Source organism: Segatella copri, assembly GCF_024330485.1.
In the GTDB taxonomy this organism is placed as follows: Bacteria; Bacteroidota; Bacteroidia; order Bacteroidales; family Bacteroidaceae; genus Prevotella; species Prevotella copri_L.
Map to the genome: position 1 here is coordinate 1 of NZ_JANDWX010000026.1, position 43,470 is coordinate 43,470.

The window sequence follows — 43,470 nt, forward strand, 5'->3', positions numbered from 1 at the left end:
ATCCGCCATTTTCACATTTCCTCACGAACGTCACTTAAAGCCAACAACTGCCACAACCACTTGAAACTCAAAATAAAAGCCCAAATCTGCTATTTTTTGCTTTTTTAGTCATTCTTTTTCTGGAAAATTCTGAAATGAAGTACAATTCTCACAAGAATTAACAACAATACTATTTAGCTGCAGAATAAATTCGTTTAGAAATAAACTATTCTTTTCATTTGCAGTATTTGCTGCTATCTTAAGGATCAGCGTATAGAAATTTTCTATCTCGTTCTCCATATTTGCATTTTGCATTTCTGCAGAACAAAAATAATGGTTATTCTTAATAAACCCTAGAAAATCATCTAAATATTCAGAAATCGTTGCAAAACATCTATCTTTCAATTGCTTTCTATACAATTTTACAATAACCTCTATAGGAGTACTCATAAAATTAGCATTACCACAAAACATGATTCCAACAGGGTGATACTTAGATAGAGCAAAAACTTTGTTTGCACTATTTATAACCTTATGCCCATAGGGAGTTGTTACAGTTATTGCACTATCTGCCGCTATTACAACAGCGTGCTTATTCATTACTGATACTAATGCTGTCATACGTATATTATTTTAAAGTTTCTTTTTCTAAGAATCGGCTACTAAATTCTTTCACAAAAAAGTAGCTTCATTAAAAAGAAGATAAGGAGCCATTCGCCCGATATATCGTTATTTTTTGTTCTTCATCCTCCAAAAAAAGTGCCAAGTTCTAAAAAAAGGTTCACTTAGTGCTTCTGCAGGATAATATCGCACGAAGTGCATATTTCTCCATATCTTCAGGAAGTATTTCTTTGCCATTCCTTGTTGTGTAAAATGCCCATATTTGGTGAAGTGCTTTCCGAAGTTACCACCATTCAGTATCTCTGCCAGCAACAACTTCCCTCTCTTCTCATCCATCGGAGCTATCATCTTCTCCTCTGATAATCCCAATGCCTCATGCAGCACATACATCACCGCCCCAGCAAACTTCCACAATCCCAAATGCTTCAAATCCTTCTGCAACCAAGTTAACATTTCACAGTTAACATTTAACATTGATACCACATAGTAGTAATCAATGATTTGCCTCATTCCAATCCCTTCATCAAAGAAATGGTGATACAGATGCGTCAGCTGATAAATCACATTGAATGCCGTCGTTGGTATAGCAATTTCTCCAATACCGTCTGGTAGGCTAACAACATTTGAACATTGCAAATCTGCATTCCGTTTGAACCATTTCTGCAAACGTGCATTATAGATAGGATTATTCATTGTGCAAGGGAAGAAATGCAATTCTACCGGTACTCCATCTACAGAAGTTTCTATATGTTGATACCTTATATCATCCCCAAGTTCGAAATGCTTCTTGGCATATTCCGTTATCTGTTCACGGCTTGCATTCACCCATACATCAATATCCCCAGGATTACGAGAATACGCATTTGGATACATCAAGGCATTCCCTTGTCCTTTCAGAATGCAGCACCTAAGTCCATCCTCTCTGAGCATAGAATAGAGTTTAGCAGCAACTCCATTCACCTTCATGTTCTGTCGGCGAATTTGTTGCGACACTCCCATCCAAGTCATCAGCAAGTCCCTTTCTATCGGATTTTTCTTTAACTCCTCAGGATATTCCTCACTCAATCGCCTTATGCCATCAAAGCAGATTCCAATAATTGTTTGTTTTGTCGCAAAGCTATATAGTTGTCGCCAATCCATATTGGAGACAACCATACTTAGGTCAACCTTATCTTCAAGGCAGTATCTTAAAAACAGAAAAATGGCTGATGATTGTGCCATACCATCATTCACAAGTTATCACTTCTTATACATCTCCTCATAATACTTCTGATACTCCCCAGAAGTAACATGATCCATCCATTCCTGGTTCTCGAGATACCATTTCACGGTCTCCTCGATACCCTCCTCAAACTGGAGAGATGGCTCCCAGCCGAGTTCCTTCTGCAGCTTTCTTGAGTCAATAGCATAACGCATATCGTGACCCTTTCTGTCTGTTACATAAGTAATCAAATCCAAGTCTGCACCCTCAGGACGACCGAGCAATCTATCAACGGTCTTGATAACCACCTTGATGATGTCGATATTCTTCCACTCGTTGAAACCGCCGATGTTGTAAGTCTCGGCAATCTTACCCTTGTGGAAAATCATATCGATGGCACGGGCATGATCTACTACATACAACCAGTCGCGCACATTCTCACCCTTACCATATACTGGCAATGGCTTGCGATGACGGATGTTGTTGATAAACAGCGGAATCAACTTCTCAGGGAACTGGTATGGACCATAGTTGTTAGAGCAGTTGGTCACGATGGTAGGCATACCGTATGTATCGTGGAAAGCACGGACGAAGTGGTCTGAGCTAGCCTTAGATGCAGAGTATGGAGAGTGAGGATTGTACTTGGTAGTCTCTACGAAGAACTCCTCGCCATAAGCCTCATGGTTCTTATCGCTGGATGCCTTGGTGGTGAAAGGAGCTGGAATACCCTCAGGATGAGTCATCTGCAAGGCACCGTAAACCTCATCAGTAGAGATGTGGTAGAAGCGCTTCCCCTCGTATCCTTCAGGAAGACTCTCCCAGTAAATCTTTGCCGCCTGGAGCAGAGACAGGGTACCCATCACGTTGGTCTGAGCGAAAGTGAATGGATCCTTGATACTTCTATCTACATGGCTCTCGGCAGCGAGATGGATGATGCCATCCACCTTGTAGTCCTGCATCAGTTTCAACATCAGGTCGAAATCGCAGATATCACCCTTAACGAAAGTATAGTTAGGCTTGTCCTCGATGTCCTTGAGGTTAGCCAGATTACCTGCGTATGTCAACTTGTCGAGGTTGATGATGTGATACTCAGGATATTTGTTCGCGAAAAGTCTTACTACGTGAGAGCCGATGAAACCAGCACCGCCCGTTATTACAATATTCTTCATCCTAATCAATGTATATATTCGAACACAAATTACACGAATCATTCAGGAGAAACTATAACCTCTATATTCGTGTTATTCGTAAGATTCGTGTTCAAAAAAATTAATATTCTAAATTCTTCTTTAAAGTTTGCTCTTTCTCTTCAAGTATTGAAAGGAGATACTTGCCATAGTCATTCTTCAACATTGGCTGAGCATTCTCACGCAACGTATCACTATCTATCCAACCTTGGCGATAAGCAATACCTTCCAAGCAAGCAACCTTCAAGCCTTGGCGCTTCTCCAATACTTCGATAAAGGTGGATGCCTCAGAAAGGGAATCATGGGTTCCGGTATCAAGCCAGACGAATCCTCTTGCCATGGTCTGTACCTTCAGCTGCTTATCCTTCAGGAACTCCTGGTTTACTGTTGTGATTTCCAACTCACCACGAGCAGATGGTTTGATATGCTTAGCTACTTCCACCACCTTATTAGGATAGAAGTATAAGCCCACTACAGCATAGTTGCTCTTTGGATGCTGAGGCTTCTCTTCGATACTCAGGCAATTGCCTTACTCATCAAACTCTGCCACACCATATCGCTCAGGATCACTTACACGATAGCCAAATACAGTAGCTTTGTTATTGATAATATATCATCGGTTTATCAAAGATAGGAATCAGCTGCTTGCTGATACCCTTTGTGATAGGATACAAACGTGTACCGCTACCACCTGCTAATACGATTCCTTTCATGTTTATTGATTATTATTTTAAACCCTTTCTGTCATTATCCTCGAACCAGTCAGCAAGAGCTTCCTCGAAGCTCCACTTAAACTGATAACCGCAGTTCTTCAACTTCTCACCACAGATATTAGTAGAAATCTGGAGTTTCTTCACTCTCGCAGGACAGATACCCATTGGCGAGCCAAGAAGCATGGCAGCTCTTGCCATAGGCATGATAACCCAGTTAGGAATATCAGGCACAAACAGAGTCAAGCCTGTAACCTTCTTCATAGCCTCCACAATATGCTGGATAGTATAAGCAGGTTCGAAACAACAGTTATACAACTCAACACCATGTTCATGATGTTCCAAGCGATACAGCATGAAGCGGACCAACTCCTTTACATAGATACAAGCCTTGATGGTATCCTTTCTGCCAGGGAAAGCAAACTTATGACCACGGATAGCCCAATACAATCTGGTGAAGTTACCATTCTCACCCTTTCCGAATACCACACCAGGGCGAACGATGGTAAGCTGGCGATGAGCAGCATCACCATTCTGCCACTTCTCATGAATCTTCTCAGCCACCAACTTAGAAATACCGTATGCAGTATTAGGAGTAGGCAAAGTAGTCTCCTTCTTCAACTCCTCAGCAGCACCGTATGGTGCGATACTAGAAGTAAACACAATCTTCTTGATATTCCACTTCTCTGCAAAAGCCACCACATTCTCAGCACCACGGATATTCGTCTCGAAATACTCATGATCTTCATGACCAGGAGTACGATGAACTGCAGCAAAGTTGAAGATGACATCATCCTCTGTAGGAGTAAATGGCAAGTTCTCGATAGGCTTGCGGATATCATACTCGATGAAAGTAGACTGCAACTTCTGACCATCACGCAAAGCTGGCTTGTAATCCTTCACTACCGGATTAGGAGTACCAGGCTTAACGATGTCGAGGTTATATACTTGGGCGTTAGGATAACGCTCCTTAATCAAATTTGTAAGATGGGTACCGATGAAGCCGGTACCGCCAGTGATAATATAGTTCATAAAACTATGTTTTATAGATTATTGGCTGCACTCGGCAAAATCAAGCAAGCTTGTTTGCTCTCGTTTGCACAATAATTCATTAATATTTATCGGTTATAAACTTCTGTATAAATTTCTTCTAATGCCTTGATGCGATTGTCAATAAAGAAATCTGACTCAAAGTAAGAACGGGAGTTCTTCTCCATTTCTTTACGTTTCTCATCATTCTCTATCAAGTCATTCATTTTTTCAACAAAGACCTCTTCCTTCAATGGCAATAGATAACCATTATAACCATCTTTCACACAATCCTTGTTACCTAATACATCACTCGCAACAATCGCCTTACCCAAAGACATAGCTTCTATCACAGAGATAGGAAGACCCTCATAGAGCGAAGTCATGAAGTAGAGCAAACTACCCTTCACATACTTCAAAGTTTCCTCGTGGCTAAGCCAAGGCAAGAGATAGAAGGTATCATCCATATCATACTGATGAATGAGTCTCTTCATATCTTCCAACATTGGAGAATAGAAGCCAACACCTAGCAGATAGAATTTTATATCAGGATGCTTTAGATGGATTCCATGAGCGACTTCTACCATGAATAAAGGGTTCTTCTGATAAGAAGGACGTCCGATAGAAGTGATATATCGCTCACCTTCCTTTGGCACAGGCAAGTCAGAAGCCTCATTCTTTTGAGAAGAAATCCGTGAGATTTGTGAGATCCGTGTGAGACCTTTATCCGCATCAGGCACTGCATTATTCCAGGCAAAAGCCTTCTCCTCGTTAAAACCAACAACCTTAATACCCAATTCTCTTTCAGAGTCAGAACAAGCCAGAAGATAAGAATTCAGCTTTGCTATCTTTTCCAGCAAAAGAAATATCTGTTTCTTCTTGGCAGATTCAGCTGAAAGAAAAGAGAAAGCATGAGCTGTATAAACTACCTTTGTTCCTGTAAGAAAAGCAGCGAATCTTCCGATTACGCCACCCTTTGCACTATGACAATGCACCAAGTCAGCTTTTTCCTTCTTGATGATCTTGATAGCCTGCATCACCGCCTTTATATCCTTTACAGGATTCAAGGCACGATACATATCTATACTATACGTCTTAACCTGCTTGCCATGTCGCATATAAGGCTTGCTGTTATCATCCGCACCATTTACGATAACGAACTCAAACTTATCACTAGCCAAAGCAACTGTATTGCGAACATAAGTATCTATGCCGCTTTTGAGGTTACCGATATGAAGTATCTTCATGCTGCCACCCTCCTTTCTTCACGATGGAGTGTTTTATAACCGATAGATACCTGAATTACAGTATCAAAGTTAGTCTTTAGGAGGACAAGACTTGCCCTCTCATATTGCAAATTATAAACCATATTATATTGATTTTGCAAGTATTTAATTCTATTTCCTATAAAGAATTCGTCAAGGAATAAAACTCTAGATTTCTCCTCCATAGAAGTTCTTAATTCTTTGTCATTTACGAGTTGGATAATCCTATTAGCATAGGCTTCTGTATCCAAAATCAAGAGATATGCTATATCAAACCACATATTAATAATCAAATATCAGCAAAGAACTCTTTCGTCTGAATTTGTTGAATTTCACTTTTCCTTTGTTGATACCAATAACGAAATGCATCACTCATTTTATGCTCCTCATTATCAGTACAAAAAATATTCAACTTATTATTCTGAAACAACATAGAAGTTCGACCGTAGTTCATCTTATGAAGAGTACGCATAATTTCCATTCTAGAAGTCTCATCATAAGTAAAAATCGTAATCATCCGTTGTTCACTTTTATCTAAGTTCTCTTCACATTGATGTTTAAAGAACGATTGAAAATAATGATAATCGTTATCACCAAGTGAATGCCCGAAAAATACGACCTCATCAGCATCTCTTAAATCAAATCCTACAGGATGACTTGAATAATGCGGATTAAAACTTTTCCGCATAAAGTCGTATACTCCATCTATGGTATCTACTTGATCATTTATTCCTAATATTGCAGAGTTATCACACAAACAACCATGCACATACTCAATATTAGACATTTCTGGTATTTGAAACTGTCTTGCAACTCTATTTAAATCAGTAAAATTAAAAGAATAAATCTTGCTAAATGCAGAGTTTGCACAAGCCAAAGTAAAAACTTTTGCTACTAATGTATCTGTCTTTACGTTTGTACTTTGAACTTTCTGTAGGTATGAAATCATTGAGGCAACTATAATTTTAAAATCTTGAGCATCTTCCTGCGCTATTGCAGGTATCAATGCTCTATAAGATGAAACTGTATTGCCCATCTTTTGAACATAATTAGCAAGTTCTCCCTCTAAATCAAACCATTTCTCTATTTGAGATTTTTGGCTTAGATATCTATACAACTGGCTTTTCAAGTTTTTTGGCCAGAAATCGCTTTTAGCAAAATCTGAATACCTCGTATTTCTACCTAAATCTAGATCAAAGCCATTACCGATAATTAGCAAACGCTTCGGTATTTTATTCTTTTCCATATCCTTCATAATTAATAGTTTTACCTTTTCACTTCCCCCACCATTTTCTTCACCAGCATACGGAATTGCTTATAGATGCCCAACTGTAACATTAAGATTCTAATATGCTTTTCCATATAATAAGATTTCTTAATAATGATATTCTTCTTGTAACTCCTTTTACCCCAACAACAAATTTCGAATATCATGATTCATTTTTTGCAGTTCTTTCCTTATCTCTGCCAAACCAAGAATTTTATCACTTTGCCAAGATAACACCCTACCCCTTCGCACAAGATTTTTTCCCTTGATATAGCAAAAATTATACATGTCATTTTCATACTCTATATAAAATTCACTTTCACCCTTCAGTGCATAATTATACGGAGCATAAAGTTCTGCTAATTGTAAATCAGAGAAGCCATACAACATCATTTCTTGTATTGAATCTAACGATCTATCAGGAAACAAGAAACGGTAACATGCAAGTATTTTTGTCCATACAGTTTGTGTAGGAATGTCATATTTCCCCTTCATCCAAGATTTTCTTATAAGGTTACTAATATCCATATCAAGAAACTCTTTACATCTTCTAACTGACATCTGCAGAATTGCCGATGGGACAGAAAACCTATCTTCCTTGTTGCTAGACAACGGCTGAACTCCCCCCAAGACCTCTTCTGTTTTACATATATCTAAGAGTTTTGCTTCTACTTGCCTATGCGCCTCTTCTTTTATAGAATAGCGAAAAGGAAGTGTATTCAGAAACTTATTCATATAGCCTTCATAGTTCGCCTCTTTACCATAAAAATGGTGGAAGAGATGCTTGGCTATCTCGTAATCCATCACAAGGATTATCTTATCAAAGCCGAACTTGTTACCATGAGGAACCTCCGAATAATAGGGATTATCTACCTGAGAGGACAAGACATTCATGATGCGGAAAAGATGAGCAGGATCTATTCTATCCAAATCTTCAATAATCAAAACAGACTTAGCCATCATCTGCTCCAAAGACTTCTGGATAAGACAAGTAAAGGCATCACATTCACTGATACTACCCGACTTTCCATAAAATCCATTGAGGTAGTCATCTACTACATGAAAAACATCTTGACTTTTATATTTCTCATGAATAGTAGAAGCAAAATCTTTCAAAGCCTCATACCCATCTTTCAATCCTTCAATGGGAATGATTGAAGCAACAAAGTCGCCTAACTTTAACAAAGACTCTTTGTTGCATACCGCATCAAATATCTTATCATACCCCTCTTTAAAGTCATAGATATGATTATCCTTTATGAGTTGAAACAGAATATCGCGCTTGATATACTCAATGACATCCCGATTCTCCTCAACCACGTAGTTTACAGGATGGAGAGTGATGAAGTAATAATCATTAGCCTCTTTCGGATAGCTTTCCATAAACTTTTTCAGAAAGTAAGATTTACCATCTCCAAACTTAGCAGAGAATATGATTCTACTCTCATTTTCAAACACCTGTTTGAAGTCTTGAATGTTTTGTGAAATATCAATTGTATCCATAATATCTATTCTAGTGAAAAAAACACTTTTTCATGATTAGGAATTCGAAAAAGTATCTTCTAAAAAGAATAATAAAAGTACAGTGAAGAATATATTAAGAAAATCCACATAAGGTATCGTGCATGATTTTTGCAAAACGCTTGAAAGTATATTTGTTTAATACTTTTTCAGGAGATGCAACATCATGAGAAAGTAACTCATCCAAATCTACATCAGTATTATAAGGATCAATCCAATAAGCAGACTCTCCGAAAATTTCAGGCAAACAGCTAGCCTTTGCAATGATGCATTTTGCACCAACGCTCATTGCTTCTAAAGGTGGAATACCAAATCCTTCAAAAAAGGAAGGAAATATAAAAGCTTTACAATGAGCCATAAGATACTTTACTTCTCCATCGCTTATATAGCCCAAGAATCTAACGTTCTTATAGTCCTCTTCTTTATAATCAGTACCATACGCTTTGAGATTAGCCTTTCCACCTATAAAGAAATTATACTGAGGATGTCTCTTTGCAACCTCTAATATCCATTGTATATTCTTGTTTGGAGCCAAACTACCCAAAGAAAAGAAGTAAGGATTTGCGAACCAATCAGGATGTCTTTCTTTCAAAGTTTCATCAGCTGTAACCTCTTTGAAATGTTCCCACCCATTACCTAAAACTACAATTTTATTTGAAGGTAGCTTTAAACATTCTATCATTTGTTTCTTAGAATACTCAGACACGGTAAATAATAAAGGTGAGAATCTTCGAGCTAACTCCTCTTGAAATATATGCCAACATCTAGAAACCTTCATGTAGAATGTCTTGCAATACTCGGGATGAGTTCTATAACTCATGTCGTGAATACAAATAATTCCAGGTTTTAAAACAGGCATTATCGTAAGAAGGTTTAGAGAAATGCTTCTAGGATGAGTTAGCATATACAAAGCTAAAAAAGTTTGTTCCCATAAAGATCCTTTCGCCTTCCCAAATTTGATAACTGGTATATTATTCAAATGTGGAATATTGGAAGCATTTTTTGGAACAACCAAAGAATATTGGCCTTTCTTGCATATTTTGTCTAATTCTGATATTATCTCAAATGCAAAACGTTCTTGCCCAGTAACTCTACGAGCAGCAAACTGGCCATTAATAACAATATTTAACATGTAACTTTCAATTAATTTTCAATTGCACATTGTAATGCATTCGCAAGCATATGTCCATTTCTCAAAGCAAAAGACTCCTTTTCTATACATCTATTCATAAAATCTATATCTTGAGAAGTAAGTAATGCTATTTTTTCTTCTATTTCAGAAAGTTTGCTTATGGCTATACCCAGATGATTATCCAAAATATAGGAAGCCATTGCACTATTTTCCCAGACTATAACTTTCAACTGGCATGCAATATAAAGCGATAATTTGTGTGGTGCAATAATCCTTAAATATTCACCTATATTACCAGAGCAACTATCTATACTATCACCATCCCACAGCAACCCCCATTCTCCTTCTATTGCTGATATATCGTTAGGTAAAAAAGCTCCTTTATATGATAGAAATTTTGGAAACTTCAATGAAGGAACATCCTTTCCATAAAGGTTAAATGTTACTCTATTGAAGTTAAGTTTACCAAAATCATTTAAAAAAATACTTTTTGACAATTGTCCTGCAAATACAATTTCATCAGGTTTCCTCACTGCATTTTGTTCCTTAGTTAACAAGTAGTCAAAACATCCCAAAACACAATATTTTTTATTGAGTCCATATTCCTGTAGCTTATTTTTCATTGCTTCAGTATGAACTATTAAACAAGAAAAATTATTCAAGACAGCTATCTCATCACTAATTTTATTTGAAGCAGGAAAGCGTAAAGAAGGCAAATCATGTATAACCGCTATTGTGTTAAAGTTTTTGAATCTTGAAGATATAATTCTAAATGCCTTTAAATTAACGAAAGGGTACTGAATAAGAACATAACTTCCTTTTGGTATTTTTAATAAAGCTAAATAAATTCTTATTATTATTTCCAAAGGTCCCAATACTTTATTGGTTGAATGGCGAATAATAGGTACATAAATTGTTTCTAAACATCTTTTTACAATGGAAGTAACATCATTTCTCGCTTTAGATGTTGCCACAAATTTTCCTTTTCCATTAAAGACTTTTGGATCACAAAAATCTAAAAAATATACCTTTTTCATAATTTACCTAATATTTTTTTTACTTGTTGTTTAACATTATTTGCAAATGAAAGATTGCCTATGTATTTAAACAAGAATTTTGCTAATATGATTTTTAACTTATCATTTTTCTTACAAGCACGCACAAAATGAATACCACTATAAGAAATGACATTTTCAACTTCTTGCATTAATAATGCATTTGTTCTTACTTTCATATCTATACTATTCACAAATGTAACATAAGGTTCCTTACCTGATAGAAAAGCTATATATATAGGCTGTAATATATGATTTACCAAAAGATATTTTTGGTACTGGTATATATTACTTTTTGGATCAGCTGTTTCCAAAAAATCTTCCAATATTTTGGTTCCTACCAATTGAAAGGAACGATAGTTTTTCAGTAATGTATCTGGGCCGACCGATTGCCCTTCCCTACCTATCCAATATACATAAACAGGAATGTCTACAAATCGAATTGTTTTTGCTATTTTTGATGGAAAATAATCATATTCGTTGTCACTATAAAACACCTTTTCTGTCCATTGTAAACCTGACTTGCGAATTAAATCGGTTTTATAGCATATTGAATTTACAAATATATTATTTTTTATTGAATTGTAGGTCCAATCAACAGATTCTATATCTAAATCTTTACGTTTGGTTACTCCTGATTCAAAAGAACATTTCACCATTTTATCCACTGCTGAATAATATATATAACGCTCACACATAAGCATATCTGCATCTGTAAGTGACAGATCATGAACGAACTCTATATACTCCGTTTTGGAGAACCAATCATCAGAATCCAATGTTCTGAAATACTTACCTTTCGCAATACGCAAGGCTGCATTCATACATGATCCATAATTACCATTCTCCTTATTAACTACGACAAAATATTCAGGATACTTATCGCGAAATAACTCAGCAATTTTTAAAGTTTCATCAGTAGACCCATCATTGACGATGATGATTTCCACATCATTCATAACATCTTCTACTAATAAAGATTCCAAACATTTCCCCAAATATGAACTTGAATTATAAGCAGGGATTACCACAGTAAGAAGTTTATTTTCCATATTGTCTATAATTTATGCACATAGAAATACCATATGCTACAAATAATAATGTTAAATATCTAAAATGTGAGACTGTAATTGAGAATAAATAAAAATATAATAAAAGAACTATGCTCTCCTTGAAGAACTTTTTCCTTGTCATATTGTACAAAGGAATAAACAACAATCCCGATAAATACAAGGCTAACACATAAAGACCACCATCAGCAAATAATGCAAACAAGGAATTGCTAAAGCCATAATTATGGTTTGGATTTTGTTCGCTAAGTAAAGATTTACCAAAAAATAAATTGTCTAAACCTATTTGAATGCATTTTTGTATATCATAAGATCTCGCTGATACAGAACCTTCTCCAGAGGATGATGAAACCTTATCCTGCAAAATCCAATTAATAACAAAAGGTATAACCAACAACATTAACGTCAACAACAAAAATTTTAAAAACTTATATTTCTTATTTTTTGTGTTCCACATTGCGCAAAATATCAAAAAACACAAAAAAATCTGCCCCGTTGTAGAGAATGTCGTGATTATAGTAACACCTAAAATGCATAGTACAATTTTTCGTTTTTTTTCTCGTAAAAATAACTCTATGGCCAAAGCTATACATAATGCCATATTATACATTGGAGCCTCGTTAAATATGCCACAATTTCTAATATATTCATTTCCTAAAAAAAAAGAATTCTGCGCCTCAAAATATAAATAAAAATAAGTTGGATAAATACGCTGTTCTCCCCAAAAAACAGGAACATATGCTGTTGGAGAAATTAAATTTAGTGTACTACCCATAATATAAAAAAACAAAGATACACAACATATAATCAATATGACATTGGTATATTTATACAAAATTACATTTCTCTCTTCTTCGTAATTTGAAAAATACAAAATAGATAAAGGGAGAAAAAGCATAAACAATCTTATATAAGTCGATTCCGCTCCATATTGAACATTTAGAAAAGGTATTATACTACCAAAAAAAAGTAATAAATGCCAAAATTTCATTTGGATTTTTTTACCCTTAAGTAATAACAATAAAAAGATTGATATTATAGGAATATAATAAATAATCTTTGCAAATATTCCATATTGAGAAAATGGGGTATTAAATTCCAAAATCAGCAATATTATTACTATATATTCCAATATCGATTGTATTTTTCCCATTTTTATCATATTCTTATTAACACACACAATTCATTGAGACTGGCATATGTAAATTTCATCAGTTTTTCAATTTAACAAAACATCAAACACCTTTCTCCTTATCTATCACTCTGAAAGTATCAGGATACTTATCTTGATACTCATGGGCTATGGCAGAAGAACTATCCTTGCTACCATCATTCACTACTAGCACCTCTAAGTGCTGCATTTGTTCCTCTGGTACAATCAATGAATTAAGACATCTATGAAGATAGTCTTGCATATTGTACGTAGGAATTACTATTGTTAATATCTTTTTCATATCAGTTTTTTTTCTTTTTTTCAATTATCTAAAGGACATAGCAGGCTTCATGCCGCCAGCAGAAAAGTAGCTCAAAAAAATAAGCTGAAGGCAAGCCGCCTAATACCAATATACCTAAGCCTAGGCCGCCAAAGTCCAAAATTATATCTCTTATATATCTAAACTGTTTTGCCTTTGATTTCCATAGCAAAAGTTAATCAAAATTTTTGCCTAGACAATGTTCTTTCTTTTTCTGTACCATCTTTCAAAAAATCCTTCTGGAATAATTGGTATTCACCTGTAAACTCGTATACAATCATTAGACTTCTATGGTATTTTCCAATAAAAGGAATCTTATAACCAACTATCATTTTATGGATTTCATAAATTGGAGCATATGTTATTATGCGATGATCTACTTTTTCTGAGTCTTTTTCCGTAAGATGATACTTTGAAATATTTTTCAGTTTTTTATTTTTCTTGACTGTAGTAATTTTCCTGATACTGTTAGCTATGCTACGTTCCATTTTTGCTACAGCATCTTGTATAGGGATTTCTATGCCAAACTTGGCATCAAAGCTTGCACTTTGCTCAACAATAATCTCTTCCGCATACACTATTTCAGATTCAGTTTCTTGTTCTTGCCCAGAAAATATTGTCAACAATGTCTGCGCCTGTTTCAAATCAACATATCCAGAGCGAATTATTATGTCATAGAAAAGGACAGCCTTATACAGCTTAAACTTACACAATGTAAAAGTGCGCTTCAATGATTTCGAACGATTTACTTTCTCTCTAAACTCATCCTCAAACAGAGCATATAGCTCTGTCACTCTGCCACAAAGACTTGTTGTAGCCAAAGCCTTATCTAAGTGCGCATCAAATTTCAAATTAATGGCCTCACCTAAATCGTCTTTTGAAGCTTCACCAGTTAGCATCAAAGCTTTTGCACTAGTATATTGCCTTAATTCTTTTAATAATTCTGTACCAGTCTTCTCAGGCATTACCTGGTCCAAGACCAAAACTTTAATATCATTACACTGAACAATATTAATAGCTTCCTTGGCAGAAGAAGTGTAAGTTGTTTTTAATCCCGTCTTAGCATGAATTAGTCTTGCGAAATCCTCAGCAGCTGACAAGACATCATCAACAACCAAAACTTCAAAGAGATCTATTTGCATCATACTCTAGTTTTTAATTTTATAGTTACTATAACCTGATCACTCTCTACTTGATAATTAAGAGTGCTACCCTTTACTAAACTTATTAAATTACGAACTGACTGAATTCCGACACCAGTATGATTACTTTTCGAAGAAAAGCCAGTAGTATTAAGTTGATCAATCGTAGGAACTTCATCCTTGCATTGATTTGAAATGTCTATACAAATAAGTCCCTCTATAGTTCCTTTATAAGAAATCCAAACTTCTGTATTAGCAGGCGAGGCAACCAATGCATTTTGCAACAAAGGAATAATCAGAGCAAAAATATAATTACTAGAATATCCCTCGATGATATCAGGTAAGGCCTCAATTCTCAACTTGACGTTGTCTAGCTTATTTTGAATGCATATTACATTTGCATATTCTAATATAGCGGCGTTCAATCCTAAAAATGAAGGCAAAGAAGAAACTGTTGTTGCCTCAACATAAGCATTTATTACAGATAAACAGATTTTAGAATAATTATCAATACGAATAATTTTATCCAATTCTTCGCCTTCCAACTTGGGCTTTAACACCTCGCAATTTATCTGTATCTGAGATAATGGAGTTGTCAATGTATGCTTTATATTACTAGTCAAATCAGAAAAGCTAAAAGGCATAGTCTGTTGAGGAGACGAAGATATTTTTTGATTAATTTTTCTTAGCTCTGCCATGATCTGGTTTTGATGCTTGATATTTCCCTTTCCGGATCCTTTAGATATTACTATATCTTTATGTAATTCCTCCATCAACTCTTCAGACATTACGGACATCAAATTTCTCAAGTCATCACGTATATAACGTGAATATGGCTCTTCAAAATTACTGTTTAAAGCCATCTCCCTTTTTATATCGTCAATTTGATAATCTAATGTCCTTTGAGTATAACGCATCATATTACGAGTATGAAAAACAATATATAAGACCAATACTATCATCATAAAGCACATGACATAAGGAATATATTGCTCTAGTTTTGTATCTACAACTAAATTAACCTTAGGCAACAGAGCAAAAATATTATTAGAAGAATACACCACTCCAAAAGGCAGGACTCCGCAAGACACAAAAAGCAATATACTTAGAATCTTCATAAATATACCTATTTGTTTTTTATAAAGTGCAACTATCAGCACTATCAAGGTAATCAATATGAGAATTCCCCACAATATATATGCTTTCTCTGGTTCCCAATAAATTCTACAACTCTGATATATATTAAATGACAGCAGCAATGCAAAACCATTCAACAAAACCGTCCATCGCATATCCCCATCATCTGCCAACATCAGTAATACCGACAAGCCATACAACAAGAATAGCGATACCATTGACAGTATTTCAATATAATAAATATATGTCTCCATATCTTCATATTATTTATCTTTCACAAAAAGACCAATTAGGCTTCATGCCGCCAGCAGAAAAGTAGCTCATAAATGTAATAGCTGATGGCTATCAGTCTGTAGAAGTCAAAAATCTTTTTTACAAATTCATTTATAAAATAATTTTTCCGCACAAAAATCTTCCTATTAAAACATAAGCTAAAAGAACCAACACTATCTTGCCTATCCCAAAAAGCCATGATATGCTTGATAGATAAGTTGGCATCTCTTTATCCTTCATTTTATCAGTCAAGTAAACCGCATTCATTATAATTTCCACAATATAATGTAAAAGTTCTAATAATATTGCCAAAACAAAGAATCCTAATGCTATTAGCAATTGAAAGTCCAATTGGAAATGACCATCCTTCCCAACAACTTTAAAGAGCCACACTATACCCACACCAGCTAAAATAAACTGACGTAAGATATTGGATACATTAGCAGAAACACAGGCTATATTCTTTTTACGGAAACTTACCCAATCAGTATATACCTCATCTTTCTTTTTTAAAACATCCATATTCTTACTAATTAGCTTTTTTCTTGTTCACTTGTTGCTTGCTTTTTACCAGGAAATACAGGATCCATCGATGTTCTTCCATGCCTATGAATGGACAAACGTTTTGAAACAGCAATAAAGCTATAACTGTTTCGTCCCGATCTTACATTTTTGTTTCCAGATTTTTGATATTGTCTTTTTACTCTCTTTCTCATATTATCAAATTAATATTTTGTTCTTCAGGAACTCTATGGTAGTGTGGCAAGCCATATACTTTTGAAATAACATATTTTACCTTTGTACTCCCATCCATTTCAAGTGTTTCAAATACTTGTATATCACAAGTAAGAACATCACCTTTACTAAAAGAATACTTACGGAACACCTGGCGGGGGCAAATCAGCCAGGATTTGAATGATGCAAGGTATAAATGCGGAGCTGCTTACCATGCCCATAGGGGTGCTGATTAGTTACTTAGAACCTCTCCATCACCTTCTCAATTACAGGAGCCATATCGTAATACTTATATTCAGCTAAGCGACCACCAAAGATAACATTCTCTTCCTTGTCTGCCAGACCTTTGTACTTGGCATATAGCTCAGAGTTCAGCTTATCATTCACAGGATAGTATGGTTCCATGCCGTCCTTCCATTCTGTGGAATACTCTTTCGAAATGACAGTCTTTGGGCATTCATACACTTCCTGACCAAACATCTCGAAGTGCTTGTGCTCAATAACACGAGTGTAAGGAACTTCACGCTCGGTATAGTTCACAACAGCATTACCCTGATAATTTGGTTTATCAATGATCTCTGTCTCAAAGCGTACTGTACGATAGTTAAGTTTACCAAACTGATAATTATAGAACTCATCTATCTTGCCTGAGAAGACTATCTTGTCAGCGATACCCTCCCAATAAGAGCGGTTTTCAAAGAAATCAACATTCGTTTTCGTCTCTACTCCTTCAAGCAAGCCATCAATGAGTTTGTTATAACCACCTACAGGGATACCCTGGTACTTATCATTGAAGTAGTTATTATCGAAGATGAGACGAACTGGCAAGCGCTTGATAATGAAAGCAGGAAGTTCTGTACATTTTCTTCCCCACTGCTTCTCTGTATAACCCTTGATAAGTTTTTCGTAAATGTCTTTTCCTATCAACACCTGGGCTTGTTCCTCCAAGTTACGAGGTTCTGTTACGCCATCAGCTTTCATACGAGCAACAGCTTCCGCCTTCTGCTCATCAATCTTAGCCTGAGCTTCTTCAGGTGTAGTTACGCCCCACATCTGATAGAAGGTGTTCATATTGAAAGGCAGATTATAGAGCTTGCCCTTATAGTTAGCCACAGGTGAATTGGTATAGCGGTTAAACTCCACGATAGAGTTTACAAAGTCCCACACCTTCTTGTTAGAAGTATGAAAGATATGGGCGCCATACTTATGCACGTTGATTCCTTCAATATTCTCACAATAGATGTTACCACCTAAGTGAGAACGCTTATCAATTACCAAACACTTCTTGCCCTGTTTGTGAGCAAAATGTGCAAATGTGGCTCCGAACAAACCGGAACCTACGATTAGATAGTCATAATGTTTAGTCATCATATTTTTCCCATTTATTGGTCATTAAATTATATTGTTTCAAAATTCTTGCAGGATTGCCTCCCACTACACAGTAATCTGGTACATCTTTTACGACAACAGCTCCAGCTGCTATCACGCAATGCCTTCCTATTTTCACTCCCGACATCACTTGACATCCAAAGCCAAGCCAAGACTCAGCACCAATGACAACAGGTCCTTTACTAGTTACTTTCTGTCGGGATATCGGTATATGAATGTCCTCAAATCCATGGTTGCGGTCAGAAATGTGGACGTGAGGCGCAAAGAGTACATCATCCTCTATAACAATTTTGTTATCGCAACCGATACGGTTCATTTTACCGAAATGCACCCTATTGCCAATAACCAACTGTGGAGTGACATCTTCCATGGTTTTGTTTACACACAATTCCACATCATCATCAAGGAAGATTTGTCCCCCCCCATATCTATATATCGGAAGTTAACAATTCTAACTCGTTTCCCAAAAATTACACGTTTGGAAGGTGATATTCCATATCGAAGAGACAGAAAAGAACTTCTCAAAATTTGAAAAACCCCAAAAACTTTATTCACTATTTTCCTTACAATATTCTTCATCGGATTTTATTTAATAATTCACGAGCTATGGAAACTACAGGCATAGCTATTCGTTGCTTAACACAATATTTTCTAAGTCTTAATATACCCTTTAGTATATTATACCATTTGTCATTAGACCATGCCGCAAGATTTACATACAGAGCTATTCTTTTCTTTTGTAAGTCATATAAATCCTTATTATTAATCTCAGCCAGAAATTTTTCAAGATGTTGCACTAACAACAAATATTCTTTTTCACTCTTATATTTATGCGTTAGCCCCTGTTGTTTCCATATATAATGATATAATGGACAAGCGAAATATTTCATTGAAGAAATCTTCAGACAGTACTCCATTGTGAAAATTTCATCTTCACTAATAGAGAGATTTTCAATGAATCTAATATTGTATTTGTCTATAATCGACTTTCGAAAGATTTTATTTACAGTAAAGCCAAAAAGATTCACATCTGTAAGATTATGAATCAATCTGAATATTGATTGTTCTACATTCTCTCTATTTGTAACAAAGAAATTACCTGCAGAATTTGTTCTAAAACTATTATCTTCATAATGCCAAATTATATCGAAAAATAATATATCGAAATTTTCCAGCTGGTTTAAAACCAATTCAAAAGTATTTGGTTCAATCCAGTCATCGCTATCAACAAATATAACGAATTCTCCCAAAGCATTATTCAATGCTAGGTTTCTCGCTTTGCTTACTCCTTCATTTTTTTTATGAAATACTCGAATTCGATTATCATTTTCTTTATACATGTCGCATATTTTACCGGAAGCATCACTACTACCATCATCAATAAGCAACAATTCAAAGTCTGTATAAGTTTGGCATAAAATACTGTCTATACATTTGGATAGATAGGACTCAACGTTATAGACTGGTATTATTACTGAAATCTTAGGTGTTTGCATTATCATACGCTATTTTGAGCCTAAAGCTTCTATTAAAAAATTAAGAGATTCTGTTCGCAATGTACTAAGTTTTTCATCAATTGCATCAAAGTCAATTAAAGGCAATGACAATATTTGCTGACTAGATGTCACTAATCGATTTTCTAAGCCGAACAAAGAAAGCAAAGAGTTAAATCTAGCCATTCCTCGTCCTTCATTTCCTATAACAGCAAACTGTTTATGGAATATGATAGAGAATACACATGCATGGAAAGAATCGGTAATAACATAATCTGAATCTCTAAAACCACACAACCAATTTTCTACAGCAGGCTGAATTCTATCTTTTATAGGAGAATATGAATCATATACGTTTGCATTTACATAATATGGAGTCAATTTCATATTCTTCGCAATATCTTTTATTATATTATCTTTAATAGTATTTCTATCTAAAACATAACAAAATAATCTATCAGCAGACTCAGCTAAACTTTCTGTATTGATTAGCGATTCATAATCAGCCTTTTTAAGCAACATCGTGGGATCCAGCACAAAAGTTGCATTCACATCTAAAAAATCATGGCATAGTTTTATTCCCGATTTTTCTCTTACGGAAATAGCCCTAAATTTTTGTGATAGCATTTTACATTCTTCAGTTTTGTCTTGGGGATACTCCCACAAATCTGTTCCAAAAGAGGCAGCATACGCAATTTTTATACTCTGTGGAGATGCAAATTTCAAATAAACATTTGCAATATCGTTTCCGAACCAAGGGTAATATTTATAACGCCAAACTTGGTCACTTCCAACTATAAAAGCATCAAAATTATGGTCCAAATCATCGTAGTTTTCAATAAGTCTCTGGTTCAAATATTTATCCACAAACTGTTGGGTGTTTTGGGTTATGATGGGCCATATATGATTTTCATAATTTTCCACAAGAATCTTTTGCATTTTACAACCAAGAACATACTTTTTAAGTATTCGCTTCGAAATACACAATGGCATTTTCCAAAATGGGAGTTGTCTTTTTTTTCTCTTAAGCTCAATTTCGAAAGCTTCATGCCCTAATCTTTCAAGCGTGGTTTGCAAAGCATATGCTTGAAGTAATCCCCCATAATTAGTATATAGTGGATGTGTTATTATTCCTATCTTCATCTATATCTATTATTTTTATGAAATGAGCCCCGGCCACCTTCCTACCACAAGCAGAAAAGTAGCTTAATAAATAGCCCGTGGCATTGGGTAGCCAAGGGGCTCAAAAAGTTATTGTTATGCAAGAATTAACAGCGTGTCGTTTTCAAGTATATCACCTATACAGCGTACCTACAATATTATTAATAGTTACACCTATCAGTTTTTTGAAAAAAGTTATATTGTATCATGCTTACTGAGATTCGAGAAATTCGTGTTCAGTTAACCCCTTTAAAATCCATAGAATCCAATGAAGAATCAAAGAAAAATCGATTTGATCGTGGTACATTGCAGTGCCACACGTATTAACCAGGACTTCCCAGTAGAAGCCTTAGAAGCCTGCCACAAGGCCCGTGGTTTCCACTCCATCGGTTACCACTATTACAATACGAAGGATGGCGTGGTCTATCCCTGCCGTCCAGAAAGCGAGGAGGGTGCTCACGCCCGCCACTACAACGCCCATAGCATCGGAATCTGCTACGAGGGTGGTCTCGACGAGAAAGGCAAGCCTGCCGATACTCGCACTCCAGCCCAGAAAGCATCTCTGGAAGACCTCCTCTACAGTCTCGTCCTCGACTATCCCGATGCCGAGATCCTAGGTCATCGCGACCTTCCCTGGGTTCGCAAGAGCTGTCCTTGCTTCGATGTCAGGGAATGGCTGAAGGAAATCGACTTCCATCTCTAGAAAGCCCGAACAGTTCCCGGAAATTCGTGCTATTCGAGTAATTCGTGTTCAAAATCATCCCAGCTTATAAGTCCTAAAAAGCTTATGGGTTGGGATTTTTCTTTGTTTATTCACATCATTTCTCTCCCCCATCAGCACTCTCATTGTAAGAATTCTAAATCTCCAAACTGAACATCATTCAAAAACTTTACCTTTCGTATTTTGAGTCCCATATCAGTTTATTTATAGTTGCTCCTTTAACCCTATCTCTAATCGATAATCAAGTTTTTTACATATGTTTTCATTGTATCAACCCAATATCAGTCAGTACTATTTCGGTAAACTTCATAGCTCCTTTTTTATTCAAGAATAATGAATTAAAAAAGTAATTATCTGAATCAAAACGATGGTCAAACATATAATTTCTAAAGTATGCAGACTGTATATTTCCCTTTTTTAAGAAATCGTTTATATAATGCTCAACAAAACTATCAGTAAAATATTCACGAAGTTCAGGATGTATTGGCGGAATTACTAATACAGGACGCAAATCTCTCTCCAAACAAAAAGCGATCATTTCAGAAAGATTACTAGCACGTAACTCCTGCTCTTGCAAATGCTTTTTTGAAAGACATGCATCCAAATTAGAGATATCGAACTGTTTTTTCCAACCTTCAATAAAACCAGATGCACTTTTTTTAAAATCACATGAATGAATCTTACTTGAGGCACATCGTTTGTAATATCCCAACAAGCCTTTCAGTGTATGTAGAGGAGCATCTCTAAGAACATTCTGCTTTTTTAAAGTTAAAGCCTTAACGTGTTCTGACTCATCAAACCCCGGAATGGTTGCAGGATGCAGAAATGTATAATACTTAAAATTGTGCTGTTTATTGTAAGAAGAAACCAAACAGGAAAAAGGACAGAGCGTAATTATTACAGTTGCATCTTTTTTCAAATAACTAAAATAATTTTTCAAAATATTGAAATCATGAACCAAAGACTGTGGTCCTAAAGCCCAATTCATACCTAACAAATCCAAGTCAGAATATTCAAAAGCATAAACGCCACTATTTGATCCAAGATTTACAACATCAAGATTGAAATTTCGAATATGCCAAAACTTGTTTGCTCCACCCCATATAGATTTATAAAAGTCTGAGGGCTGAACTAAATGGTTATTGACAACACTAAAAGCCTTATTTATAATCTTATTAATAATCATACTTTTCAAATATTAAAGACCTGGACATCTCATAGATTCTGCCATATATTGAAAGTCCATATTAAATGAAAGCAAAGTATTCATTTCCTGATTTGATATCTCAAAATCAAAAATATTATAATTTGCATTCAAACGACTTGTATGAGTTGATTTTGGAATTGGCACGGTTTCTCTTTGAATATGAAACTTAAGAACGATTTGTTCCTTAGTTTTATTATACTTCTTAGCCAAGAGATCTACATATTTATCATACTTTTCATTAATATGAAACGACAAACTCTTTAATGGAGAATAGACCATGTTCCGTACATTATTTACGTTACAATACTCTAAAAGATCTTCTTTTGTATTAAGTGGAGAAGTTTCAACCTGATTCACATGAGGAAAAACAGAGCAACATTTCTTAAGCTTTTCGAAATGTCTTTCTCTACTATTGCATAATCCAATTGCCCTAACCTTTCCCTGCTTATATACTTGTTCCATTTCATACCATATCTCTTCAAAATAATCAGGATATGGCCAATGCATTAACCACAAGTCAAGATAATCAGTATGAAGTGAAGTCAAACTTTCCTCAATCTTATGGGTAATTACTTTTTTCACAGCCTGTTCTTTCTGCATATAGGAAGAAGACTTCCAAAAATATTTACCCATATTATTTCCAGCATCAATTGTACCTTGTGGATATAAATCATCACTAATTTTTGAAACTAGAAACATATCCTTGCGTGTAGCTGAAGAATGGCTATATAAATAGTCTAGACTTTCACCTAAATCTTTTTCATTATGGTAATTATCTGCAGTATCAATAAGTCGATAACCTATCTTATAGGCTTCATACAACGTATTAGTCAAGACTTCTCCATACAAAGGAAATGTCCCAAGACCTAAACTAGGCATTTCTACACCATTACTTAAAATTACGCTGTTCATCTTAAATCTTATTTTTTATTAAATTCAAAATTTTCATCCTCATTTCTTTATCCATACCAATTGCCAACACAGTAACTACAATAAACATTGTAGTCATCACACCTGTTAATAACAAGCGGACAAAAGAAGGTTCCATGAACTTATCAAAACATAAAAATGGAACAATAGCAGAAACACATGATACCAACAAACATCTTCCATGTACATGGAGCAGATATGAAGGTATTGAATATTTAACATATTTCTTTAATATGAAAATACTCGCAAATTCTGATACTAACATTGTTATGTTAGCCGCCCAAAATACAGCTTCTGGCGACATTCCTATTTTCAAGAACAAATATGCTAAAGGGAATGCTGAACATAAAATACTTCCAACAACCATATTGGTAAGTTTTATGTGACCTGTTGCATGAAATATGGTAGTTCTTGGAGTTTTTAATGTCTGAATTAAACATAACACCAACACTAAATTAAGAAAATTTACAGTATGTTCCGGGTATTCTCCTAACCATAACTTTAAGATATAATCAGCCTCAAGCATGATCGGAAATGAAATAATCCACATCAAGTAATAAGAAAAACAGCTGCTATCCACAACTAACTTCATCATCCCTTTGAGATCTCCTTGAGCATACGACTTGATGATTTGTGGTCTAACTGCAGTCATGAAGTTAGTGGAGAACTGGGTAACCGCCCCTTGTACTTGATAAGCAACTCCACGGGCTGCATTCACTACTGGTCCAAAGAACACATTCAACAACAAATTCAGACCCTGTCCCTGAGCAAGAACAGAAATATTTCCAATCAAATCTGAACCGGCATATCCAAACATTTCTTTATACAGTCCCTTATCCTTATAAAGTTTTAAAGAACTTTCCTTATATTGTCTTGAACAATATATACGATAAAAGCATATAATAGATACTTGAATCAAACAGAGCAGGGCTGCATAAAACACCAATTTATCAAAAGGCGAGATTACCAACAAATAAACCACCAATAATTTACATATCACTTCTACAATACCAACCCAAGCATAAATCTTCATATTTTCATGAGCTATGATGGTTGCATTATATGGAACTTGCGTTAGTGTAAAAAAACAGGTAAGAATAGATATCTGATATACCCAAAAGGCCGCAAACATACGATTTTCTGGGATTGTCATCTTTTCATAAAAGAACCAAAGACCTATCGTTTCTGCCAATACAATAACAAGCACACCAATTAAAAGATGTATCAAGAATGCGACATTAAAAACTTGGTTTAATCGTTCATAATTCTTTTTTCCTAATTCAAATGTTATATATCGGGATGTAGCAGAACCCAAAGCACCATTCAAGAATGTAAACATCGTAACGATTCCACCAACCACATTATAAATACCAAAGTCTTCTATTCCTAAAGTTTTCAGAACGACACGTGAAGTATAAAGTGTAACACCCATTATCAGCATCATTCTGAAATACAGGAACATGGTATTCTTTGCTATTCGCTTATTATTTGCCATATATTCTTTTTTATTATGGTCTCCAATAAATGTTTTCAGCAATCACCTTAGCAGGATTACCTGAAGCGATGCAATGAGCAGGGATGTTAGTTGTAACAACACTATTAGCAGAGATGATTGCACCCTCGCCTATTGTAACACCCTTCGTGATACTAACGTTTGAACAGATCCATACATGGTCACCAATGATGACCGGTGCCTTGTCTTTGTATCCCTTGATGATGACATGATGACCGCCATTGTTATCTCGTATCCAAACATCTCGACCAATGTGGACATCATCACCCATTACTATTTTCTCTGAACAAACAATATTCAAACCAATATTGGTAGCACAACTACCTATTAACAACTGTGCGCCCTTGAATACCTGCACATCACTATCATACTTAAAATAAGAATGACCTTTACCAAAACTCAGTCTGGCACCGTCCTCTACCAAAAGTCGGAACTCACCCTTACTACCACGTGTTCGCTTCTGATTAAGACTTACCTGACCACCAACTTCAATATTTGCAGTCTTGGCGATATCTATGGCACAATGAGAAAGAACATTGAAGACTTTTCCTTCTAACAGGTTGCTATGGATATTCTTTCTATAGTAATTCCAATAAAAGATACGGAGCAACTGCATTGGGTTCTTCTTATTGTGATAAATGACACGAAGGATATTCTTTACCTTTCGCTTAGCAGAAATCTTGTCATTACTCTCGTATGGGAAGAACTTAGCTGCACATTTATCAAATGGCATTTCGTCAAGAGCTTTAAAGAATTCATCTCGATTGATATTGGCAGGATAAGGAAGCTTACCACCCATAATAGCAGTGCTATTACCTGGAACAATATCCTTCAAAGTAAACTCTTTAACAACTAACTTATCCTTAATTTTATCAAAGTATTCCAAACCTTTCTTGGAATTAATCATGATAAGGGAGGTTCCTAAGTTCTGTTCCAAAGAAGAATCTACCTGACCAATTCCCCAGAAATCACCAAGAGTGACATCACTCATACGTGGAATACCCTTGAACTTACATTCATAACAAGAAGGGCGCTCGAAGACATTGTCGTGGTATCCACGGCGATAATCATCCTCATGACCTTCACCATAATATACCTGACCATTCTCGAATGTTATCTTTCTGGCAAGACTATGCCAACCGTGATCCTTGTTCTTGTCCTTAATAGATACAATCTTAGAACCATAGCGAGCTTCCAAAGACTCCTTATATTTCTCAAAAACCTTTGGAGAGTTCGTTGCACGACAAAGGAAATCTACAATGATAAGATTATCGTAATCCTTACGAAGGAAGCTTCGCAAAGCAGCCATCTGGCAAGGTGAGCCACAGGCTAAAACCTTTTCGCCAGCTATCAGCAACTGCTTAATCTGCTTATACAAACCTTCAGCATTGCTCTGTACATACTTGGAACTACGAAGACGCTTCAAATCTTTCTTGTCATTAGAAATGAAGTTGAATACCTTCAAGTCATCCGTATAGATGGCACCACTAACATATCCCTTCTGCTTATACATGGCTTGTGCAAGAAGAGTAAAGATACCACCAGATGTACTATCAAAGCGAATAACAATATCCTTGTTATAACCACCAAAAACTTTTGGCTCTGACAAATCATTATGCTTCAACTTGTCGATATTGATCATCGGACAAATTTTTTCGCAAAGATGACAATCAGTACACTTTTCCTTATCTACCTCTGGATACCAGAATCCCTCATGGTCTGTACGGAAGGTAATCGCCTGGGCATGGCACACATCACCACAAGCATGACAACCACAACAATCTTTTTTATTCTTTATATCAATCATTTTAATAAACCTCGTTGAATTTTTCCATTCTGAGTCTTTGGTATTTCATCTATCCATTCATAGTGAACAGGAAGTTTATAAGACTCTAGTTTACCGTTCAGTTGGTTTTTAATATCATCAAAAGTAATGCCACTATCTTTGTCTTTCACAATGAATGCCTTAACAACCTCGCCAAGAACACCTTCCTCATCTGACACGCCAATACAAGCGCAATCTGCTATACCAGAAATCTTGAATAACTGCTCTTCTACTTCTATAGGACTTACCTTTTTACCACCGACATTAATCAGTTCTTTCTTTCTGCTTATTAAATAAATATATCCTTCTGCTGTCTTATATCCCCAATCACCAGTACGGAAATAATCACCAAAGAAAGATTCCTCAATTGGCAAATCAAGATATCCATGAGTAACATGGTCACCCTTTACGCAGATTTCACCTTCTTGATTAACAGCACACTCTTTTCCATTTTCATCCAACACCTTGATATCTGTATTTGGTGAAGCCTTTCCTACAGAATCCAAATGTGCCTTATCCTGATGAAATTCCATAAAAGCAGAACGAGAAGCCTCTGTCAAGCCATAGTGCATACATACTCTGGTATGAGGAAGCAGATCGGCAAGTTCCTGCTTCTCATCCTTAGAGAAGAAGGCACTGCCCATTTCTATATATCGAAGCTGATCTTTGAAATCACCCAGTTTATCGCCTGTAAGTTTTTTGAGGTATCTCCAACTGGCAGGAACCATTGTGAAACCAGTTACATGGTCTTCCTCCATCGTGCGATATATCTTCTTTACATTGGCAAAGCTACCGAGCAGGATTAATGTCGCTCCCTTAGACAGACTGCATCTTACTCTACCCAAGCCAAAGGAATGACTGACTGGAAGAGCTAGAAGTTCAACATCTTCCTGTGAATTACCAATAAACTCGTTGATATTTCTTGCTGCAGCAGCCTCATTATCATAAGTCAAAGGTACCCCTTTAGGTTTACCTGTTGTACCTGTTGTAAAAAGGATGTCTGCAACTTCATTTCCATCAGAAAACAAAGGTGTAGAGAAATCAGCAGATAACTCTGCAAAGTCTTTCAATCTAGCCTTAGCAATCTCCTGCTCACTTTCATCAAAACCAACCAGAAGATTAGCATGCGTTTGTTTCACTATATAATCCAATCTAGTAGGATTCGTTGCAGCATCAATTGGTACCACCTTTAATCCAGCAAGGTGTGCACCAAAATATGCATATACAAATTCTATCTGCTTACCTGCTGCAAGGATAATAACATTTCCTTCGTTTTGTGATAATTGAGATTTGAAATAATCTCTTGCTCCCAATATGCGTTGACACAACTGAAGATATGTTGCAGATTTCTTTCCACTCTTTACAGCTAACTTATCGGGCTGCACGGCCGCCCACTGCCATATTTGTTTTTCGATACTTTCTAACATATAAATTATTCTTTGTGTTATATATTTCTATTGTATCGTCTCTCTTATGTTCTTTGAACTCTAAGATATATTATTCTGTCAAATCCTCAATGAGACTAACAATATCAGATACATCCTCCAAGTCCATAATCATATCAGATGTAATCTTCACATTAAATTCCTTCTCCAACTGAGAGATAATCTCTACATTATGAAGAGAGTCCCACTCATCTGGTTCACCAATTTCGGTATCCATATCGATTTCTGTTGTTGGTACATTAAGTACACGAGCAATCAATTCTATTACTTTTTCTTCCATAATTTATTTTGTATTTAATATTTTACTATTTTTATACCCTTGAGCCACACTTTCTTAAACTTCTATCTAAGACGGTACTGAGGTATCCTCACTGCTTTCAATTTCGATAATAGCAAATCTATCGCAGTTTTTTTTCCAAACTTCTTAATTCTCTGTTCCTCTTTCAATGAGCAAACAAGTAGCTGTCCGTGTTTCTCGGCTACAATATAGCCATCCAAGCCTTGAACTACCACCTTGCTTTCATCGGCTGCATGAACGACGCAGTTCTTGCATTCATACAAACGGATATCCTTGCCTACCTTGGCATTGCCAGCCTCATCCTGTGGAAGTAAGGTGCGGAGACTGCCCCAGCTGCCTAAGTCGCTCCAGCCGAACTCGGCTGGCAAGGTATAGATTTCCTTCGACTTCTCCATCACGGCATAGTCAATGCTTATCTTCTCGCAGGTTGGGAAGAGTTTGCCAACTACCTCTTTCTCCTGTTCGGTATAGAAAGAAGGTGCCATCTCGTCCATGATGCTGGCAAGCTGAGGCTGGAAGGTGCGGATTGCCTTACTGATGGTATCAATGTTCCATACGAAGATTCCGGCATTCCAATAGTAATTGCCGGCAGCAAGATATTGCTCGGCTGTCTCCAGGTTTGGCTTTTCCCTGAAAGCCTCAACCTTGTAGATTTCATCTACGGATGTTGGCTCTGCTGAGGCTATATAGCCATAGCCTGTTTCTGGGCGGCTTGGCTTGATACCGATAGTAACGATGGCGTTCTTATCGGATGTATAGCTCAATGCCTTGCTGAGCACTCGCTGATACTCCGAAGTATTAATGACGAGGGCATCGGATGGTGTCACCATGATATGGATTCTCAGCCAAATACTTTTCGATATAATCGTCCTGGATAGGAGAAATCTTATTGTTGAGTTTCTACACCTTCTCTGGGATTACATCTACTGCTGTTACATGATGGTGCTGAGATAACAGCGTTGCTATACTCAGACCTACGTAGCCGGTACCGGCTACTGCTACTGTTATATCTTTAAAATCATTCATAATGAAATTATTTTTTCTTAGTTATAATATTCCGAAGTCTTCCACCCCCAAAGCATCCTATAAGACTCGGCTCGTGTATAGCGACACAACCATCATAAAGAGCATTCGGAAGTAAAGAAGCAGCGTATTCTTTGCTATTCGCTTGTTGTTATTTGATGATTGAGTTGACATTATACCTTTTTCTTTGAACAACATGTCCAACTAAACACTTTCTTTCCTATCTCTTTCCACTCAGACAACTGAGATTGAGTGAAATCTGCTTCCCTGATGTTTTTCCACTCATTGTCATCCAATAATGAGTCAAGTAGATTCTTGCCACAACCTGGCACCAAAGAAGTTTTACCATGAACTTTATCGCAATAGTCAGAATAAGATTTGTCTTTAGCAAAATCTATTATTTCATCCCAATCAATAGTAATTCTTGAAAAATTACTTTTCCAATAATCACGACTATCTTTCTCATATAGAATTTGATATTTAAGACCTTCTTTAAAATCAAAATAAGAAAGGTCAGAATCTCTGAGACATGCTATATCAGAATTATACTTTTTCACAAGTTTTATTGGTATCAGATTTTCAATTTCTGAGACATTAAGCAGTATATAATAATCTGCATTATAGCGATTATGCCCTAAGAATTTTATGCTTTTAGCCGTTTTTCCTATTTTATCATTAGGATAACACTTATCACTATCTGCTATGGCAAAGATAAAGTTGTCGGACAAAATACTATCATTCTTCAATGCATTTCCGAAATCAGAACCACCACCTTTCCAAGTTTTATACCTTGAAGCCATATTTAATATTCTTTCTTGAGAAAGATAATAATTGCAAACAATTTGGTAGAACTTACCATCTCTCTGGTTTTCTGTACAGAGAAAAGTAGGAACACCAAGCAAGAATGTATCTTCTTCAAAAGGATTAATTTGAAGTTCTTTTCCTACTCTTGAGCAATGCTTAGACTTCGATATAACAGCATATATATCTAACTTAGCTATCAAACCATCTACATCTATGCGTTCCTTTTGAAGTTTTTTAAATTCTGTCATGGAATTTTCATCCAAAGCAGCCTCCAAAGTTTTCCTATCCTCATCTGTTAATTGACACTTCAAATAAACCTTATGACTATTAGTTCGGGAAGCGGTCATTAACTGCACCATTATGTCTATAGCTCTTTCCCGCTCCTTGCCTCGTTGCTGATGAAGTATCACATCAACAATATCCCTTTCTACTTTAATAAACATCTTCTGATAAAAAACCAGTTGGCCAATGTTCGACAAAACCACGCTCATTATATTGAGCTTCTTCTATGTAATTCTCATAACCTTCTTCTGCCGCATTGAACAGAACAATATTAGCCTTGTCCTTATCCAAGTTATTCTGTTCTATCTCAATGCCAACAGAATTCAATATTGCTTCGCTATGAGTCTCTATAATAAATCTCATATTTTTTCCAGCCTCACTTGCAATAACCTTCGCTAACATCGCTCCAAACTTAGCTTGCATTCTCGGATGTAAATGCAATTCAGGCTGCTCTATAACTATGAACTTTGGAATATCCCCATCACCTCTATAAAATATAGAACGGCGAGAAGGAGCCTTAATTGCATTCCAAATCATCGTAAGAATCGGCAATAACTGTGTATATCCAAATCCTGTGTCCACAAGATTTCTTGGAGAGTTGACACCATCTTTTATCTGCAACTCGATATGACCTTCATGCTTAATTACATCTATAGAAAACTCAAACAAAGAAGAAGTCCAATCTTGAAATAACATACGATCTTTCTCTGATAAATTAGCAAGATACATAGCTAAGTTTTTGCCATCAGATTCGATTTCATCTACTGCATAATTCTGATATCTATAATATCTCTCTGTAGAGACACGCAAAGGACGTACATAAGTAATGCATGTACTCATATCGAAAAGATAATAATTGATATTCTCGATAAATTCATTTAAGTGCATAAGAATATACATCTCATTCAGCACTTCATCTTCACCTTCAATATTGAGACTTTTCAAATAACGAGAGCTTACTTTTTTGTCAATCAAGTAAAAAGCATCTTCCAATTCCATTAAAGGATATGACTCCTCATTTTCTGCTGTCTTGATATTTTTCCTAAAAAAATCGAGAGACTTTCGGATTACTCCCATATATAAACTATCTTCTCTATCTTCGTATATACGTGGAATCAAGTTAATCGCATTATTACTCAAAGCAGGATGAAACTTTGCTTCTATGCCATGCCCATTAATTATAATCTGTGTATTTTCGTCTTCTGATATCAGAATTTGAACGACTTGATCCAAATACTTTATGACAACCAACGAAAAATAGTCTTCATTTTCTTTTCCATTCGTTTTCTTACCTGAAATTTCGAGTTTAACCGAAATCTCAACAGTTTTGGCTATATCCTCTTCCGACAATCCCTTTACATTTGCACGTCTTCTAAATCTTTGGAAACGTAAATTTTGTGACGAAAAAGTAAAACTTATATCAATGTTTCCTTTACCATTATGCACCGTATTAAGAAAATCCTTGAAGTCTACATCCGAAGAATACCACAGAAAAGTTCCATTTCGATTCACACCCAAACTTTGCTTAAGCAATGGGAAGAACTTTAAAAATGAACTCTTGCCACTACTATTAGCACCTACCAAAAAGGTAATAGGCTTAAGATGTATAACACCTGTGTCTTTGAATTTTCTGTAATTTGTCAATTGTAATGTATCCATAACATCTAATTTATTAGTTTGACAACAAATTCCAATCTAAGCAATTCTTGCATATCTTATCAATATTGCCAGTAAACTCTTTTGTGTCCAAGAAATAGCTTGGATAAGCCTTTCTAAGCTCATCCACCTTACTAACAGAAACCAATACTGCTGCATTTTTGCCATCTTGTAATTTGCTTTCAATTTCTGTATATTTTTCTGAGGCCAACTTTTCTTCATTCCTTTTAAAGGAAGTCACATTAACAGTTGTATTCTCAAAATTAATAAAAATCAAATAGTATGAATATTCCTGAGTTTTATCTTCTGTTTCATGGACACTAACATTCAACGCTTTCAATATATCAGAATAGTGATATTTTTTGTTTCTCCAATAGCAATCTACCATCAATTCTTTCATCGGTATATTGGCAAAACTACGAGCTACAGGCAATTGTTCTTTAAAACAAAACAAAGCACTAACCACCTTGAAAAAATCCTGCCACTCATCATCTCCTTGACTTGATTTCAAGGGTGTATTAGTGTATAACGCCGCTGTTTCCACTGCTGTTGCCCATAAGTGTTGAAGTCGTGTGCGTATCTGCAACTCTATTCTCAATCCATCATAGTCCTTGTTTTCACAATGGTATATGTAAGCAAAATGTATACTGCGATAGCCACTGTCTTTTGGCTCATTGACATAATCGTACATTCTTCTACACTCAAAATCAGCAATTGGCAAGCTACGTAAAAGTGCCTGTAAGCGGAGCAATTCTTCCACAGTATTTATGACTATCCTCAAACCGCCAATATCTTGCATCCCACCTAATCCCATTTCTGGATTCAAGTCCAATTTATATTGGATAGATGTCAAACGCTTCAATCTTCTGGAAATCAAAAATGGGCGAATATTATTGAAATCCAAGAAGGCCACAATCTTTTGTTGTAACATATCCAGAGGAATTAAATGCAAACTTCGCCAATCATTAATCTTCTCAATTGCCTGCTTGAAAGTTTCTTGGTCGGTTGCCGTAAGCATTATTTTGCCAGTCTTATCTATTTCCTTACGAGAATACTTCATATTTTCAACTCATTTTGTGAAGAGGAAATTTTGTTATATCTTTCAGACGTTTCTCTAAATTATAAAAATCTGAAGATATGTAATTTGCCTCCAATTCCTTTTCTCGACTTTCATATCCAGCATGCCCTCCATCAATATCATAGCCACATTTCAACTTCTCATATTCATTACAAGTCGGTGACGTGATATAAAATATCTCTGACAATTTTGGGCAATGATTCTTATTAGATAAAACATCAATTGGGAACAAGGCGATATTACTAAGCATCCAAGTTGGAAATTCAAACTCATCAGTTTTCAAAGAAGAAGTATAACATATGCCATATACGAAACTATCGTCCTTCCTCGTTTCTTTCTTGTCATTATGAGATATAATCCATTCACTCACCAACTGAGGAACTATATACTCTGGCTTAAAAACAGCATTTAAATTCTTGACGATTACCATTGAAGCAATCAAAAGTGGCATCAAAAACAAAACTGCTTTAATGTCTTCGTCATATTTTTCTTTTGAAGGGATACGCATATTCAACAAAGCTATTTTCTTCTGAGTTTCAATACGAGAAAACATACATAAATCAAAATCTACCCTATGCAACTCTTCCCAACATGCATAAGTTGTTGCGCCAACATACAAGCAAGGATAACCAGGGAAACTATAACGCTGTGTCTTGACGATTCCCCGTTTATCAAATGGTATATGAAACATATCCTCATACGTAAATTTACCATTACCACTATGAGTTCTCGCCCTAAAGAAACTAATATGCTCACCCAATATAGTTACAGGAAGCACCTCACTCAACCCTTTATGACCAGATGTACCATAGAAGAGATTGGACAATTTACTAAAAGCTTGTGAATGCAAACCCTTATATTGTGCCTTTACTATTTCTTTCAATGTCTCACAAATATGAGTAACCTCTTTCTTGACTTCCATTTCCACTTCTGGAGTATCATCAAGATAACTTTGATATGTTCGAAAACAATCGGATAATAAAACACGAAATTCTTTATCGTCTTTATTTTCGACTGGGAGCATAGCAATTAGCTTATCATATAACTCATCTTTTGTCATTGTATGATAATTTTTTATTTTCTAACTTAAATGAATCGACTCTGCTATTACCATTTTAGTAAATCACCGTTAGAACGTAACTGCTGATTTTCAGCAGTTAGCACATCCAACATTTTTCCCAAAAAACATATTATTAATTGGTATTGTCAAAGCTACCATTTAGGCAGCCTTGACATTCACCTTTTTGTTCGAGTTATAATTACATGAGATTAGGGACATGAAATCTGCTTTTTTTCCTTCTATGTTCATAACGTAATCACCTTATTAATTATTGTTTTGTTTCGACTCCCCTGTCCCCCTCTTGCGAAGAGGGGGGCCTTAACCCACTCCCAAGCCCTCGCCCTTTCCAAAAGGGCAAGGGATGAAACCGCCCTCCGGTGCTCAGAACCGCTACGCTATAAGGTTGACGGGGCATCAAAGCCCTCGCCATGTTTTGCGGGATGGGACCGCCTGAATTGTTCCCCATTGCAGTATCGCTCTGCACTTGTCGCCACTCGAATGAGGAATATTGTTTTATTCTACTTTTGAGAGGATTACTTCTGGGGAGGTTCCCATCAGGGTTATGGCGGAAATCTTATGACCGCCATTGGCGTTTAATGAATGACCACAATGATAGAGGCTGTCATCTATGATAAGCCAGCGATCATGAGACTCGTTGCGCCATTTTCTAATATCTATATGATTATCGGGGAATAGGCGGTCATGCTCATCCATGAGACGTTGCATTCCTTGACCTACACCAGCAGTATAAACCGTTGCTGAAACTTTTGGTTTACGAACATCTAATACACTTAGGGTTAGCGATGAAACATAGCCATCTATGATGATTACACGATGATTGGCTGTACGAATCAAGTTCTCCAAAGCAACTCTTGCTGTATAGAAATCACCTTCGAAGAAGACCATCTCGGCAGGAGGAGTGGAGGTTCGAATGAAGAAATCGAGCTGCTGTTGCTGCTTGGCTTGGACGTCCTTTATTCGTTGCATCTCATCATGCTGCAACATAAGTTTGCCATCAATACGTTGCTCCATTTGAAGCATCTGCTGATGTACAGCATATCCACGAAGAAGATATTCCTTCAAGACATTGTTAGCCCATTGACGAAAGCGAATACCTTGATGACTATTTACACGAAAGCCGACGGATATAATCATATCAAGATTATAGTAATCCATATTGCGTGTAACCATACGATTGCCTTCTTTTCTAACTGTTCGGAATTTCCGAACAGTTGCTGACTGCATCAATTCTCCTTGCTGATAAATATTAGTAATGTGCTCACTAATATTAGCTTTACTAGAACCAAAAAGTTCAACCATTTGAGCTTGCGTAAGCCATACCGTATCTTCTTCTATTTTTACTTGAAGAGAAATGCTTTCATCTGGTTGATAGAGCACTATCTGTGAATCATCAGCCATAAGCTGTATATTATTGTCGTTTGCCATAATCATACATTTTTATTGCTAATATAGCGACAAAAGTACGATTTTATTTCGTAATCACCAAGGATTTAAGAGAAAAAATGCATTTATTAACCTATGCTTGGCTTATGGCTAAACATTACAACACACAGAATGATTCTGCTTCCTTACCAGTTCTGCGGCGATAGTCATCGCGCATACACTTTTCCATTTGTGCTATGTATTCTGCCTTTCGCTCCCTAGAAGCCTTGAAGTGACACATAAAATCTGCCTTTTTTTCTTCTATGGTCATAACGTATATTTTTTCGACTCCCCTGTCCCCCTCTTGCGAAGAGGGGGTCCTTACCCTATACCCAAGCCCTAAATCCCTACCATAGGGATTAGGGATGTAACCGCCCTACTGTGCTGTTTTTCTAAAATCATCCCGTCCTTCTTTTTTGATAAAGCGAGCTGCACTCGGCAATTTGAAAGCAAGCTTTCATTGCACTCATTGGCATCGCTTTTTCCCATTAAAGAAGGCTCCACCTCTCATCTCGGTCTTCTTCAATGGTCTTTACACCCCCTTCGGTTCCCCCGTTAGCGGGGGACAGAAACCTCAGGGAAGAAGAGGAAAACCGCCCTCCGGTGCTCAGAACCGCTACGCTCTAAGGTTGGCGGGGCATCAAAGCCCTCGCCATGGGTGTGCGGGATGGGACCGCCTGGGTATAACTTGCTATTATCTTGCTAAAGGTACTGGGTACTACTCCTATTTTAAAACCACCCTGTTTTGCAATAAGTCACAAAGAGAGCGTAACGTTTTTTATGTATAAGGGCGAATCGTTCAGCATCGCATGCTTCGTATCTTTCTTTGAGAGATTGGCATGCTCTGTAGGAATCTTCCAATCGATACCGAGGGTATCATCGAGAATATAGATACCACCATCTGCCTCAGGATGATAGAAGTTGCAACCTTCTCTTCAAACTCTCGCTCGCTGAAATGGCTGAATTTGATATCAGGGATAGCATATGGGGCACTTTTGCCTGGTTCCGAAAGCATCTTATAAACATCGGAGCGAAAGCGGATTTCATTAAGATTTTTGTCCTCAACTCTCACAAAGACAAAGGTGGTAAGAAAACAGCCTCACGGACAACACGTTTACCTCGACTGTTTATCATGATACGTCTTTCCAAAGTGCGTCGGATCTGTTGCTACAAAACCATTTTCAGCTACATATCCTTCACTTTTTGCCACGGCTTCGCCGTCGTCCCCTGCAATAGTGGACGTAACCTGTGAGTGTATATTTGTCTCTTTCATCATGCGAATCAAGTTCGTTTTTTGATGACGTTCATCTGAATCTCGATTTAAGAGACACAGAATCTCCTTGCAAAAATACGAAAATTGTTGGAAACTAGCAAATTATGCGTGTTAAAAAATTAATATCATTCTACGAAAATCAACATTATTTTACTATTCTTTTCGTACATAATTTCCTAAGTCGTTGATTGAACGAAAGTTTTCGGTTTTTCTGTATCTCTCATGTAAAGATTCAGGAAAAATGGTTCATTTTGGTTCATTTTACAAAATCCCTCTTTTTATTCTTTTTTGTGGCTCATAGGGCTGCCAGTATTTTGGCGTTGGCATCATCTACTTCTGAGCTTTTGATAGAATTGAGATAGATTTGTGTGGTGGTTTCTCCATCTTTCGTTTGGTTGCAACCTTTGTGATGATGACAGATACACCTGATACATCCTAACCAAGCCTTCCCTTCTCAGAAAGGAAGGATGTAACCGCCCTACTCGGTACTGTTTATGCCCCACCTGTCCCTCCCCAGCGGGAGGGTCCTTACCCTATACCCAAGCCCTAAATCCCTACCATAGGGATTAGGGATGTAACCGCCCTCCGGTGCTCGGAACCGCTACGCTATAAGGTTGGCGGACCATCAAAGGTCTACGCCATGGTTGTGCGGGATGGGACCGCCTGGGTATAACTTGCTATAATTTGCTATAAACTTGCTATAGCTTGCAGGTTGGGGGTGCATAGGAACAGCTTGCAGATTGAGACCACCATTTTTGTTCCTCATTGCAGTATCGCTCTGCACTGGTCGTCGCTCGAATGAGGAATATTATTTTTATTCTACTTTTGAGAGGATTACATCTGGGGAGGTGCCCATCAGAGTTATGGCGGAAATCTTATGACCGCCATTGGCGTTTAAGGAATGGCCACAATGATAGAGGCTGTCATCTATGATAAGCCAGCGGTCATGGGACTCGTTTTTCCATTTTCGGATGTCGATATGATTATCGGGGAAGAGGCGGTCATGCTCATCCATGAGACGTTGCATTCCTTGACCTACACCTGCAGTATAAATAGTCGCTGTTACTTCAGGTTTACGAACATCTAACACACTCAGGGTTAGCGATGAAACATAGCCATCTATGATGATTACTCGATTATTGGCAGAACGAACCAGGTTCTCTAAAGCAACTCTTGCTGTATAGAAATCACCTTCGAAGAAGACCATTTCTGCAGGAGGAGTGGAGGTTCGAATAAAGAAATCAAGCTGCTGTTGCTGCTTAGCCTGGGTATCCTCAATATGGGTCATACGCTTGTCCATATTCTCCTGTAAGGCTATCAAGTGACGATTCACGGAATAACCTTGGAGAAGATATTGGCGTAAAACAGATGTAGCCCAAATACGGAATTTTGTACCTTGTACGGACTTTACCCTATAACCTACAGATATTATAACATCTAAATTATAATAATCAACTTGATATGTTTTGCCGTCTGAGGCAGTGTAGGCAAATTTTGCCCAAACTGATTCTTTCTGCAATTCTCCTTCATTAAATATAGTTCGCACATGCTTGCCAATAACACTCCTATCACGACCAAATAGTTCTGCCATTTGGTCTAAAGAAAGCCATACCGTATTGAAAGCTTCATCTATTCTTACATGGAGGGAAATACTTTCATCTGGTTGATAAAGAACTATCTGTGAATCATCAGCCATAGGCTGTATATTATTGTCGTTTGCCATAATCATACATTTTTATTGCTAATATAGTGACAAAAGTACGATTTTATTTCATAACTACCAAGGAATTAAGAGAAAAAATGCATTTATTAACCTATACTTGGCTCAGGGCTAAACATTACAACACACAAAATGATTCTGCTTCCTTATCTACTTTTTTTCTTCTATGGTCATAACGTAAGTTTTTTTCGACTCCCCTGTCCCCCTCTTGCGAAGAGGGGGTCCTTAACCCACTCCCAAGCCCTCGCCCTTTCCAAAAGGGCAAGGGATGTAACCGCCCTCCGGTGCTCAGAACCGCTACGCTCTAAGGTTGGCGGACCAAAGCGGTCTACGCCATGTTGTGCGGGATGGGACCGCCTGACTGTTATGAAGATCAGCGCTTACGTCCTTTACCAAATAATTCAGAATGCGAACCTAAACGAACTAATTCTATTGCATTATTGTTCTTATCAAACCAAATCAAAAGTGTATCATTTTCTATATGGCATTCCATATAGTTCTTCCAGTTGCCTTTCAAAGAATGAGGATTATATTCTTCCGGTATCTGATTGCCTTCTGCCAAAAGCTTAACTATCCCCATAAGCGTTTCTACAAATTCTTTATCATTCTTAAAACGCTTATAATCTTTCTTGAACTGCGAGGTCTTTCGAATTTCTTTCATAAAGCCTATTCCTCCATTGATGCCATGAAACTTTCTAAGCTATCTACTCGAACTACTCCCGCATCATGACCACTCTCAGCCTCTTTCATTGCTGCCAAAGTTTCTGCGTTTGGAACATCTTCCAAAGCAGCACTCCTTGAAACTGGGGAGTCTGAAACTATTTTAACGCCTCTCATAAGAGAGAGGACATTCTTTAATTGCTCCAACAAAGATGGACTATCTATCTGTAATGTTAACTGTGCCATAACTTCTATATTTAATTCGCAGCAAAGATAAGGGTTTTCTGTGAAACTACCAAATTTTTGGAGGAGTTTTTGATCCTTGCTCTAATCTCCCACAGATTTGGCTTTACTTCCCACTGGTCAGTGGGTCCGGTGGACAAATCTCCCTTCGGCCGCCGATTTTCAATTCACGGATTTGCACAGATACTCTCGTTGCAGCAACGGTTCTCACTAAGCTTCGCAGCAATAGATATTTCTCTGCACGCGAATTACGCATTGATTTTACTGAACACGAATTGCACGAATTACACGAATAAGGTATATCACCAATACAGCGTCCCCACTATATTATAAGTAGTTACACCTATCAGTTTTTTTGAAAAAAGTTATTTTTGTATCGTTTTGCAGAAGATAAGCTGCACTCGGCAATTTGAAAGCCAGCTTTCATTGCGCTCACTGGCATCGCTTTTTCCCATTAAAGAAGAAATTTTTCTACCTCTCCGTCTCTCCTGCAAGGAGAGCTCCACATCCTAACCAAGCCTTCCCTTCTCAGAAAGGAAGGATGTAACCGCCCTCAGTGCTATATCTGCCCCACCTGTCCCTCCCCAGCGGGAGGGTCCTTACCCTATACCCAAGCCCTAAATCCCTACCATAGGGATTAGGGATGTAACCGCCCTCCGGTGCTCGGAACCGCTACGCTCTAAGGTTGGCGGACCATCAAAGGTCTTCGCCATATTGTGCGGGATGGGACCGCCTGGAGAAAAAAACAAGTACTTAGAACGGCAAGTCATCGATGGAAAATCACCTTATTCATTATTTAGAAACTTACACATCCTCTGAAATAATTGCGCAAGCTACGACCTTTACTATTTTGGTTGTAGTTCCTGCATCACTTTTTCGAAATATTTCCTTGTTTCCATAATTCGAATTTTTAAGAATTCAGATGCAAAAGTAAATACTTAATGTGTTAAAACCTTACGCTGTAATGGTGATATACTGTTTTAAATCTTGAAAAGTCGAACTTATAAAATGAGAAGAAAATCATTTGCCAATTACAAGAACTTCCTCTCGTCCTTCGTTACTTCTATTAAGAGCAAAAGGCTTCTTACCTAATGACAACACTTTAACATGGTCTTTAAATTCTTTCATGATGCAAACCAAGTCATCTATAGAAGGATAACCATTTGTTGTATAAGATAGAACCAAAACCGATTTATGATAACGAGCAAATAACTTTCTCAAATTCTGTGAAAATGATGCCTTATCTTCGAATTCACTTTCACAATTTAGCCCTATTTCCAAATTTGCCTTTTTCCTATTAATTTTTTGTTCTATATCATTATAATGCATTAACCCCTCTAGAAAATGATAGCGAGAATGATAGCTTATAGGAGTACCATTATTAAAATAAGGTGGATCTATATATACTAAATCATAACTTGTATCACAATCTAGAGCATCGAGATTTGATATTTTGACATTTTTAAGTTGCTCAAACTGATATGTATTCAACTCATTTACGAACTGTTTGAATAACTGCTCAAAACTCTTTTCCCATGTTACATAGTTGCCAAATGACGACTCACTATGATTAATTCGTAGATTCAAATTTTTACGATGAAATAGATTAAAAGGGCGCTTTATTAAACAAGACTGAAATAACAAGTAATAAGCACACGCTTTTTTTTCATTCGATAACCGTAAGATATTCTGAACAATTGTATCTATTTGCCTATTTTCCTCGTCAAGATAATATATACCCTGATAGTTACGCTCTATGATATTATCATAAAACACCATAGGTTCTCTATTTAATAATGCCAAAGCCTCAGACTCGCTCAACGTATTCTTTGGTGTAGCCAAAAGAGCCTTAGCAATCTCACAATTAAAGGCAAATAAGTCATTATAACAAACCTGCTTTCCTTGTGCTAGCATATAATAAGATACAATACCTGTTCCACCAAATAAATCAAGAAAAGTATCAAACTCAATACGAGACTTCTTTAGGGCAAACCAAATTTCTTCCACAACTCTTCTTTTAGAGCCGTAGTATCGGGTTACGGGTAACTTCATTCTTTAAAAACATCTGTTAAAGTTGATTTTAACTTAGCATATGATAATTCTGTAAAACATATTAAATCATGTGTATTATCAATTGGTACCTTAAAACAATAAGGGATATTATGTAAGTCTGTACGTTTTTTATTATAACCTTCTGGCAAATCTTCTTTTTTCACCGTCTGACTAAAAACATTCAATTCTGGATTACTAAAATATCCAACTATAAGAAATCTTAGATGTCCATCAATCTCCTCAAAGTCTCTAATTATTTTCTTACATTTGGTTATATACTCATTGATAAGACGAACGGATAAAGTTGTCTTTGCCTCAACATAATAAATATTGTTTGAGGTCTTTACAATGGCATCTAACTCGCAGTCTTTACTATTAGACCATTGGGCATGATAATTTTCTACATAATCTTCAATCGCACTCCCTTTAATATCACTAAGGGCTGAAAACAAGAATTGCTCAAAAAAGTTTGATATAAAGAATTGAGCTATTTTCGGTTTCAAAACCCATACAGATTTCTTTTCTATAGCACCTTCCTGTTTGTCATGAAGTTTCTTACCATGACTTTCAAATAAATATTTAAGTTGATAATCTTCATCCAATTTTACTTTCTGATATATGCCTAATACTGTAGACTCATTAGTATCAGTAGGCTCATCAATATAGAATTTATATGTATGAAGTTTTTTTAAATCTTCTATTATCAACATTCTATCAAAGTATTTCGTACATTGATCTGACAAAATATCAGATTCTATATATAAATTATCTTGTAATCTTGATATATCTGAAACCAGCTGATCATCTTTAGATGAAAGAAAAAACTCTTTAACAAGTTCAGAAATATTACTTTTCTTTTTTTTATGATCAAAGTTATACAACACTTTATACTTAATACACAACCAAATATAATCAAATTTATACTCTGGTTTAAGAAAACGACTATTTAACATGGGTTTTAACGGAAAGAAATAATTATCAACCAAAAGCCCAATGTTCTCATGTTTGCAAGTTTTCAAACTAATTGCAGCTGGTATTTCTGGAAAAGTATTACAATAATATGAAATGCGTTTTTTATTAAACCAAACTAATCCAGATTCCAAATCTTCAGAATCTAGGTCTTCAATATTTACATAAGAAGCTGGCAGTATCGGAATCTCAATGAGAATTGCTTGATCTTCATCTACCTCAAATCCGCAACCTATTGGGTTTCGTGGGATTTTGCTTGTAAAACGACAAAAATTCATTTTATTGTACATATTCCTTGCATAACAGAAACGTCGCAGACACAAAATCCCCTTACCCCATAAAGCGACTTGAGGTAATACGCTGGTTTAACCAGAAAAGCATGGTCTTTAACCAAAGTCTGTCTTGAACAGGTTGGCATAAGCATTGTTG

At 36.4% G+C, this 43,470-nt stretch carries 39 protein-coding genes and 4 pseudogenes; 1 reads left to right on the forward strand and 42 read right to left on the reverse strand.

The window, feature by feature from the left end; all coding sequences use genetic code 11:
• Positions 1-108 precede the first annotated feature (108 nt).
• From NNC77_RS12415 to NNC77_RS12520, 22 genes and pseudogenes are all read right to left on the reverse strand, one after another.
• Complete coding sequence (locus NNC77_RS12415; RefSeq protein WP_254971189.1) at positions 109-600, reverse strand: hypothetical protein; 492 nt, start codon at positions 598-600, stop codon at positions 109-111.
• Between the two features lie 108 nt (positions 601-708).
• Positions 709-1,821 (reverse strand): nucleotidyltransferase family protein, encoded by a 1,113-nt coding sequence (locus tag NNC77_RS12420; RefSeq protein WP_254971191.1) that lies wholly within the window; start codon positions 1,819-1,821, stop codon positions 709-711.
• Positions 1,822-1,839: 18 nt separating this feature from the next.
• Positions 1,840-2,970, reverse strand: a complete 1,131-nt coding sequence (locus tag NNC77_RS12425) for a dTDP-glucose 4,6-dehydratase (RefSeq protein WP_254971193.1) — start codon at positions 2,968-2,970, stop codon at positions 1,840-1,842.
• Positions 2,971-3,070: 100 nt separating this feature from the next.
• Positions 3,071-3,701: pseudogene (locus NNC77_RS12430) on the reverse strand (sugar nucleotidyltransferase).
• Positions 3,702-3,713: 12 nt separating this feature from the next.
• Positions 3,714-4,730 (reverse strand): NAD-dependent epimerase/dehydratase family protein, encoded by a 1,017-nt coding sequence (locus tag NNC77_RS12435; protein ID WP_254971194.1) that lies wholly within the window; start codon positions 4,728-4,730, stop codon positions 3,714-3,716.
• An 86-nt stretch (positions 4,731-4,816) separates the two neighbouring features.
• The gene (locus NNC77_RS12440; RefSeq protein WP_233338837.1) at positions 4,817-5,974 is read right to left on the reverse strand and encodes a glycosyltransferase; all 1,158 of its coding nucleotides are present in this window, start codon (positions 5,972-5,974) and stop codon (positions 4,817-4,819) included.
• Entirely contained in the window at positions 5,971-6,273 is a 303-nt protein-coding gene (locus NNC77_RS12445; RefSeq protein ID WP_233338836.1) for a hypothetical protein, read from the reverse strand. The genes NNC77_RS12440 and NNC77_RS12445 overlap by 4 nt, the downstream gene beginning before the upstream one ends.
• Before the next feature lie 8 nt (positions 6,274-6,281).
• Entirely contained in the window at positions 6,282-7,238 is a 957-nt protein-coding gene (locus NNC77_RS12450) for an AbiH family protein (RefSeq protein ID WP_254971195.1), read from the reverse strand.
• Between the two features lie 159 nt (positions 7,239-7,397).
• Entirely contained in the window at positions 7,398-8,762 is a 1,365-nt protein-coding gene (locus NNC77_RS12455) for a hypothetical protein (RefSeq protein WP_254971196.1), read from the reverse strand.
• 94 nt (positions 8,763-8,856) lie between these two features.
• Positions 8,857-9,912, reverse strand: a complete 1,056-nt coding sequence (locus tag NNC77_RS12460) for a glycosyltransferase family 4 protein (protein WP_254971198.1) — start codon at positions 9,910-9,912, stop codon at positions 8,857-8,859.
• A gap of 11 nt (positions 9,913-9,923) precedes the next feature.
• Positions 9,924-10,949, reverse strand: coding sequence for a hypothetical protein (locus tag NNC77_RS12465; RefSeq protein ID WP_254971200.1), 1,026 nt, complete (start codon positions 10,947-10,949; stop codon positions 9,924-9,926).
• Entirely contained in the window at positions 10,946-12,019 is a 1,074-nt protein-coding gene (locus NNC77_RS12470; RefSeq protein WP_254971201.1) for a glycosyltransferase family 2 protein, read from the reverse strand. The genes NNC77_RS12465 and NNC77_RS12470 overlap by 4 nt, the downstream gene beginning before the upstream one ends.
• Complete coding sequence (locus tag NNC77_RS12475) at positions 12,009-13,199, reverse strand: O-antigen ligase family protein (RefSeq protein ID WP_254971203.1); 1,191 nt, start codon at positions 13,197-13,199, stop codon at positions 12,009-12,011. Before NNC77_RS12475 ends, NNC77_RS12470 begins: the two co-directional genes overlap by 11 nt.
• A gap of 73 nt (positions 13,200-13,272) precedes the next feature.
• Positions 13,273-13,491 carry a glycosyltransferase family 2 protein gene (locus NNC77_RS12480; RefSeq protein WP_151202115.1) on the reverse strand — a complete coding sequence of 73 codons (219 nt, stop codon included), beginning with the start codon at positions 13,489-13,491 and terminating at the stop codon, positions 13,273-13,275.
• Between the two features lie 197 nt (positions 13,492-13,688).
• Positions 13,689-14,654, reverse strand: a complete 966-nt coding sequence (locus tag NNC77_RS12485; protein WP_119230174.1) for a response regulator — start codon at positions 14,652-14,654, stop codon at positions 13,689-13,691.
• Positions 14,651-16,042: a GHKL domain-containing protein gene (locus tag NNC77_RS12490; RefSeq protein WP_254971204.1), complete on the reverse strand. Its 1,392-nt coding sequence runs from the start codon at positions 16,040-16,042 to the stop codon at positions 14,651-14,653. The genes NNC77_RS12485 and NNC77_RS12490 overlap by 4 nt, the downstream gene beginning before the upstream one ends.
• 130 nt (positions 16,043-16,172) lie before the next feature.
• On the reverse strand, positions 16,173-16,583 hold the full coding sequence (locus NNC77_RS12495) for a hypothetical protein (protein ID WP_254971206.1): 411 nt from the start codon (positions 16,581-16,583) through the stop codon (positions 16,173-16,175).
• Positions 16,584-16,594: 11 nt separating this feature from the next.
• The gene (locus NNC77_RS12500) at positions 16,595-16,777 is read right to left on the reverse strand and encodes a hypothetical protein (protein WP_151202116.1); all 183 of its coding nucleotides are present in this window, start codon (positions 16,775-16,777) and stop codon (positions 16,595-16,597) included.
• Positions 16,778-17,036: 259 nt separating this feature from the next.
• Entirely contained in the window at positions 17,037-18,167 is a 1,131-nt protein-coding gene (glf, locus tag NNC77_RS12505) for a UDP-galactopyranose mutase (RefSeq protein WP_254971207.1), read from the reverse strand.
• Positions 18,157-18,555 carry an acyltransferase gene (locus NNC77_RS12510; RefSeq protein ID WP_254971208.1) on the reverse strand — a complete coding sequence of 133 codons (399 nt, stop codon included), beginning with the start codon at positions 18,553-18,555 and terminating at the stop codon, positions 18,157-18,159. The genes glf and NNC77_RS12510 overlap by 11 nt, the downstream gene beginning before the upstream one ends.
• Before the next feature lie 205 nt (positions 18,556-18,760).
• Positions 18,761-19,687, reverse strand: a complete 927-nt coding sequence (locus NNC77_RS12515) for a glycosyltransferase family 2 protein (protein WP_254971209.1) — start codon at positions 19,685-19,687, stop codon at positions 18,761-18,763.
• A gap of 3 nt (positions 19,688-19,690) precedes the next feature.
• Positions 19,691-20,821 carry a polysaccharide pyruvyl transferase family protein gene (locus NNC77_RS12520; RefSeq protein WP_119230295.1) on the reverse strand — a complete coding sequence of 377 codons (1,131 nt, stop codon included), beginning with the start codon at positions 20,819-20,821 and terminating at the stop codon, positions 19,691-19,693.
• A gap of 286 nt (positions 20,822-21,107) precedes the next feature.
• Between NNC77_RS12520 and NNC77_RS12525 the strand changes: the two genes are divergently transcribed.
• Entirely contained in the window at positions 21,108-21,542 is a 435-nt protein-coding gene (locus NNC77_RS12525) for an N-acetylmuramoyl-L-alanine amidase (protein WP_254971210.1), read from the forward strand.
• 280 nt (positions 21,543-21,822) lie between these two features.
• On the opposite strand, the gene NNC77_RS12530 is transcribed toward NNC77_RS12525, so the two are convergent.
• From NNC77_RS12530 to NNC77_RS12625, 20 genes and pseudogenes are all read right to left on the reverse strand, one after another.
• A complete protein-coding gene (locus NNC77_RS12530; RefSeq protein ID WP_254971211.1) occupies positions 21,823-22,746 on the reverse strand; it encodes a hypothetical protein in 924 nt (307 codons plus the stop codon).
• Between the two features lie 12 nt (positions 22,747-22,758).
• Positions 22,759-23,679: an aldo/keto reductase family protein gene (locus NNC77_RS12535; RefSeq protein ID WP_254971212.1), complete on the reverse strand. Its 921-nt coding sequence runs from the start codon at positions 23,677-23,679 to the stop codon at positions 22,759-22,761.
• 1 nt (position 23,680) lies between these two features.
• Complete coding sequence (locus tag NNC77_RS12540; protein WP_119230041.1) at positions 23,681-25,192, reverse strand: MATE family efflux transporter; 1,512 nt, start codon at positions 25,190-25,192, stop codon at positions 23,681-23,683.
• Positions 25,193-25,205: 13 nt separating this feature from the next.
• Positions 25,206-27,017 carry a Coenzyme F420 hydrogenase/dehydrogenase, beta subunit C-terminal domain gene (locus NNC77_RS12545; RefSeq protein ID WP_254971213.1) on the reverse strand — a complete coding sequence of 604 codons (1,812 nt, stop codon included), beginning with the start codon at positions 27,015-27,017 and terminating at the stop codon, positions 25,206-25,208.
• Complete coding sequence (locus NNC77_RS12550) at positions 27,014-28,462, reverse strand: class I adenylate-forming enzyme family protein (RefSeq protein WP_254971215.1); 1,449 nt, start codon at positions 28,460-28,462, stop codon at positions 27,014-27,016. Before NNC77_RS12550 ends, NNC77_RS12545 begins: the two co-directional genes overlap by 4 nt.
• Positions 28,463-28,532: 70 nt before the next feature.
• Positions 28,533-28,760 carry an acyl carrier protein gene (locus tag NNC77_RS12555; RefSeq protein ID WP_119230038.1) on the reverse strand — a complete coding sequence of 76 codons (228 nt, stop codon included), beginning with the start codon at positions 28,758-28,760 and terminating at the stop codon, positions 28,533-28,535.
• A 131-nt stretch (positions 28,761-28,891) separates the two neighbouring features.
• Positions 28,892-29,614 (reverse strand): annotated as a pseudogene (locus tag NNC77_RS12560) (mannose-1-phosphate guanylyltransferase); the annotation flags it as partial.
• Positions 29,613-29,804 (reverse strand): annotated as a pseudogene (locus NNC77_RS16660) (UDP-glucose 6-dehydrogenase); the annotation flags it as partial. The pseudogenes NNC77_RS12560 and NNC77_RS16660, both read right to left, overlap by 2 nt.
• 170 nt (positions 29,805-29,974) lie before the next feature.
• Positions 29,975-31,048, reverse strand: a complete 1,074-nt coding sequence (locus tag NNC77_RS12570; protein WP_203069401.1) for a hypothetical protein — start codon at positions 31,046-31,048, stop codon at positions 29,975-29,977.
• A complete protein-coding gene (locus NNC77_RS12575) occupies positions 31,038-32,546 on the reverse strand; it encodes an AAA family ATPase (protein WP_254971216.1) in 1,509 nt (502 codons plus the stop codon). Before NNC77_RS12575 ends, NNC77_RS12570 begins: the two co-directional genes overlap by 11 nt.
• A gap of 13 nt (positions 32,547-32,559) precedes the next feature.
• Positions 32,560-33,603, reverse strand: coding sequence for a RelA/SpoT domain-containing protein (locus tag NNC77_RS12580; RefSeq protein WP_254971218.1), 1,044 nt, complete (start codon positions 33,601-33,603; stop codon positions 32,560-32,562).
• Between the two features lie 4 nt (positions 33,604-33,607).
• Positions 33,608-34,681, reverse strand: coding sequence for a hypothetical protein (locus NNC77_RS12585; RefSeq protein ID WP_254971220.1), 1,074 nt, complete (start codon positions 34,679-34,681; stop codon positions 33,608-33,610).
• 513 nt (positions 34,682-35,194) lie between these two features.
• Positions 35,195-36,127 (reverse strand): virulence RhuM family protein, encoded by a 933-nt coding sequence (locus NNC77_RS12590; RefSeq protein ID WP_254971222.1) that lies wholly within the window; start codon positions 36,125-36,127, stop codon positions 35,195-35,197.
• Positions 36,128-36,242: 115 nt separating this feature from the next.
• A complete protein-coding gene (locus NNC77_RS12595) occupies positions 36,243-36,395 on the reverse strand; it encodes an ABC transporter ATP-binding protein (RefSeq protein WP_254971224.1) in 153 nt (50 codons plus the stop codon).
• Positions 36,396-36,879: 484 nt separating this feature from the next.
• A pseudogene (locus tag NNC77_RS12600) lies at positions 36,880-37,047 on the reverse strand (dTDP-4-dehydrorhamnose 3,5-epimerase family protein); the annotation flags it as partial.
• A gap of 1,164 nt (positions 37,048-38,211) precedes the next feature.
• A complete protein-coding gene (locus NNC77_RS12605) occupies positions 38,212-39,120 on the reverse strand; it encodes a virulence RhuM family protein (protein WP_254971226.1) in 909 nt (302 codons plus the stop codon).
• Between the two features lie 370 nt (positions 39,121-39,490).
• The gene (locus tag NNC77_RS12610; protein WP_117729061.1) at positions 39,491-39,778 is read right to left on the reverse strand and encodes a type II toxin-antitoxin system YafQ family toxin; all 288 of its coding nucleotides are present in this window, start codon (positions 39,776-39,778) and stop codon (positions 39,491-39,493) included.
• Positions 39,779-39,783: 5 nt separating this feature from the next.
• Positions 39,784-40,023, reverse strand: coding sequence for a hypothetical protein (locus NNC77_RS12615; RefSeq protein WP_117695786.1), 240 nt, complete (start codon positions 40,021-40,023; stop codon positions 39,784-39,786).
• Positions 40,024-41,040: 1,017 nt separating this feature from the next.
• Positions 41,041-42,072, reverse strand: a complete 1,032-nt coding sequence (locus NNC77_RS12620; protein WP_117695785.1) for a DNA adenine methylase — start codon at positions 42,070-42,072, stop codon at positions 41,041-41,043.
• Positions 42,069-43,331, reverse strand: coding sequence for a hypothetical protein (locus tag NNC77_RS12625; protein WP_254971228.1), 1,263 nt, complete (start codon positions 43,329-43,331; stop codon positions 42,069-42,071). The genes NNC77_RS12620 and NNC77_RS12625 overlap by 4 nt, the downstream gene beginning before the upstream one ends.
• Between the last annotated feature and the right edge of the window lie 139 nt (positions 43,332-43,470).

What these genes read in the sequence shown, in the direction of transcription:
- NNC77_RS12610 (WP_117729061.1), bottom strand. Translation starts at nt 39,778, where the DNA reads ATGAAAGAAATTCGAAAGACCTCGCAGTTCAAGAAAGATTATAAGCGT.
- NNC77_RS12590 (WP_254971222.1), bottom strand. Translation starts at nt 36,127, where the DNA reads ATGGCAAACGACAATAATATACAGCTTATGGCTGATGATTCACAGATA.
- NNC77_RS12570 (WP_203069401.1), bottom strand. Translation starts at nt 31,048, where the DNA reads ATGTTTATTAAAGTAGAAAGGGATATTGTTGATGTGATACTTCATCAG.
- NNC77_RS12580 (WP_254971218.1), bottom strand. Translation starts at nt 33,603, where the DNA reads ATGAAGTATTCTCGTAAGGAAATAGATAAGACTGGCAAAATAATGCTT.
- NNC77_RS12595 (WP_254971224.1), bottom strand. Translation starts at nt 36,395, where the DNA reads ATGACCATAGAAGAAAAAAAGGCAGATTTTATGTGTCACTTCAAGGCT.
- NNC77_RS12495 (WP_254971206.1), bottom strand. Translation starts at nt 16,583, where the DNA reads ATGGATGTTTTAAAAAAGAAAGATGAGGTATATACTGATTGGGTAAGT.
- NNC77_RS12530 (WP_254971211.1), bottom strand. Translation starts at nt 22,746, where the DNA reads ATGATTATTAATAAGATTATAAATAAGGCTTTTAGTGTTGTCAATAAC.
- NNC77_RS12420 (WP_254971191.1), bottom strand. Translation starts at nt 1,821, where the DNA reads ATGGCACAATCATCAGCCATTTTTCTGTTTTTAAGATACTGCCTTGAA.
- NNC77_RS12515 (WP_254971209.1), bottom strand. Translation starts at nt 19,687, where the DNA reads ATGATAATGCAAACACCTAAGATTTCAGTAATAATACCAGTCTATAAC.
- NNC77_RS12490 (WP_254971204.1), bottom strand. Translation starts at nt 16,042, where the DNA reads ATGGAGACATATATTTATTATATTGAAATACTGTCAATGGTATCGCTA.
- NNC77_RS12425 (WP_254971193.1), bottom strand. Translation starts at nt 2,970, where the DNA reads ATGAAGAATATTGTAATAACGGGCGGTGCTGGTTTCATCGGCTCTCAC.
- NNC77_RS12440 (WP_233338837.1), bottom strand. Translation starts at nt 5,974, where the DNA reads ATGAAGATACTTCATATCGGTAACCTCAAAAGCGGCATAGATACTTAT.
- NNC77_RS12535 (WP_254971212.1), bottom strand. Translation starts at nt 23,679, where the DNA reads ATGAACAGCGTAATTTTAAGTAATGGTGTAGAAATGCCTAGTTTAGGT.
- NNC77_RS12620 (WP_117695785.1), bottom strand. Translation starts at nt 42,072, where the DNA reads ATGAAGTTACCCGTAACCCGATACTACGGCTCTAAAAGAAGAGTTGTG.
- NNC77_RS12615 (WP_117695786.1), bottom strand. Translation starts at nt 40,023, where the DNA reads ATGGCACAGTTAACATTACAGATAGATAGTCCATCTTTGTTGGAGCAA.
- NNC77_RS12485 (WP_119230174.1), bottom strand. Translation starts at nt 14,654, where the DNA reads ATGATGCAAATAGATCTCTTTGAAGTTTTGGTTGTTGATGATGTCTTG.
- NNC77_RS12415 (WP_254971189.1), bottom strand. Translation starts at nt 600, where the DNA reads ATGACAGCATTAGTATCAGTAATGAATAAGCACGCTGTTGTAATAGCG.
- NNC77_RS12500 (WP_151202116.1), bottom strand. Translation starts at nt 16,777, where the DNA reads ATGAGAAAGAGAGTAAAAAGACAATATCAAAAATCTGGAAACAAAAAT.
- NNC77_RS12555 (WP_119230038.1), bottom strand. Translation starts at nt 28,760, where the DNA reads ATGGAAGAAAAAGTAATAGAATTGATTGCTCGTGTACTTAATGTACCA.
- NNC77_RS12435 (WP_254971194.1), bottom strand. Translation starts at nt 4,730, where the DNA reads ATGAACTATATTATCACTGGCGGTACCGGCTTCATCGGTACCCATCTT.
- NNC77_RS12540 (WP_119230041.1), bottom strand. Translation starts at nt 25,192, where the DNA reads ATGGCAAATAATAAGCGAATAGCAAAGAATACCATGTTCCTGTATTTC.
- NNC77_RS12445 (WP_233338836.1), bottom strand. Translation starts at nt 6,273, where the DNA reads ATGTGGTTTGATATAGCATATCTCTTGATTTTGGATACAGAAGCCTAT.
- NNC77_RS12585 (WP_254971220.1), bottom strand. Translation starts at nt 34,681, where the DNA reads ATGACAAAAGATGAGTTATATGATAAGCTAATTGCTATGCTCCCAGTC.
- NNC77_RS12510 (WP_254971208.1), bottom strand. Translation starts at nt 18,555, where the DNA reads ATGGAAGATGTCACTCCACAGTTGGTTATTGGCAATAGGGTGCATTTC.
- NNC77_RS12545 (WP_254971213.1), bottom strand. Translation starts at nt 27,017, where the DNA reads ATGATTGATATAAAGAATAAAAAAGATTGTTGTGGTTGTCATGCTTGT.
- NNC77_RS12575 (WP_254971216.1), bottom strand. Translation starts at nt 32,546, where the DNA reads ATGGATACATTACAATTGACAAATTACAGAAAATTCAAAGACACAGGT.
- NNC77_RS12480 (WP_151202115.1), bottom strand. Translation starts at nt 13,491, where the DNA reads ATGAAAAAGATATTAACAATAGTAATTCCTACGTACAATATGCAAGAC.
- NNC77_RS12520 (WP_119230295.1), bottom strand. Translation starts at nt 20,821, where the DNA reads ATGAAGATAGGAATAATAACACATCCACTATATACTAATTATGGGGGA.
- NNC77_RS12605 (WP_254971226.1), bottom strand. Translation starts at nt 39,120, where the DNA reads ATGGCAAACGACAATAATATACAGCCTATGGCTGATGATTCACAGATA.
- NNC77_RS12625 (WP_254971228.1), bottom strand. Translation starts at nt 43,331, where the DNA reads ATGTACAATAAAATGAATTTTTGTCGTTTTACAAGCAAAATCCCACGA.
- NNC77_RS12470 (WP_254971201.1), bottom strand. Translation starts at nt 12,019, where the DNA reads ATGGAAAATAAACTTCTTACTGTGGTAATCCCTGCTTATAATTCAAGT.
- NNC77_RS12475 (WP_254971203.1), bottom strand. Translation starts at nt 13,199, where the DNA reads ATGATAAAAATGGGAAAAATACAATCGATATTGGAATATATAGTAATA.
- NNC77_RS12455 (WP_254971196.1), bottom strand. Translation starts at nt 8,762, where the DNA reads ATGGATACAATTGATATTTCACAAAACATTCAAGACTTCAAACAGGTG.
- NNC77_RS12460 (WP_254971198.1), bottom strand. Translation starts at nt 9,912, where the DNA reads ATGTTAAATATTGTTATTAATGGCCAGTTTGCTGCTCGTAGAGTTACT.
- NNC77_RS12550 (WP_254971215.1), bottom strand. Translation starts at nt 28,462, where the DNA reads ATGTTAGAAAGTATCGAAAAACAAATATGGCAGTGGGCGGCCGTGCAG.
- NNC77_RS12450 (WP_254971195.1), bottom strand. Translation starts at nt 7,238, where the DNA reads ATGGAAAAGAATAAAATACCGAAGCGTTTGCTAATTATCGGTAATGGC.
- NNC77_RS12525 (WP_254971210.1), top strand. Translation starts at nt 21,108, where the DNA reads ATGAAGAATCAAAGAAAAATCGATTTGATCGTGGTACATTGCAGTGCC.
- NNC77_RS12465 (WP_254971200.1), bottom strand. Translation starts at nt 10,949, where the DNA reads ATGAAAAAGGTATATTTTTTAGATTTTTGTGATCCAAAAGTCTTTAAT.
- glf (WP_254971207.1), bottom strand. Translation starts at nt 18,167, where the DNA reads ATGATGACTAAACATTATGACTATCTAATCGTAGGTTCCGGTTTGTTC.